We start from the raw sequence: 56,650 nt of genomic DNA on the forward strand, positions 1-56,650 counted from the left end.
ATCCATCCAGATCACCTCATCCTGAGGTGCCGGAGCGGTGCGGAGGCCTCGAAGGAGGCCTCCAGCGAGCGCGAGATCCCTGGAACCCTCCTTCGAGGGCCGCTGGTGCGGCCACCTCAGGATGAGGACAGTGGATCGGATCGGGTTAGCAAGTCGCGGGCCGACTACTGGTAGCCCTTCGGGAAGGGGTTCGGCTCGATCAGCTCGGGGCTCTCGTAGACCACCTCGAACTGGCCGCTCGGCAGGGCCTTGGCGACGCGGGTCTTCGACCAGAGGTGATGGTTCGGGTGGACCTTCACGTAGCCTTCCGGCGCTTGCCTGAACTCGATCTCGGCGGACGCCGCGGCGACCTTGTCGACATCGAAGGAGCCGGCCTTCTCCACCGCCATCTTCCACAGGAACGGGCCGAGATAGGCGGCCTGGGTCACGTCGCCGATGACGGTCTTGTCGCCCCACATCTTCTTGAAGGCGGCGACAAACTTCTCGTTGTTCGGGTTCTTCAGCGACTGGAAGTACTTCATGCAGGAATAGGCGCCGGCGATGTTGTCGCCGCCGATGCCGTCGATCTCGTCCTCGGTGACCGAGATCGTCAGCAGGGTCTGCTTGTTGAGGTCGATGCCCGCAGCCTTGAGCTGCTTGTAGAAGGCCACGTTCGAGCCGCCGACCACGTCGGCGAAGATCACGTCCGGCTTCTTGAGCTTGATCTTGTTGATGACCGAGTTGAACTGCGTGTGACCGAGGGGGAAGTACTCCTCGCCGGCCACCGTGCCCTTGAGCACGTTCTCGATGTGCTTGCGGGCGATCTTGTTCGAGGTGCGTGGCCAGATGTAATCGGAACCGACCATGAAGAACGACTTGGCGCCCTTCTCCTTGGCCACCCAGTCGAGCGAGGCAAGAATCTGCTGCGTCGCCTCCTGGCCGGTATAGATGACGTTCTTGGACTGCTCCAGGCCCTCGTAGAAGGTCGGGTAATAGAGCAGGCCGTTATACTGCTCGAAGACCGGCAGCGCGGCTTTGCGCGAGGCGGAGGTCCAGCAGCCCATCACCGCGGCGCAATGGTCGTTGACGAGGAGCTTCTTGGCCTTCTCGGCGAAGGTCGGCCAGTCGGAGGCGCCGTCCTCCTGGATCACCTTGATCTTGCGGCCGAGCACGCCGCCCATCTCGTTGATCTGGGCGATGGCGAGTTTTTCCGCCTGGATCGAGCCGGTCTCGGAGATCGCCATGGTGCCGGTCGCCGAGTGCAGGATGCCGACCGTGACCTCGCTGTCGGTCACCGCGAGCCCGGTCGTGTTGACGGCCGAGGTCGGCGCGGCGGCGAACGCCATCCGCGGCATCATCGCCAGCGCGGGAAGCCCCGCGAGACCCATGAGAAGCTTGCGCCGCAGGGCCGAGTCCAGGCCCTTCTTGTCGTCCGCCATCGTGCCTCAACCCCTGTATCGTATCTCGGCACGGCTCTGCCGCTCGGCGGCCGTACTCGAACGAGGGGAAGGCTAGGCTTGAGGTACGCTGCGGCCCATACGCTGTTTTGCGTATGTCAGCGCGGCAGACCGGGCCGTAGCGTGCCGCTCTCGATTCCGTGAGCGCCGCGCGTTAGGGATGTCGTGTGCCGCGCCGTGACGGACAGTTGGACAGCCTCCCGGCCGGCACATCCGTTGCAAGCCGGTGATCCGCCCATCGTGAGGACGGCCCCCTGAGCGCCCGGTCCATCATCCCGATCCGCCGGGACTACAACCGCCTCGTCGCCGACGAGACGCTGGAAGACTATGCCCTGCGCTTCACCGCCAAGAAGGCGCGGCGCTGGTCGTCCTTCCGCATCGCGCAGACGGCGCTCGGCTCGCTCTCGTTCCTGGCGCTGGAAGCCATCGGCGGCACGCTGGTGCTCGCCACCGGCTTCACCAACACCTTCGCCGCCGTGCTCGTCGTCGGGCTCATCATCTTCGCCACCGCCGCGCCGATCACCATCTACGCCGCGCGCTACGGGGTCGATATCGACCTTCTCACCCGCGGGGCGGGCTTCGGCTATCTCGGCTCGACGATCACCTCGCTGATCTATGCCGGCTTCACCTTCCTGTTCTTCGCCATCGAAGCGGCGATTATGGCGCTGGCGCTGCAGCTCTGCTTCGGCCTGCCGCTCTGGATCGGCTACATCGTCAGCGCGGGGGCGGTGATCCCGCTCGTGATCTACGGCATCCGCCTCATCAGCCGGTTCCAGCTCTGGACGCAGCCGCTCTGGATCGGCCTCAACCTGCTGCCGCTCGTCTGCATTGGGTTCTCGGGGCCGGTGCCGTTCGAGGCCTTCACCGGCTATCCTGGCCTGGATGCCGCGGGCGCCGGCTTCGACCTGCGCCTGTTCGGGCTCGCCTCCGGCATCCTGCTGGCGCTGCTGGCCCAGGTCGGCGAGCAGGTCGACTTCCTGCGGTTCATGCCGCCGCCTGAAAGGAAGGGCGATTGGCGCTGGTGGGTCGGCGTGCTCTCGGCGGGCGCCGGCTGGATCGTACCGGGCATGCTCAAGATCCTGCTCGGCGCCTTCCTCACGGTGCTGGCGCTGGGCCACGGCGTCTCGTCGGAGCGCGCCGCCGAGCCGACGCAGATGTACGCGGTCGCCTTCGGCTACGTCTCGGGCTCGCCCGGCATCGCGCTGGCGCTCACCGGCCTGTTCGTGGTGATCTCGCAGCTCAAGATCAACGTGACCAACGCCTATGCCGGCTCGATCGCGTGGTCGAACTTCTTCTCGCGCCTCACCCATAGCCATCCGGGCCGGGTGGTCTGGCTCGTGTTCAACGTCGCCATCGCCCTGCTGCTGATGGAACTCGGCATCGACAAGACCATCGAGAGCACGCTGCCGCTCTATGCCTGCGTGGTCTCGGCCTGGGTCGGAGCGCTCGCCGCCGATCTGGCCGTCAACAAGCCGCTCGGGCTGTCGCCGCCGGGCATCGAGTTCAAGCGGGCGCATCTCTACGCCATCAACCCCGTCGGCACCGGGGCGATGGTGCTCTCGCTGCTCGCCGGCTGCCTGATCCATGCCGGCCTGTGCGGCGACGCGCTCCAGCCCTTCGCGCCGATGCTGGCGCTGGCAACGGCGTTTGCCGCCGCACCCGCCATCGCCCTGGCGACCGGGGGCAAGCGCTACCTCGCCCGCGACCCGCAGACCGCCTGGGACCGGCCAGAGATCACCTGCCGGGTCTGCGAGCACCCGTTCGAGGCCGAGGACATGGCCCGCTGCCCGGCCTATTCCGGGCCGATCTGCTCGCTGTGCTGCTCGCTCGACGCCCGCTGCGGCGACCTGTGCAAGCCGCACGGACGGTTGGAGGTGCAGGCGCACGACGCGCTTTCCCGCGTCCTGCCCGCTCGCACCGCCGCCTGGATCGGCGCGCCGCTCGGCCGTTACATCGCGCTGATGCTGACCCTGATCACGGTGATCGGGCTAATCCTCGTCATCGTCCACGCGGGTGCCGCCGCCGCGCATCCCGAGCACGGGGAAACCCTGCGCGCCGCGCTCACCAGCCTGTTCTTCATCCTGATCGTGATTCTCGGCGTGGTCGCATGGCTGTTCGTGCTGGCCCAGGAGAGCCGCCGCGTCGCGCAGGAGGAAACCGCGCGCCAGACCGCCCTCTACGAGGCCGAAATCGCCGCCCACAAGGTCACGGACGCCAAGCTGCAGCAGGCCAAGGAGACGGCGGAGGCCGCCAACCTCGCCAAGAGCCGCTACGTCGTCGGCATCAGCCACGAATTGCGCACGCCGCTCAACGCCGTGCTCGGCTACGCGCAGTTGCTGGAGGGCGACCCCAGCATCCCGGAACCCCGCCGCAACGGCATCCGGGTGATCCGCCGCAGCGCCCAGCACCTCTCGGGGCTGATCGACGGCCTGCTCGACATCTCGCGGATGGAGGCGGGACGGCTCCAGACCCACCGCAACGAGATCCGGCTCGCCGACTTCCTCGCCCAGATCGTCGACATGGTGCGGCTCCAGGCCGAGGGTGCGGGCTTGACCTTCCGCTTCACCCGGCCCGAAATCCTGCCGGCCGTCGTGGCGACCGACGAGAAGCGCCTGCGCCAGATCCTGCTCAATCTCCTCTCCAACGCGATCAAGTTCACGCCCGAGGGCGAGGTCGCGCTGGAGATGACCTATCGCGGGCAGGTCGCCGTCTTCACGATCCGCGACACCGGGCTCGGCATCCCGGAGGCCGATCTCGGCCGGATCTTCGAGCCGTTCGAGCGCGGCTCGATGCCCGCCGCCCGTGCGGCGCCGGGCACCGGGCTCGGGCTCACCATCGCGGGTCTGCTGGCGCAGGTGATGGGCGGCGAGATCACCGTCGAGAGCCGGGTCGGCGAGGGCACCTGCTTCCGGGTGCGGCTGATGCTGGCCTCGGTGAACCGCCCGGCGCCCGCCGCGATCCCGGCCCCCGCGGCGGTGATGCGGCCCGCCTTGTCCGAGCCGGGCCGCCTCGTTCTCGTTGCCGACGACGATCCCGCCCACCGCGCGCTGATGCGCGAGATTCTGGAGCCCCTGGGCTTCACGGTCGCCGAGGCGCCGGACGGCCCGGCCTGCCTCGCTTTGGCGATGGAGCGTGAGCCGGCCCTGATCCTGCTCGACATCGCCATGCCGGGCATGAGCGGCTGGGAGGTGGCGCGGACGCTGCGGGAGACCGGCTTCACCGCCCGGATCGCGATGATGTCGGCCAACGTCCACGAGATCAGCCCGAGCCGCGGGGCGGACGCGCCGCACGACGACATCATCGCCAAACCCTTCGACATGCAGGATCTTTTGGAGCGTATCACGGGGCTTCTGGGCACCGCCCGCCCGCTGCCCGGCCCCGCCCCGGAACCCCGCCCCACCGTGCGGGCCGAGCGTCCGGCCGACGCCGCGAAGGACGGCGCGGCGCGCGAGGGAACCGTGCCGGCCGAGCACGTCGCCGCGCTGCTGCGCCTCGGCCGCATCGGGCATGTGCGCGGCATCGAGGCCAAGCTCACCGAGCTGGAGACCGATGCCGCCGTGCCGCCCGCCTTCATCGCGCAGATGCGCGGGCTGGTGACGGCCTACGACATGCGCCGCTACGTCGGCGTTCTGGAGGGGTTGGCCCGCGATGCCTGACACGCGGCGCGACATCGTCCTCGTCGTCGACGATTCTCCCGATACGCTCAGCTTCCTCACCGAGGCGATCGAGCGCTCCGGCGCCACGGTGCTGGTGGCGGTGGGCGGCGACCTCGCCCTCGACCTCGTGGAGGAGATCACCCCCGACATCATCCTGCTCGACGCGGTGATGCCGGGCATGGACGGGTTCGAGACCTGCCGCCGGCTCAAGGCCAAGGGCCATCTCGCCCACGTGCCCGTCATCTTCATGACCGGGCTGTCGGAGACCGAGCACATCGTGAAGGGCCTGGGCGCGGGCGGGACCGACTACGTCACCAAGCCCATCGCCCCCGACGAGATCCTGGCGCGCATCCGCGTCCATCTCGCGAGCGCGCGGGCCGCGCAGAGCGCCCGAGCGGCGCTCGACACCGCCGGACGCACCCTGTTCGCGGTCGATGCCGCGGGCGCGGTCCTGTGGTGCACGCCGCAGGCCGCGCAGGTGCTGGCCGCATTGGGAGCGAGCGAACCGCTGAGCCTTCCCCCGAGCGGGCGCGACTGGCTGGCCAAATGCCTGGCCGGCGCCGCGGCGCCCCTCGCGCTCACCGATGCGCAGGGCCGCATCCACACCTTGAGCTTCATCGGCCGCACCGGACCCGAGATCCTGCTGCGCCTCTCCGGCGATCCCGCCGCCGCCGGGCTGGAACGGCTGCGCGAGCGCCTGCCCATCACCGGCCGCGAGGCGGAGGTGCTGCTCTGGCTCTCCCGCGGCAAGTCGAGCCGCGACATCGGCGAGATCTTGGGGTTGAGCCCCCGCACGGTGACGAAGCACCTCGAAGGCATCTACGCCAAGCTCGGCGTCGAGAACCGCACCGCGGCTTCCGCGGTCGCGGCGCGGCACCTGCGCGATCTGGATTGATCCGCCGAACCCCTGTCGTCATCGCGAGGCGGGGCCGAAGCGATCCAGGGCTCCGCCGCGTCGGGAAAGGGCGCGCGGCCGGATCGCCTCGCATGCGCCCGCGATGACGGCGTTGACAGCGGTCAGCTCAGGGCCGGCTGGCCGTTCGAGGCCGAGAGGCCGCCATCGACCGGCCGTTTTCCCCCGTGACGAAGTGCGCGTCCTGGCTCGCCAGGACTGCGATGGCCCCGGAGATGTCGTCGGGCTTCACGCCCCGGCCCATCGGGATAGGTTCCTCGAACGTGCCTCGAACTTGGCGACGCGTACGGGCTGGTCAGCCCCCGGTGCTGTCCGGCGAGGCGGCCCGCTGCGAAGTCCGGTCAACCGGTCCAAACGGGGCCGGGACACGATAGCGTCAGGACCGAACCCGGCGCGACAGTGCTTCCCGGGCCTCGACATCACTTGAGGCCGCGCGCGCAGGGGTGTACGGCGCAGGCGTCATGCCTTCGCCGCATTCCACGGGGAAGCAGGCCGCCGTCTCGTTCGGGCGAAAACCGTGCCGCGCCCGATGCCGCGCCCGGCGATGGGGCGCAGCGCTCCCGCCGGCCGCGCCTCGGATCGAACGGCCGGACCGTCATCCCGCGAGGCTGCGGCGCGCCCGAAGAAGCACCGCGTCACGCGTCTACGCGCTATTTCGTTGAAGGGGTCATAACGCCGATGTTCCTTGCCAAGTCTCCCATGGCCAAGCCTTCCGCGCGCCCGCTTCGCGTGGCCGCGTTCCTCGCCATGGCGGGCCTGGGCGTCGGCCTGGGCGGAACCGCCTTCGCTCAGGCGAAGAAGCCGGCCGCCCCGGCGCCGACCCCCGCCCCCGCTCAGGCCCAGCCCGCCGCCCCTGCCGGCCAGCAGGCCCAGAATGCCGGCCCGCAGATCATCAACGTGAAGTCCGAGCCGAGCCAGGCCGACTGGACCAAGGTCTGCGGCAAGGACAACAATTCCGGCACCGACGTCTGCTACACCACCCGTGACTTCGTCTCGGATTCCGGACAGCCGGTGCTCGCGGTCGCGCTCTACGACATGAAGAACGCCTCCACGAAGCAGGAGGTGAAGGTCGTCCGCTTCCTCCTGCCGCTCGGCCTGATGCTGGCGCCGGGCATGCGCTTCGACGTCGACGGCAAGGAAGTCACCGGCGGCAAGTTCGCGGTCTGCTTCCCCAACGGCTGCTTCGCGGAGGCCGGCGGCGTCTCGAACGAGATGGTGGCCGCTCTCAAGAAGGGCACCACGCTCAACGTCCGGGTCCAGAATCAGACCCAGCGCGAGGTGGTCTTCGCGGTGCCGGTGGCCGGCTTCGGCAAGGCCTTCGACGGCCCGGCCATCGATCCGAAGGTGCTCGAGGAGCAGCAGAAGAAGCTCCAGGCCGAGATGGAGAAGCGCAGCGACGAGATGCGCAAGAAGTTGGAGCAGCAGGGCGGCGCCGCGCCGGCCCCCGCCGCCCCGGCCGCCAGCGCCGCTCCGAAATAAGTCGCCGAACGCCTCATCCTCGGAAAAAAGCCCCGCCGTGGTCGCCACGGCGGGGCTTTTTCGTGCCTCGCGGCCCGTCTCGGTCAAGGCAAAGCAGCGTCGAGACCGAGGAGACGCAACCCGACGAACGGTGACGCGTTCTGCCTATCCCGGATCGATCGGCAGTATCGCCACAGTCAATCGCTGAACGTCCGTTAAGGATGTTTCGTCGGTTCGCCGTCTGGATTGCGTGAGCAACGGTGACGAAACGCACCGCGCAATCCCACTGCACAAGGTTAGGGGTTATTTAACGGATCAAGGCGGCCGCGAGAGAGGAGCCGCAACGGAGACGAGAGATGAGCCAGCGCATCGAAGACATCAAGTTTATGGCGACGATGACCTTCGTCACCCTGTTCGGCACTTGCCTGACGGCGCTGGTGGGCTGAGCGAAACCCGCCTCCACGACTCCCCTTTTGGGCCGAATGCGTTAAGAAGCCGCTTCCATCCCAAGCCCGCTCCAGGGCGGACTTCGCCGGGACGCACCCGGCCGGAAGCTGAGACTTGCGACACATCCACGTCATCGGCATCGGCACGGGCAACCCGGAGCACCTGACGGTTCAGGGCATCCGGGCGCTGCAGGCGACGGACGCCGTCTTCGCCCTCGACAAGGGCGACGCGAAAGCCGGGCTCATGGGCCTGCGCCGCGGGATCTGCGACCGCTACATCGAGGGCCGCCCCTACCGCTTCGTCGAAGCGCCCGATCCCGAGCGCGACCGCCGGCCCGCCGATTACGGTGCGGCGGTGGACGACTGGCACGCTGCCCGCGCCGCGCTCTACGAAAGCCTGATCGCGGACCACCTGCGCGAGGACGAGCGGGGCGCCTTCCTCGTCTGGGGCGATCCTTCCCTCTACGACAGCACCCTGCGCATCCTGGAGCGCGTGCGCGCCCGCGGGCGCGTCGCCTTCACCCACGACGTGATCCCCGGCATCACCAGCGTGCAGGCCCTGGCCGCCGCGCACCGCATCCCGCTCCACCCCATCGGCGAGCCGGTGCGGATCACGACGGGCCGCCGCCTGCGCGACGGGCTCGGCGAGGGGCCCGGCGCCACCGTGGTGATGCTCGACGGCGACCCGCGCTTCGAGGGTCTCGACCTGGACCTGACGATCTACTGGGGCGCCTATCTCGGCACCTCCGACGAGATCCTCGCCGCGGGCCGGCTCGGCGATGTCGCGGAGGAGATCCGCCGGGTGCGCGCCGAGGCCCGCGCCCGTCACGGCTGGATCATGGACACCTATCTGCTGCTCCGCCCGGCGCCCTGAGACGCGCCGCGCGCGGCCTGCGGCAAAGTGTCGAAGCGGGGAAGCAATCGTCCCTCTTCCACGGCGCCCGGAACGGAATCTTCCGCCCCGGCACGCCCCGGCGACAAGGGATGCCTCCGGCCGCTTTTTCGCCCTGGCAGAGGCCTTGCTTCGCCACCTCCACGATGGACATTCTCGGGACGACAGAACCCGGACCATCGGGACGACGGATGCCTTGGGGGCGTGAGATGACGGCTGGCTCGCGGCGAGCCGTGCGCGGGGCGACCTGCGTCGCGATTCTGCTGGCCTGCACCCTGATGGCGGGGCCATCGCCGCTCGGCCTGGGCGAGGGCCAGCTGGCGCCCGGTCCGCGCGGGGCGGTGGACCCGGCCGGCCTCGCCCTGCGCGATCCCGACCCGTTCGCGACCGCGCCGGAGCCTTCCGCGACCCGCCTCGCGCTCGGCCCGCAGGGGCGCGACGTGCGGCTCTCCGGCGAGCTGACCGAGGGTGCCGCCGAACGGCTCGCCCAACTCCTCGACAACCACGGCTCGGTCGAGCGCATCCATCTCACCAGCGAGGGCGGCCTCGTCGAGGAGGGGTCGGCGATCGGTGCCCTGATCGCGCGGCACGGCCTCGTCACCTACGTGCCGGATTACTGCGTCTCGGCCTGCACCCTGGCCTTCGTGCGCGGGCGCGAGCGGTTGGTTCTGGCCGAGGCCCGGCTCGGTTTCCATGCGCCCTACGAGACCGGCCCCTTCGGCGTCGAGATCGCGGCCGACAGCGCGCCGGAGCGGGCCGCCTACCTCGCCGCGGGCGTCGAGGCCGATTTCGTCGACGCCGCCCTCAAGGTGCGGCCGGATGACCTGATGATCCCCGACACCGCCACCCTGGTGCGGGCCGGGGTCGCCACCGGCATCGTCGGGGCCGACCGCTTCCCCGATTCCACCCTCGACGGGGCCGACGGACCGGACGGTGCCCGCAGCGTCCTGCTCCGGTCGTTTCCGCTCCTGCGCCCGGTCGAGGCGCAAGCGCCCTGGATCGTCGATCGGATCGCCGACCATTACCGCGCGCTCTACGGGGAGGGCGCTTCCGAGGCCGAGGCCGGCGACAGCCTGCGGCGCTTGGCGAGCCGCACCGTCCTGGCGGGCCTGAGCCGGGCCGAGCCGGAGGCCCTCGTCGCTTTGGGCGCCTATCTGGCCCGGGCCATGGACAAGGCCGCCGCGGGGCAGCCGGGCGCCTGCGCGGCGATCGGCGCGGAGGGCAACCTGTTCCTCGCCCGCCGGGTGCTGGGGGAGGCGGGCGATGCCGGCGCCCGGTCGATCCTGACCCGGGCGCTGGCGGGGACGGCGCCGATCGCCTCCGGCAGGAGCGAGGCCGGCCCCCTCGGGCAGGCCTTGCCCCCGGCCGGCGCCTGCGCCGATCTGCGTCGGGCCTACGGCGCCGCGCTCGGCCTGCCGCTTCCGGCGGCGGCAGAGGCGTTGCGCGGGCTCGTCTTCGGCACCGCGCCTCCGCCCGCCCTGGAGGCGACGGCCCACCCCTGAACCGCCGCGGACCGGCCGCGGCGATCCTCAGGCCGCCCGGACGACGCCGAGGAAGCGGTCGATCTCCGCCGCGAGGTGCTCGGACTGGCGCGACAGCTCGGAGGCCGCCGACAGCACCTGCTCGGCCGCCGCCCCGGTCTCGCCGGCCGCGTTGGCCACGCCGGTGATGTTGCCCGTGACCTCGCCGGTTCCGGCCGAGGCCTGGGAGACGTTGCGGACGATCTCCTGCGTCGCCGCCCCCTGCTGCTCCACGGCCGCGGCGATGTTGGCCGCCACGGCGTCGATCTCGCGGATGCGGCCGGAAATGCCGTCGATCGCCCCGACCGCCCGGTTCGTGGAGGCCTGGATCTGGCCGATCTGGACCGCGATCTCCTCGGTGGCGCGGGCGGTCTGGCTCGCCAGCTCCTTCACCTCGGAGGCGACGACGGCGAAGCCGCGGCCCGCCTCGCCGGCGCGGGCCGCCTCGATCGTGGCGTTGAGCGCCAGCAGGTTGGTCTGGCCGGCGATGTCCGAGATCAGCTTGACGACGTGGTCGATCCGTCCGGCCGACCGGCTCAGCTCCTGCACCAGGCGCGCCGTCTCATCCGCCTCGCCGACCGCCATCTGGGCGAGGTTGGCCGAGCCCGTGACCTGACGAGCGATCTCCTGGACCGAGCTGCCCATCTCCTCGGCGGCGGCGGCGACCATGGCCACGTTGGTGGCGGCCTCCTCCGCGGCGGCGGCGACGCCCGCCGACTGGCTCGCGGTCAGGCCCGCCGTGGCGGACATCACCTGCGCCGTCGCCCGCAGCTCGGTGGAAGAGGACGAGACCATGCCGACGATGCCGCCCACCGCCGTCTCGAACCGGCCGGCGAGTTCCAGCATGGTCCGGCGGCGCTCCTCGGCCGCCGCCGCCTCGGCGATCCGGCGCCGCTCCGCCTCGTCGGCGGCCTTGCGGGCCACCATGGTCCGGATGCCCTCGACGGCCCGCGCCACGGCGCCGACCTCGTCGCCGCGCGCCGCCTCTGGGATCGCGGCATCGCTCTCGCCGCGGGCCATGCTGTGCAGCAGGTTCACGAGACGCCCCAGGGGCCGGGTGATCGAGAAGACCACGATCAGCGCCGCCAGCACCAGGGCGGCGACGAGGCCGATGGCGGCGGCGGTCACGAGCTGAGTCCCGGCTCGATCCGCATCGTGCCCGGCCTGCGTCCGGGCCTGCGCCAGTTCCGCGCTCAACATCGAGATCCGTTGCTGGATGGTCTCGCGCAGCTCCTTGCGCAGCGGGGCCGCCTCGGTCTGGGCGACCGTGGTCGCGGCGGCGGTCTGGCCCCGCAGCCCGAGGACCGACACCCGCTCGATGACGGCGTAATAGTCGGCGAGCCGCTGCCTCAGTGCCCGGTTGAAGGCGTGCCGGTTCTCGGTGTCCGCCAGGCCGTCGAGCAGAGTGAGGGTGGCGTAGCTCGCCTGGATCGACTCGTCCTGCCGGGACTTGAAGCCTTCCTTCTCGCCCAGCGTCGGAGCGAGGATGATGTTGCGGTTCTGGATCGTCGCCTCGGTGAGGTGCGTCTGGATCTGCTGGATGGTGTTCTGGCGGGCCGACTGAACATCGACGAGCTGCCGCATCTGGCCAGCGAGATCGTCGAGATGGATGCGGCTGAGGCCGACGAGAAAGACGGCGGTCGCGGCGGTGACGAGCAGCGGAATAAAGATCTTTACGATGAATGTTGCGTTCTGAAAAAATTTCATGATCGCACCCTTCTCCCTCACGGAGGTCAACATCGTGTGAGGTATTAGGAATTAAATTTTTATAACTGATGATTTTTGGCTAAACCAATCATCGCGATATCTCCGGACCGCTCGATATCAGATCGGCCGGCCGGAAGAGGCCGCGACGATTGGTGGAAGCAACCACAGAGAAAGTCGGACCCGGCGAAGGGGTCCGGGAAGCGGGGCTCAATGCACCTGACGCGCTCCGGCCCGCAGGCAGCGGGCGAGTTCGTGGCCGATTTCGACCGCAACCTCATCGACGAGGCGGACCAGGGGCGGGTTGCGCAGGTCGGCCACCAGACCCTTCATCGCGGTGGCGTGGTCGGCCAAGCGGTTGGCCTGCCGCTGAACCCGGCTCGCTTCGGGGCCATCGGAGCGGCGCGCCTCGGTCAGATCGAAGGCGAGCCCCTGGGTCGCGCGCGGTCCGGCCCCGGGATCGTGCCCGCACCGGCCCATGAGGCGAAGCCAGCGCGGCCCGTCCGGCCGCGGCCGGGTACGGACCTCCACCTCGAAGAGGCAGCCATCCTCGCCCGCGGCCCGCAGCATGCTCTCCAAGCGGGCAGCGTCTTCCGCCTCCACCGCGGCCAGCGCCCGGGCCAGGGGCAGCGCGGACGCATCCTCGATCGGCACGGCGAGCAGGCGCGCCAGGATCGGCGAGAGGGCGATGCGGTCCGAAAGCGGATCGTGCGCCCAGGCGCCGAGGCAGGCCGTTCCGGCGAAGGCGATCGTGAGGTCGGGTTGGAAGGCCGTCATCTCGGGACACCGGCGAAGGATGGAACGCGCACGGCCAAGACCCAGAGGCCAAGCCCCGGAGGCCGAGACCCGGAGGCCAAGACCTTGGGGATCCTTTCACCCGCGATCGCCGTCTCGGCCTTGCATGGCGCAAGAGGCAAACCTCAGGTAAATTTATAGCCGCAATAACTGTCTTAGGTTATTCTAGCGGAGCCTTCCGCCCGGCGTAAAGCCCTCAGGTCGAGGACCCGGTCAGATCTCAACCACAGGTCCGGCATCGCGCGCGAGCGCCCCGTCGGGGACGGCCCGCGGCCGGGCCGTTTAACGGCCGGTTAACCATGTTGGGCGACATCCCGGATCAGGGCATCCCGGCATCACAGGACGGGCCGGCCCGTCGGATTCGAAGGACGGTGGGGGCTGCCGGCATGAAAGCGATCACGTTCGTCACGCAGAAGGGGGGCAGCGGCAAGAGCACCCTGTGCATCTCGCTCGCCGTCGCCGCGCAGGAGGCGGGCCACACGGTCTGCATCCTGGAGATGGACCGGCAGGCCACCATCTCCGACTGGCTCGACCACCGCACCGCCGACGGTCCCGAGGTGGCGCAGATCGACGCCACGCATCTAGACCTCGTGATGGAGCGTCTGGCCGAGTCGTCCTACGACTACGTCTTCATCGACACCCCCGGGATCGATTCCAGCGGCACCCTCTCGGCGATCCGGGCGGCGGATCTGTGCATCATCCCCTGCCGGCCGACGCCCGCGGACCTGCGCGCCTTCAAGCCGACGCTCGCCGCGGTCTACCGCCTGGAGAAGAAGTTCGCCTTCGTGCTGAACCAGACCCCGCCGCGCTCCTACCGCATCCGCGACGCCGCCGACGGCCTCGCGGTCCTCGGCATCCTGCCCGACGTCAACATCGTCTCCCGCACCGACCACCAGGACGCCATCGGCGTCGGCCAGGGCGTGACCGAGTACAATCCGAAGGGTCAGGCCGCGGGCGAGGTGCGCCGGCTGTGGAGCTGGATCGAGCGCCGAATGCAGGCGGCGCGGCCGCGCAAGGCGTCCGGCAAGGAAGTGGCCAAGGACGCGGGCAAGGACGCGGGCAAGCATGCCAAGGCCGCCTAAGCTCGACCTCGCCTCGATCGTCGCCTCCGCCAACCCGCCCCAGACCAAGCGCGGGAGCGCGCGCAGGGCCGCGGCGCGCTCCGCCAAGCCGGCGGACGCGGAGGTCGTCCGGCTCGAACCGGCGAGCCCGGCACAGGAGCCGGGACGGGGCGCCACGCTCAAGGAGCGCGCCAAGCAGATGTCGGTCTATCTGGAGCCGCCGGTCTACGACCAGCTCCGGGACTTGGCCTATGCCGAGCGCACCAAGATGCACGCGCTGATGCTGGAAGCGCTCGATCTGCTGTTCGAGCGGCGCGGCGCCCGCTCCATCGACCAGATCCTGGGCGAGCCCCGACGCTGAGCCGGGCTGCCCCCTCCGGGCGGGGGAGGGGCGGCCCGAGCGGCGTCGCCGCGGCCGGAACGGCGCGGATCTTCCCATTCCGGATCGGGCCTAAACCCCATCCGTTCCCGTTTTGCAGGCTCCGGCTCGCGCGGCTTGTCCACCGCCCGGGCCGGAGCCTGCGCGCGTTCAGCCTTCCTTTACCGCGTCCGGACGATCCTCTGGGGATCGGCCGGCCCATCGCGTCGGCCCGGTTCGAGTGCGTGATCCCTTCCGGCCCCGCTTTCCGCGGCCGTGAGGGGCCTGTGGCGTAGGCGGGGAGCGGGCGGGCGACATGGCACAGGTCGAGGCACGGGTCTTGGCGGGGGTCGGCACGGCCCCGGAGGATCCGGCGCGGCGCGCGCTGCCCGTCCTGCGCCTGCTGGCGGTCTGCGCGGTGGCGCTGACCACCGCCAACTGCGCCAACAACCCGCAGAAGTTCGCGGGCGCCGCCTCGTCCGATGGCGGGATCGACCCGAAATACGGGGTGAAGGCGAGCCGCCGCCTCTACAACGAGGGCGACGTGATCCCGAAGGGCGGCGGCCGGCGCTTCTCGGGCAAGCCCTACGTCGTGGCGGGCAAGACCTACGTGCCCCGCGAGGATGCGAAGGGCTATGTCCGCGAGGGCCTCGCCTCCTGGTACGGCAGCGCCTTCCACGGGCGTGTCACCGCCAACGGCGAGGTGTTCGACCGCCACTCCATCGCCGCCGCGCACCCGACCCTGCCGCTGCCGAGCTACGTCCGGGTGACCAACCTCGACAACGGCTACTCGATGATGCTGCGCGTCAACGACCGCGGCCCCTATCACGCCGGCCGCGTCATGGACGTGTCCGAGGAGGCGGCCCGGGCGCTGGACTTCCATCGCCGGGGCACGGCGCGGGTGCGCATCGAATATGCGGGCAAGGCCTCGATCGCCGGCAGCGACGACCGCAAGCTGCTCGCCACCCTGCGCACCGACGGCCGCCCCGCCTCGGGCGGGCGGGCACCGGTCATGATGGCCGATCTCGGTCCGTCCGAGCCGGAGGCCGCCCCCGAGCGGCTCGAACGCGCCTCGCGGGCGCTCGCCTTCCGCCCGGCGGGCGAGCGCGACGACGATGCGCCGGAGGTCACACCCGCCGCCCGTCCGGCCCGGCCCGCGCCCATCGTCCTGGCGAGCGCCGCCGTCGCCGTCCCGGCGGCTCTGCAGCCGACCGCCGGGCGCGTCGCCCCGTTCCGTCCCGCGCCGGTGGCGATGGCCGCCGCGCCCGCCAAGCATGCCCCGAGCCAGCCGGCATCGGGCAAGACCGCCGCGCCGGAGCCGCGCCGCATGGTGACCGAGGCCGGCCGGCACAAGGACGGTGCGCTCTCGGCCACGCCGTTGCGACTGGCCTCCGCCCCGGCCCATGCGGCAGCGGTCAACGCCGCAGGAGGCAAGACCGCCTCCGCCAAGCCCGCGCAGGGGAAAGCTGCCCCGATGCAGGCCGCCCCGACCCGGATCGCCGCCAAACCCGCCGGCAGGGAGGCCCCATCGGAGCCGGCCGCACGCGTGGCGGCGGTGCCCAACGCCTCGAAGCTCGCCATCGCCCGCCTCGCCGCCGCACCGACCCAGACCGCCGCCAAGCCGGCCGCCAAGGCGGCGACCAAGACGGCCGCGGCACAGGCCCCGAGCGCGCCCGGCACGAAGCCGAAGCGCTCGCAGGTGGCGGCGGCGAACTGACGGACATCGTGGCCCGCCGCCCCCGGACGGGGCGGCAGGGACGCTTCGAGAAGCGCTTGGCCCGAAACCTACTCGGCCTTGGCGTTCACTTCGAGCTTGTCGAGGACGGCCGCCGGCGTCGGGGCCGTGCTGACATCGACCATGCCGAGGCCCTCGCCGCTCTTGGACTTGGCGCTGATCGAGAGCGTGCCGGGCTTGGCCACGAACTTGCCCATGGCCGCGCCGATCGCCTTGGCGGCGGCCGAGTTGCCGAGGATGACCGGCACGCCGATCACGCTCGCGGTCACGTATTCCTTGCGCAACTCGTCGGGCTTCAGGCTCAAAACCTTGGCCTGCGCATCGATGAAGCGCTCGAACAGGCCGCCATTCTCCAGGGTCAGGTCCAGTGCCTTGGCGGTGGCCGAGAGCATGGCGAAGCCGGAGACCGCCGCATCGGGATCGAACACTTCGGGGCCGATGCCGCCGAGGATCGCGTTGAGATGGAGGCGCCCCATATCCTTGCCGGAGAGGGACAGCTCCTTGAAGCTCAGCTCCCGCTTGTCCTCGCTCCAGGCGGTGTCGGCCACGAGATCGAGATCGAGGTCGCGGTAGCCGTAGAGCCCGAGCGAGCCGAGGCCCGGCACGCTCTCCACGACCGAGGCCGGCATGGTGAGGCCGGTGAGCGAGAGGCGGCTCTCGGTGGGCACGCCGTCCTTGGGCGGGCCGAAGCTCATGCTGGCGCCGCGCAGGCCCACCCGCAGCGTCGCCGGGAGCAGCGGGGCGGGAAGCGGCTTCTGGATCTTGAGAGGATCGACGCCCGCCGGCGGGGCCAGAGCCGCCTGGGCGAGGTCGAGGCCGAGATCGGACAGGGTCAGCGTGCCGAGCACGGGGGTGAGGCGGCGCAGATCCGCCTCCTGCGGGTCCGGCGCGGGGGCAGCGCCCTTCGCGGGAGCCTTGTCGGCCGGGGCGGGGGCCTTGGCGAGCTGGCGAAGGGCGGCGATGGTCGGTTCGAGGGAGAAGCCGGTGAGCGAGAGCCGGCCGATCTTGCCCTGAGCCTCCTTGGCGCCGAAGCCGATCTCGGCGAGCGTCAGGCCGGGCTCCGCCCCGCCGCCGGCATAGGCCATGCGGCCGATGCTGAAGGAGAGGGGATCGTCGCCCCGCACCTCCTTCACGGCGAGGCCGGTCGCCTCCAGGCTGCCGACCGAGACGGATTCGGCGAGATCCGCGAGCAGTCCGGCGGCGCGGGCGCGCTTGGCCGGGTCGGCCTCGGCGAGATCGGCCCCGCCCAGGGCCTCCACGGCCCCGCCCCAGGTCGCGGCCGTCTGGCGCCCGGCGAGGTCGCGGCCGGTGAGCCGGGCGATCGAGATCGTGGTGCCGCGCTCGTCGATGAAGGCGATGGTGTCCACCGCGAGCGAGGCGTAGAGCCGCTGCAGGGCGCTCGCCCCGTTGCCGGCCTCGGCGTAGAGCCGGGCCAGCGCGGTGAGATCGACCTCCTCCGCCCGGATCCGGCCGTAGCTGCCGCTGCCCGCCTGCGGTGCGCCCTCGACGCTGAGCGTCGCGCCCGCCGCGGTCAGCTCGCTGATGCGGCCCGCGCGCACCGTGCGCGCCGTGACCTCGCGGTAGGTCACGACCTGCCGCTTCTCGCCGGCGCGGCGCTCGACGCGCAGTTCCGGCAGGGTGAGGCTGCCGGCATCGAGGCGCTGGAGGCGGGCGGGCCAGGGGTCCTTCGAATCGGTCTTGAAGATCGCGAGCAGGTCGTCGCGCGACAGGCGGGTGCCGCTCACCGTCACCTTCGGCGCGGTGATCAGCGTCTCGCCGAGGGCCAGCGTCACGTTGTCGAGGACGAGATCCTGAACCGCGGAGGCCGCCTCCTGCGCCAATACCGGAGCCGCCGGTGCGACGCCTGTCAGCAGCGCCACCGCGCAGGCCGAGGCGAGCAGTGCCCGCAGGAGGACGGGACGGCGCGTCGATGACGTCATGGCTGGATCGGATCGCAGGCTGGCGGGGGATCGGTGGAGGGCCGTCCCCCATCCCTGCCGGTTTTCCACAGGCGTGGCAATTGCTGCGTTGCCACGCGGTTTCACCTTCGGCGGCCGGCAGCCCGGCTCAGAGGGCGAAGGAGGTGCCGCAGCCGCAGGAGGCGGTGGCCTGCGGGTTCTCGATCTTGAAGGACTGGCCGATCAGGTCGTTGACGAAGTCGATCGTCGAGCCGCCCATGTATTCGAGCGAGACCGGATCGACGAGCACGGTGGCGCCGTCGCGCTCGATCACCACGTCGTCGCCCTCGCGGGCGTTCGTGATGTCGAAGGCGTAGGAGAAGCCGGAGCAGCCGCCCCCGTTGACGCTGATGCGCAGCGAGGAGCCCGCGGGCTCGCCTCCCATGATCTCGTTGATGCGCTTGGCGGCGCGGGCGGTGAGGTTGATGTCGGCCATCGTGGAGCGGTCCCGTCTCGAACCCGTGTCGTGTGCCGGTGTCTCGTGTCCGGCCCGCGATTGTCGCCGGCCGTTGCGACCCAAGATATGAGCGGGACGGACGGGCCGCAACGCGGCCGATCACGGGGAAGGGTTGCACAGGTGCGGCAGAACGGCGAGCGCTGGCGGGCGCCCTATGCCACCGACCCGGGGGCGACCCGCGGGCGGCTGATCCCGGAGGCGTCCTCGCCGACCCGCAGCGACTTCCAGCGCGACCGCGACCGCATCATCCATTCCACCGCCTTCCGGCGGCTGAAGCACAAGACGCAGGTCTTCGTGCACCACGAGGGCGACCATTACCGCACCCGGCTCACGCACACGCTCGAAGTGAGCCAGATCGCCCGCGCGCTCGCGCGCGCCCTCGGGCTCGACGAGGATCTGGCCGAGGCGCTGGCGCTCAGCCACGACCTCGGCCACACCTGCTTCGGCCATACGGGCGAGGACGCGCTCCACGCCTGCATGGCCGCGTATGGCGGCTTCGACCACAACGCCCAGGCGCTGCGCATCGTCACCCGGCTGGAGCGGCGCTACGCCGGCTTCGACGGGCTCAACCTGACCTGGGAGACGCTGGAGGGTCTGGTCAAGCACAACGGCCCGCTCCTCGACGCCTCAGGCGCCCCCGTCCTGCGCTACGCCGCCGCCGGCATCCCCGCGGCGGTGCTGGAATACAACGCCCTCAACGACCTCGAATTGTCCCGCTTCGCCGGCCCGGAGGCACAGAGTGCGGCGCTGGCCGACGACATCGCCTACGACGCCCACGACCTCGACGACGGTCTGCGGGCCGGCCTGTTCGATCTGTCGGATCTCGCGGGCGTGCCGTTCCTGAAGGATCTGCTCGACGAGATCGACGCCCTGCATCCCGGCCTGGAGCCGTCGCGAAAGATCCACGAGCTGGCGCGGCGCGTCATCACCCGCTTCGTGGAGGACGTGATCCGCGAGGGCGAGGCGCGGATCGCGGCTCTCGCGCCGCGCTCGGTCGCCGACATCCGGGCCGCGGACCACCCCGTCATCGCCTTCTCGCCGGCGATCGCGGAGGCCGACGCGCAGATCAAGGGCTTCCTGTTCGCGCGGATGTACCGCCACCCCGAGGTGATGGCGGTGCGCGCCCGGGCCAACACCATCGTCGCCGACCTGTTCTCCGCCTTCCGCGCCGATCCGGGGCGGATGCCCGCCGAGTGGTCGCAGGGGCTGGAGGGTGCGGGCGAGTCCCGCGTGGCCCGGCGCATCGCCGACTACATCGCGGGCATGACCGACACCTACGCGGCGCTGGAGCATGCCCGGCTGTTCGCGGTGACGCCCGATCTGCACTGGAGCCCGCCGAGCCGGGGCCTGCCACTGACGGAGCCGTGACGCTGCCGTCAGCGGTTCGTTGGGAGACCTACTCGCAGTAGCAGGTGGCGCCGTAGCCGGTGTTGTAGAGCGGTGCGTTGCCGTAGCCGACCGGGGCATAGCCGTAGCCGTAGGTCGGCGCCGCGTAGCCGCCGTAGCCGTAGCCGCCCGTCAGCGCGCCCCCGGCGAGACCGAGGCCGAGCCCCAGGCCGGCGCCGGCCAGACCGATTCCGGCGCCGGCCAGGCCGATCCCGGCCCCCACGACGCCGAGCCCGGCGCCCCGGCCGTAACCGTAGCCCCGCCCGTAGAAGCCGCGGGCGGCGTAGCCGCCCCGGTAGCCGAAGCCGCCATGCCCGAAGCCGCGATGCGCGAAGCCGCCGTATCCGCCGTATCCGCCGCGATAGCCGCCGAACCGGCCGGCATGGCCGAAGCGCGCGCCGTAGCCGCGATGGCCGAAGCCGCCGTGACCGCCGAAGCTGCCGCGATACCCGCCGTGGCCGCCGAAATCGCGGGCCTCCGCGGTCGCGGGCGCGAGGGTCAGGGCAACGAGCGCCGTGGCGGCGAGGGCAAGGGACTTCATCGGGTGCGGCCTCCGTGACGGAAATGTCGTCCGGCGACCACGCCGCCTTTCGCGCCCTGCGTGCAACGCTGCATTCTACCGAGAGACCGCCTTGTCCCCGCGCCGTCCGCGCGCGAGAGGCGGTGCGGTGCCGGATGACCAGCCGAGGGAGACCCGATTGAGCGCCGAACGAGAGCCCCGCGAGACCCGCGCCGCCTATCCCCGCCTCGTGCCGCTGGCCACGCGCTGGGGCGACAACGACGTCTACGGGCACGTCAACAACGTCGTTTACTACGCCTTCTTCGACACGGCGGTGAACGGCATCCTGGTGGAGGCGGGCGCCCTCGACATCGCCCGCTCCCCGGTGATCGGCCTCGTGGTGGAGACGGGCTGCCGCTACTTCGCGCCGGTCGCCTTCCCCGACCGGATCACGGCCGGCGTGCGGGTGGCTCGTCTCGGCCGCACCAGCGCCCGCTACGAGGTGGCGATCTTTCGCGAGGACGAGCCCGAAGCCGCCGCCCAGGGACATTTCGTCCACGTCTACGTGGACCGCGACACGCGCCGCCCGGTGCCGCTGCCGGAGCGCTTGCGCGCGGTGCTGACGCACCTCGCGCCGGACGCGGGCGCGCCGTGACACCCCCGCCCGCCATTGCTATGCCGCCCCCCGACAGTCCGGCCGCCCGCCACGCGCGGCCGACGCAACGACGAACGCCCGAGCCCCATGAACATCTTCGCCCTCTTCGAGACGCGCGTGCGCGAGGCGCTCGAATCGCTCACCCGCTCCGGCCGTCTGCCCGAGGGGCTCGACCTGTCGCGGGTGCTGGTCGAGCCGCCGCGCGACCCCTCGCACGGGGATCTCGCCACCAACGCCGCCCTGGTGCTGGCCAAGGAGGCCAAGCAGAACCCGAAGGCGCTGGGCGAGGCGCTCGCCGAAGAGCTGCGCGCCGATCCGCGCATCACCGAGGCGAGCGTGGCGGGCCCCGGCTTCATCAACCTGCGTCTGGCACCCGAGGTGTTCCACGAGGTGATCCGCGCCGCCCTTCGCGAGGGCGAGGCGTTCGGGCGCGGACACATGCCGGGGGGCCCGGTCAACATCGAGTACGTCTCGGCCAACCCGACGGGGCCGATGCATGTCGGCCACGGACGCGGCGCGGTGTTCGGCGACGCCCTGGCCAACCTGCTCGCCGCCGCCGGCCGGCCGGTGACGCGCGAGTACTACATCAACGATGCGGGCGCGCAGGTCGACGTGCTCGCCCGCTCCGCCTTCCTGCGCTACCGCGAGGCTCTGGGCGAGACGATCACGATCCCCGAGGGGCTCTATCCCGGCGACTACCTCAAGCCGGTCGGCGAAGGGCTCGCCGCCGCGCAGGGCCGGGCGCTGCTCGACCGGCCGGAGGCCGAGTGGCTGCCGCTGGTGCGCCGCTTCGCCATCGACGCGATGATGGACATGATCCGCGCGGATCTCGCCGCCATCGGCATCCGCCACGACGTGTTCTTCTCCGAAGCCACCCTCCAGGGCGGCCAAGGGGGCAACAAGGTCGCCGAACTCCTCGACGCCCTGCGCGAGAAGGGCCTCGTCTACGAGGGGCGCCTGCCGCCGCCCAAGGGCCAGCTTCCCGAGGATTGGGAGGACCGGGAGCAGACCCTGTTCCGCTCGACCGATTTCGGCGACGACGTGGACCGTCCGCTGCTGAAGTCGGACGGCTCCTACACCTACTTCGCCTCCGACATCGCCTATCACCGGGACAAGTGGCTGCGCGGCGCCAACGAACTCATCGACGTGCTCGGGGCCGACCACGGCGGCTACGTCAAGCGCATGCAGGCGGCGGTGAAGGCGGTGAGCGAGGGGGAGGCCCGGCTCGACGTCAAGCTCTGCCAGCTGGTGCGGCTTTTGCGCGCAGGCGAGCCGGTGAAGATGTCCAAGCGCGCGGGCGAGTTCGTGACCCTGCGCGAGGTCATCGACGAGGTCGGCCGCGACGCGATCCGCTTCATGATGCTCTACCGCAAGAACGACGCGACCCTCGATTTCGACCTCGCCAAGGTCGTGGAGCAGTCCAAGGACAACCCGGTCTTCTACGTGCAGTACGGCCATGCCCGGCGCTTCTCGGTGCTGCGCCAAGCCCGCGAGGCGATGCCCGGCGACGACGTCTCCCGGGCGGCCCTGCTGGCGGATGCCGACCTCTCGGCGCTCACCGACCCCGGCGAGATCGAGATGATGCGGCTCATTGCCCAGTATCCGCGGGTGCTCGAATCTGCGGCGGCGGCGCACGAACCGCATCGAATCGCGTTCTATCTCTATGAGACCGCGTCTTCGCTGCATAGTTTCTGGAACAAGGGCAAAGACTTGCCGCAATTACGGATTGTTAATCCAACCGACAGAAAGTCCACCCGGGCCCGCTTGGCCCTCGTCGAGGCCTTGGGCGGCGTTCTCGCCTCCGGCCTCGCGGTCCTGGGGGTCTCCGCACCCGACGAGATGCGGTGACGCCGGAAGGTGATGAAAAGAGGATGAGGCCATGACGGGACACGCATCGCGCGCGACGGTCGATTTCGACGCCTTCGAGCGCGAGCTGCGTCAGACGTCGCAGGAGGCGGCTCAGGCGAAGGCGCCCGCGGCCACCCCCAAGGGCGACCCCAAAGGCGATCCCCTTGCCGAACTCGCCCGCATCGTCGGGCAGGACGATCCCTTCCGCGCCCTGCTGGAGGCGCGGGAGAAGAGCGGCGCGCAGGCGGCCCCCGAAATCCGCGCGCCCGAGAGCCGCGGCGCCGAGAGCGGCCGGCCGGCCCGCGTCGAACCGACCTTCGTCGACGCGCCGCCGCAGGCGTCGCGCAGCCCGGCGGACGCCTTCGACCAGTACCTCGCCTCGGTCGAGCAGGGCATGTACGCCGAGGGTCAGACCTCGGACCCGGCGGCCTTCGCCGAGGCCGACACGGATTACCGCACCCGGCCCGCCGAGCGCCCCCGCGGCCGCAACCGCCTCGTGCAGGTCGGTGCGGGCCTCGCCGTGGTGGCCGTCTGCGTCGGCGGTGCGCTGGCGTGGCGCGGCACGCATGGCGGCAGCGGCGGCCCGATCACGGTGCTCGCCGACAAGACCCCGCTGAAGGTGCAGCCGGCCGCCAGCGACGGCGTCGAGATTCCCGATCAGAACAAGCAGATCTACGACCGCAACGCCAAGGACGGTCAGATCAAGATCGTCAACCGCGAGGAGCAGCCCCTCGACGTGAACCAGGCCGCCCGCACGGCCGCCGCGCGCAACGAGGGCAGCGAGCCGGGGCAGGGGGGCGCCACTCCCGGCCAGGGCGGCCTGCTCACCGACTCGCTCGGGGAGCCGCGCCGGGTGCGCACCGTCTCGGTCAAGCCCGACACCCCGGTCCACCAGCCGCAGGCTCAGCCGCAGGCCGAGGCCACTCCGGCTCCGGCCTCGCCGATCCCGACCATGACGCTGCCCGATGCGGCCGGCGCCGGCACCGCGACGCCCTCGTCGGAGCCCCGCCGGTCCGCCTCCCGCAGCCTGGCCTCGAACCCGGTTCCCGCGCCCGTCGCCGAGGCGCCGCCGGCTCCGCCCGTGCCGCAGCCGAAGGCGCCGCAGCGCGTCGCCTCCGTCTCACCCGAGACCACCGCGAGCACCAGCATCGAATCGCCCGCCGCCTCGGCCTCGCTCACCGCGCCCGTCAGCGGCTACTCGGTGCAGCTCGGCGTGCGTGGCAGCGAGAGCGAGGCGCGGGCCGCCTTCCGCGAGATGCAGGGCAAATACAGCCAGCTTTCCGGCAAGCCCGAGCTGATCCGGCAGGCCGAGGTGAACGGCAAGACCCTGTTCCGCGTCCGCGTCGGGCCCCTGGGCAAGAGCGAGGCCTCCAGCCTCTGCACCGCGCTGCAGGGCGCGGGCGGCCAGTGCTTCGTGGCCAAGAACTGAGCGATCACCGCGAACTAAACCCCGACCGGATCGCCCGTTTCGACGGGCGATCCGACGAGCCTGTTCCAGGGCGCCGATCCCGTCCGCTCTCCCATCCCGAGACACCCGCGCCAGCGGGCCTCGAAGGAGGCTCCAAGACGCGCGCGGGATCGCCGGGGGCATGCCGCGACGAGCCGCTCATGCTGATGTTCGGTTGATCGCTTCGGGGTTCGCCTCCTCCGTCATCGCGAGGCGAAGCCGAAGCGATCGACCGGACCTCGTATCGGTCCCACCCTGCGCCGCCACCGCGCGCCGACCCGTCAGCCCAAGGAATGCCGGCCCGTATGACCTCCGCCAGCACGCCCCGCGCCGTCATCCTCGGCTGCTCCGGCACGGCGCTGACGCCGGAGGAGACGGCCTTCTTCCGCGACCTGCGGCCCTGGGGCTTCATCCTGTTCAAGCGCAACATCGGCACGCCCGACGCGGTGCGCGCCCTGACCGAATCCCTGCGGGCGGTGGTCGGGCGCGACGATGCGCCGATCCTGATCGACCAGGAGGGCGGGCGGGTGCAGCGCATGGGGCCGCCGCACTGGCCGAAATACCCGGCCGGCGGACGCTTCAAGGCCTTCGGCGAGCGAGCCGCGGCGATGGCCCGGCTCGGCGCCCGGCTGATGGCCCACGACCTGCACGCGGTCGGCATCAATGTCGATTGCGCGCCGATGCTCGACGTACCGGTGGCGGGCTCGGACAACATCATCGGCGACCGCGCCTACGGCGACACGCCGGGGGCCGTGACCGAACTCGGCCGCGCCGTGGCCGAGGGGCTGATGGCGGGCGGGGTGCTGCCGGTCATCAAGCACATTCCCGGGCACGGCCGGGCAACCTGCGACAGCCATCTCAACCTGCCGGTGGTCGAAGCCGACCGGGAGAGCCTGCAGGCCGCCGATTTCCGCCCCTTCCGGGCGCTGGCCGACCTGCCGCTCGCCATGAGCGCGCACGTGGTGTTCACGGCCCTCGACCCCGAGCGGCCGGCCACGCTCTCGCCGAGCGTGATCCGCGAGATCGTGCGCGGCGCGATCGGCTTCGACGGTCTCCTGATGACCGACGACCTCTCGATGCAGGCGCTCCAGGGTCCGTTCCGCGCGCGGGCGGAAGCCGCCTACGGCGCCGGCATCGACGTGGTGCTCCATTGCAACGGGCGCATGGACGAGATGCGGGCGGTGGCCGAGGCGACCCCCGATCTGGCCGGCGAGGCCGACGCCCGCGCCCGCGCCGCCCTGGCCCGGCTCACGCCGCCGGAGCCCTTCGACGCGGCAGAAGCCCGCGCCCGCTTCGAGGCGGCCTTCGCCACCGCCTGAGAATGGCCTGACGACGAGGCAACCTGCGACAAAGAAGGGCAAAGCCTGCGTGGCGTTTGCCCGCTCCGTCCCCCTGTGCTGCTTGTGTTCGCGCCAGTCGATCCCTAGGTTCGCCCCAGTTCAAAGGAGGGCGCCGCCGGTTGCGGCGCAGGAGGTTGCCATGGGCAGCATGAGTGTCTGGCACTGGGTGATCGTGGCGGTCGTCGTCATGCTGCTGTTCGGCCGCGGCAAGGTGTCGGAGCTGATGGGCGACGTCGCCAAGGGCATCAAGGCCTTCAAGAAGGGCATGGCCGACGACGAGACCCAGCCCACCCAGACCACCGCCGTTCCGCCGGTGGGGCCGAACGATCCGGTGCGCACCCTGCCGCACCAGGGCGCGCCGGGCGCCGCCCCGCAGCAGACCCACGTCCCCGCCGGCGACCACAAGGCGGTCTGAGCCGCTTCCCGGGCGCAAGCCGGGTCGGATCGGGATAAGAGGCCGGGGACGGTCGCTGCGCGCCGTTGAAGATCGGCGCCGGGCGGGATAGCGCGGGCCGCGCACCCGTCCGATCGGGGCGCGGGGCCGCGGGACGGACGACGCGATGCTGGACATGAGCTGGGGCGAGGTGATGCTGATCGGCGGCGTCGCCCTGATCGTCATCGGACCCAAGGACCTGCCGAAGGCCCTGCGCACGCTCGGCCAGATGACGACCAAGGTCCGCCGCATGGCCGGCGAGTTCCAGTCGCAGTTCAACGAGGCGATCCGCGAGGCGGAACTCGAGGAGGTCCGCCGCGACGTCGAGGGCGTCAAGCGCACCGTCGATGCCGCGAGGCCGACCTTCAACCCCGTCGACACGATCCGCAACGAGATCCGCAGCGCCGTCGACGGACGGGGGAGCACCCCGACGGGCGCGCCTTTGCCCAAGGCCGAGGATACGGGCAGCTTCGACGTGCCGCGGCCGACGCCCCAGCAGCAGGCGGCGCAAGCTACCGATCCCGCCCCGACCACCCCCGACAGCAAACCCGAGACAGGCCCGACTCCATGAGCGACGAGCGCGATGAGGCCGAGATCGAGGCCTCGCGGGCACCCCTTCTGGAGCACCTGATCGAACTGCGCTCGCGGCTCATCAAGTCGCTGATCGCGTTCATCGTGATGTTCTTCGCGTGCTTCTTCTTCTCGAAGCAGATCTACAACGTGCTGGTGTACCCCTACGTCTCGATCGTGGGGGCGCAGAACGCCGAGTTGATCGCGACGCACTTCCTCGAACAGGTCTTCACCAACATCAAGCTCAGCGTGTTCGGGGCGGGCTTCCTGGCCTTCCCGGTCATCGCCACGCAGGTCTACGCCTTCGTGGCGCCCGGCCTCTACCGCAACGAGCGGCAGGCTTTCCTGCCCTATCTCGTGGCCACGCCGATCTTCTTCCTGCTCGGCGCGCTGGTCGTCTACTTCCTGGCGATGCCGCTGCTGATCCAGTTCTCGGTCTCGCTGCAGCAGATCGGGCAGCCGGGCGAGGCGACGATCAAGCTCCTGCCCAAGGTCGACGAGTATCTCTCGCTGATCATGACGCTGATCTTCGCCTTCGGGCTGGCCTTTCAGATGCCGGTGATCCTGACGCTTCTGGGCCAGATCGGCGTGATCGACGCGGCCTTCCTGCGGGAGAAGCGGCGCTACGCCATCGTGCTCGTCTTCGTGGCCGCGGCGATCCTGACGCCGCCGGACGTGATCTCGCAGCTCTCGCTGGCGATCCCGATGCTGCTTCTCTACGAGGCCTCCGTCTTCTCGGTCGCCCGCATGGAGAAGGTCCGCGCCGCCCGTCGGCGGGCGCAGGGGCTGGAGCCCTGAGAGCGCCGGCCTCCCAGCGCATAAGCGGAACATAAGATCACTTGCGCATCACACTCTTGTGCGCAAGCTTGTGAGCGGGAATCCGCGATCCATAACCCTCCGATCCAACACGGAGGGAACACCATGTTACGCACGATGCGGACGGCTCTCACGCTTGCCACGCTGACCACGCTCGCGGGTGCGGCCCAGGCCGCGCCGGACCTGCAGCGGGTGCGCGGCACGATCGAGAGCAGCGACGGCGGCTCGGTCACCGTCAAAACCACCGACGGAACCTCGCAGACCGTGCAGCTCGGCGGCGCCAAGTTCGCCTGGGTGGTGAAGTCGAGCCTCGACCAGATCAAGGAAGGCACCTTCATCGGCACCGCCACCAAGGGCGAGAACCCGATGACGGCGCTCGAAGTGGTGCTCTTTCCCGAATCCATGCGCGGCACGGCGGAGGGTCACTACGCCTGGGACGCGATCCCCGATCACACCGCGGGCGGCGGCCCGGTGGTGAAGAGCTCCATGACCAACGGCACCGTGAAGGCCGGCGGCGCCGGCGCGGGCGGCGCCCCGAAGGTGAAGAGCTCCATGACCAACGCCACGGTCGCCAGCAGCGACGCCGGCTCCGGCGGCGGCGAGCGCACGCTGACCGTGACCTACGACAAGGACGGCTCGAAGACGATCGTCGTGCCGCCCAAGGCGCCGATCGTCGCCTTCGAGCCCGCCGACAAGGCGATCCTGACGCCCGGCGCCAAGATCTTCGTGGTGGCGGCCAAGGACGGGGGCAAGCTCGACGGCAAGCTCGTCGCGGTGGGCAAGGACGGCCTCACCCCGCCGATGTGAGGCGTCTCGACGCCACCGCCGTCCTCGCGAGGCGGAGCCGAAGCGATGACGGCGGCGATCAGGACCGTCCCTGGTTTCCCGCCAGGGACGGCCACAGGGGCCGCGCCACCGCCGTGGCGGCGAGCCCGAGGCCCAGAAGCGAGACCGCCGCAGCCAGGGCCGGCAACTCCGAATAGCCCGCGCCGAGCGTCAGTGCCGTGCCGCCGAGCCAGGCGCCGAGCGCGTTGCCGAGGTTGAACGCGCCCTGATTGAGCGTCGAGGCGAGGTTGGGCGCGTCGCTGGCCGCCTCCACCACCCAGACCTGCAGCGGCGAGACCAGGGCGAAGGCGAGTCCGCTCCACAGCACCAGCACCGCCAGCGCCGGCACCGCGAAGGGCGCGACCAGCGAGAGGGCGACGAGCACGGCGATCAGGCCCGCGAAGCTGCCGAGCACGGTGCGCATCAGGCTCCTGTCGGCCAGCCAGCCGCCCGCGAGATTGCCGACGGTGAGCCCGACGCCCGCCGCGAACAGCGCCCCCGTCACGCCGCTCGGCGTCAGATGCGTCACGGTGAGCAGGAACGGCGCGATGTAGGTGAAGACGGTGAAGAAGCTCACCGAAGAGAGAGTCGAGACCAGCATCGGCCGCAGAACCGGCCAGCGCCCGAGCGCCCTGAACTCCCTGGCCAGGCCGCCGCGGGTACCCGGCATTCCGTTGGGAAGGGCGAGCGCGATGGCCGCGCCGGCCGCGAGCCCGATCCCGACCACCGCCCAGAAGGTGGCGCGCCAGCCCAGCGCCTGACCGAGCGCCGTGCCCAGCGGCACGCCGAGCACGTTGGCGAGCGTCAGGCCGGCGAACATCAGCGAGACGGCCTGGGTGCGCTTCTCCCGCGGCACGAGGTTGCGCGCGACGATGGCGCCGATGCCGAAGAAGGCGCCGTGGGCGAAGGCTGTGGCGACGCGCGCGGCCATCAGCAGCCAGTAATCCGGCGCCAGGGCGCAGGCGAGGTTGCCGAGGACGAACACCGCCATCAGGGCGAGCAGGGCGGTCTTGCGCGGCAGCGGCGCGGTCGCCATCGCCACGAGCGGCGCGCCGATGACGACGCCCATCGCGTAGCCCGAGACGAGGTGACCCGCCTGCGGGATGGTGACGCCGAAGTCGCGCGCCACCTCCGGCAGGAGGCCCATGATGACGAACTCGGTCGTGCCGATGCCGAAGGAGGCGACGGCGAGCGCGAGGATCGGCAGAGGTGCCATGCGAATGCTCCGGTGCAGCGCACCCGTTGCGCTGCAGCATGAGCCCGCAACATGGCCATCCGCCGGGAGCCGGACAGCCGAGCCACCGGGAGGCAGGCCTGCACTGGGGACAGGACGGGCGGCACGAGTGCGCCGGCCGTCACAGGCCTTGCAAAGGCGCGGAAGAATCTTCCGGTCCAACCCACCGCGACGGTACGGCCATCCTCCGACGGCGAAAAACAACGCAAAAACAATCCGTTGATTTGCCCCACCGTGGGTCACTACATTTCACGACAACGAACCCATCACAACACTCCGCATTCCGACGAAGACTTCGCTTCCGCAGTGCTTTTTCTAAAGCATTCGGTTGCCGGTCGGTCGCGACTGCGGCCAGAGTCTGGATCATCCGCGATGCCCGCACGGATCGTTGCCTTCTCCGGCAACACGCACCGCCCCTCCCGCACCCGCACCCTGGTCGAGGCGGTGGCCGCCGAATTGTCGCGCCTGCGCCCGATCGACCTGAAGCTCTACGACCTCGTCGATGCCGGCACCGGGATCGCCGTGGCGAGCCGCTCCGCCCTGCCGCTGCCGGCGGCGCGGATCGTGGAGGCGATCGAGAACGCCGACGCGCTGATCGTCGGCTCGCCGGTCTACAAGGGCAGCTATGCGGGGCTGTTCAAGCACCTGATCGACTTCGTGGCGCCCGAAGCCCTCGTCGGAAAGCCCGTGGTGCTGACCGCGACCGGCGGCGGCCCGCGCCACGCGCTGGTGGTCGAGCATTCCCTGCGCCCGCTCTTCGGCTTCTTCTCGGCCCAGACCGCGCCGACCGCCGTCTATGCCGGCGACACCGAGATCAGTGAGGGCCGCGTCGCCGACGCGATCGTGCGGACCCGCGTGGCGCAGGCCGCGGCCGAGCTCGCCCGTCTCCTCGACACCGCGCCGGCCGCCGTTCTCCCGGCCGCCCTGCCCGCCGCCGCCGCGCGCTGAGGCACGGGATGATCGACCGCCGCCGCCTCCTCGCCGCAGGTCTCGCAACGGGTGTCGCCTCGAGTCTCGCGGCGGCCGGCAGCGCCCTCGGCCCGCGCCCGGCCCGGGCCGCCGAGCCGGGCGTCCTGCGCATCGGCTACCAGAAGAACGGCATCCTCGCGGTCGCCCGCGAGCAGGCCGCGATCGAGGCCGCGCTGAAGCCGCAGGGCGTGAGCGTGCGCTGGGTCGAGTTCTCGTTCGGCCCGCCGCTGCTGGAGGCCCTGAACCTCGGTGCGATCGATTTCGGCCAGACCGGCGACGCGCCGCCGATCTTCGCCCAGGCCGCGGGCGCCAACTTGGTCTACGCCGCCGCCCAGCCCAACGGCGGCTCGGGCTCGGCGATCCTGCTGCCGAAGGGTTCTCCGATCGCCACGCTGGCCGACCTGAAGGGCAAGCGCGTCGCCTTCGCCAAGGGGTCGAGCGCGCACAACCTCACCGTCGCCGCGCTGGAGAAGGCGGGCCTGTCCTACCGCGACATCACCCCCGTCCTGCTCGCGCCGGCCGACGGCGCCGCGGCGTTCGCCGGCGGCACGATCGACGCCTGGACGGTGTGGGATCCCTACTTCGCCATCGCCGAGGAGGGGCAGGGCGCGCGCATCCTCGTCCAGGCCCCGGACATCACGCCCACCAACAACTTCTTCCTGGCGAACAAGGGCTTCGCCGACGAGCGGCCGGATGTTCTCAAGGTGGCCATCGCCGCGCTGGGCGCGGTCGCGATCTGGTGCGAGGGCAACCGTCCCAGCGTCGCGGCGAGCCTGTCGAAGATCACCGGCGTACCGCTCGCCGCCACGCGGCGCGCGGTGGATCGCATCCGCTTCGTGATCGCGCCGATGGATGCGGCGGTGACCGCCGAGCAGCAGCGCATCGCCGACCGCTTCTTTCGGCTCGGCGTGATCCCCCGCTCCGTGCGCGTGTCCGACATCGTCTGGACGCCGCCCGCGGCCTCCAACAGAACCCAGAACAACGGGTGAGCCGAACCATGGCCGATTCCGCCGCGATCCGATCGCTCCCCGGCCGCGCGCACCGCGCCGAGGCCGCCGCACCGCTCCGACACAAGCCCCTGCGCCTGCCGACGGCGAGGCTGCTGCCCTGGCTGCTGCCGACCCTCGTCCTGGCCGGCTGGCAGGCGGCGGCCTCGCTCGGGTTCGTCTCGACCCGGTTCATGCCCGCCCCCCTCGACGTCGCCGCGGCGGGCTGGCGCCTCGCCCAGACCGGCGAGCTTTGGGAGAACCTCTGGGTCAGCTTCGCCCGGGCGGCCGCCGGCTTCCTCATCGGCGGCGGCATCGGGCTGACCTTCGGTCTGGCCAACGGCCTCTCGAACCTCTCGGAAAAGCTCACCGACACCACGCTTCAGATGGTGCGCAACGTACCCCACCTGTCGCTGATCCCGCTGGTGATCCTGTGGTTCGGCATCGACGAGGGCGCCAAGCTCTTCCTCGTGGCGCTCGGCGTGTTCTTCCCCGTCTACGCCAACACCCTGCACGGCATCCGCTCGGTCGATCCGCAGCTCATCGAGATGGGCCGGGTCTACGGCATGAACCGGCGCGAATTGTTCTGGCGCGTGGTGCTGCCGGGCGCGCTGCCCTCGATCTTCGTCGGCGTGCGCTACGCGCTCGGCATCATGTGGCTGACGCTGATCGTGGCCGAGACGATCTCGGCCAATTCCGGCCTCGGCTACATGGCGATGCAGGCCCGCGAGTTCATGCTGGTCGATGTCGTGGTGCTGGCGATCCTGATCTACGCCGCCCTCGGCAAGCTCGCCGACAGCCTGACCCGGGCGCTGGAGCGCAGCTGCCTCGCCTGGAACCCGGCCTACCGCAACGCCTGATCCTGATCGCGAGCGTATTCCATGTCCGCTGCCACCGCTCTGCGCGTCGAGGACGCCTCCGCGCGAGACCGCAATCCCGGCCTCGCCATCACCCTGCGCGGCCTCTCGAAAAGCTTCGACGGGGGCGCCCCCGTCATCCGCGGGCTCGACCTCCACGTGCCCGCCGGGCAATTCGTCGCCGTGGTCGGACGCTCCGGCTGCGGCAAGAGCACCCTGCTGCGCCTGATCCTCGGCCTCGAGGAGCCGAGCGCCGGCCGCGTCACCGTCAACGGCGGTGCCGGCCAGGGCGCGATCCAATCCAAGAAAATCATGTTCCAGGAGCCGCGCCTGCTGCCCTGGGCGCGGGTCGCCGACAACGTCGCGGTCGGGCTCGGGCGCGAGACGCCCCGCGCCGAGCGGCGCAAGCGGGCGCTCGCCGTCCTCGACGAGGTCGGGCTCGCCGAGAAGGCCGGCAACTGGCCGGCGACGCTCTCCGGCGGCCAGCGCCAGCGGGTGGCGCTCGCCCGCGCGCTCGTGAGCCGCCCGGCGCTGCTGGCGCTGGACGAGCCGCTGGGCGCGCTCGACGCGCTCACCCGCATCGAGATGCAGGCGATGATCGAGCGGATCTGGGAGGCGCAGGGCTTCACCGCGATCCTCGTCACCCACGATGTCGGCGAGGCGGTGGCCATGGCCGACCGCATCCTCGTGGTCGAGGAGGGCGCCATCGCGCTGGACGTCGCGGTGGACGTGCCCCGCCCGCGCCGCCGGGGCGATGCGGCGCTCGCCGAGCTGGAGGGCCGCATCCTCGACCGGCTCCTCGGCCACCGCGCCTGACCCTTTCCTTCGTTTTTTCGGAGCGTACCCCATGACCGCCCAGAGCCGCCCCCCCGCCGACGGCAAGACCGACGTTCTCTGGTTCCTGCCCACCCACGGCGACGGCCGCTATCTCGGCGCCGCGGAAGGCGCCCGCGACGTCTCGCTGCCCTATCTGCGCCAGATCGCCCAGGCCGCGGACGATCTCGGCTATTACGGCGTGCTGCTGCCGACCGGGCGCTCCTGCGAGGATTCCTGGGTCGTCGCCTCGGCGCTGGCCCCGCTCACGCAGCGCCTGCGCTTCCTCGTCGCCGTGCGTCCCGGCCTGCAGGAGCCGTCGATGGCCGCGCGCATGGCCGCGACGCTGGACCGGATCTCGGACGGGCGCCTGCTCATCAACGTGGTCACCGGGGGTGATCCGGTGGAGCTGAAGGGCGACGGCGTCTTCCTCGACCACGACGAGCGCTACGTCGTCACCGACGAGTTCCTGCACATCTGGCGCGGGCTGATGGCCGGCGAGACCGTGACCTTCGAGGGCAAGCACCTGCGCTCCGAGAACGGCCGGGTGATCTTCCGGCCCGTGCAGGCGCCCTATCCGCCGCTCTATTTCGGCGGCTCCTCGCCCGCCGGCATCGAGGTCGCGGCCGAGCATTGCGAGGTCTACCTCACCTGGGGCGAGCCCCCGGCCGGCGTCGCGGAGAAGATCGCGAAGGCCCGCGAGGCCGCCGAGAAGAGGGGCAAAACATTCTCCTACGGCATCCGCCTGCACGTCATCGTGCGCGAGACGGAAGGCGAGGCCTGGGACGCCGCCGAGCGGCTGATCTCGCGGCTCGACGACGCCACCATCGCTCAGGCGCAGGCGACCCTGAAGCGCCAGGATTCCGTCGGCCAGAGCCGGATGATGGCGCTGCACGGCGGCGACCGATCCAGGCTCGTCGTCTCGCCCAACCTCTGGGCCGGCGTCGGCCTCGTGCGCGGCGGGGCGGGCACGGCTCTGGTCGGCTCGGCCGATCAGGTCGCCGACCGGATGAAGGAGTACATCGATCTCGGCATCGACCGCTTCATCCTCTCCGGCTACCCGCACCTGGAGGAGGCCTACCGCTTCGCCGAACTGGTCTTCCCCAAGCTCCCCTTGCGCGCCACCACCGGCACGGCCCCGAGCACGGCCCGCAACAACGGTCCGTTCGGCGAGGTCATCGCCAACGACATCGTGCCGTCCCGCCGCGTCAGTGCACACTGAGCAGAGAGCTTCGCCGATGCCCGCCCGCACCGTCACCGCGCCTTCGCTGCTGCCGCGCCTCTGGCTGGCGCTCGCCGCGCTGATCTTCGTCTGCCTCACGCTCGCCGCCCATGCTGAAGAGAAGACGGTGCGGGTCGGCTACCAGAAGTACGGGACGCTGGTCCTGCTCAAGGGCCGCGGCAGCCTGGAGCCGAAGCTGAAGGCGCTGGGCTACCGGGTGCAGTGGTCGGAGTTTCCTTCCGGCCCGCCGCTGATGGAGGCGCTGAACGCGGGCGCCGTCGATTTCGGCTCGGCGGGCGAGACCCCGCCGATCTTCGCCCAGGCCGCGAGCGACGCGCTGACCTACGTCGCCCACGAACCCGCCGCGCCCAAGGGCGAGGCAATCCTGGTGCCGAAGGCGAGCCCGATCCAGTCGGTGGCCGATCTGCGGGGGAAGAAGGTCGCGCTGAACAAGGGCTCGAACGTCCATTACCTGCTGGTGCGGGCCATCGAGGCGGCGGGGCTGACGCTGGCCGACATCACCCCCGTCTATCTCGCGCCCGCCGATGCGCGGGCGGCCTTCGAGCGCGGCGCGGTCGATGCCTGGGTGATCTGGGACCCGTACTTCGCGGCGGCCGAGGCCGGCGGCAACGCCCGGGTGCTCGCCGACGGCACCGGCCTCGTGCCGAACCACCAGTTCTACCTCTCCTCCAAGTCCTTCGCCGCCGAGAACGGCCCGGCGCTGGACGCCATCGTCGCGGCGGTAGCCGAGGTCGATGCCTGGGCCAAGGACAACACCGACGCGGTGGCCCGGGAACTCGCACCCTCCGTCGGCATCCCGGCGCCGATCTTGAGCGTGGCCCTCAAGCGCCAGACCTACGGCATCCGGCCCCTCGACGCGGCCGTCGCCGCCGAGCAGCAGCGCATCGCCGACACCTTCCACGGATTGAAGCTCGTGCCGAAGGCGGTCGACATCGCCGGGGCCGTGCGCAAGCCCGGAAGCTGACGGGACGCTCTCCTCCTCGACCCCACTCCCGCCCCGCAAGGGGGAGGGGGCATGCCCTCCGCCGCCCTGAAAAAACAGAAAAGTCCGCCATGAACCGCCGGTCCGCCGCCCGTCTCGTCCTCGCCGGCCTCGCGCTCGGTCTTCCCTTCGGCCGCAGCCCGGCGCTCGCGGAGGAAACCACCCTGCGCATCGGCTATCAGCGCTCCTCCGCGCTGACCTCGCTGCTGCGCCAGGACGAGACGCTGGAAAAGGCCCTCAAGCCCCTGAACGTCAGCGTGTCCTGGCACGAATTCACCAGCGGCCTGCCGATCATGGAGGCTCTGAACGTCGGGCGCATCGACGTCTCGGCGGATGTCGCCGACACCGTGCCGGTCTTCGCTCAAGGAGCGGGCGCCCGGATCACCTATGTCGCGCAGGAGGCGGCCTCGCCCGAGGCGCAGGCGATCCTGGTGCCGGGCGACTCGCCGCTGAAGAGCGTCGCCGAATTGAAGGGCCGCAAGGTCGCGGTCACCAAGGGCGCCGGCAGCCACTACCTGCTGCTCGCCGCGCTCAAGGCGGAGGGGCTTCCTTTCAAGAGCATCACCCCGGCCTACCTCACCCCGGCGGACGGGCGCAGCGCGCTGGCCGGCGGCAGCGTCGATGCCTGGGTGGCCTGGGACCCCTTCCTCTCGGCGGCGCAGATCCAGGCGGGCGCCCGCATCCTCCGGGACGGCACCGGGCTCTCTTCCTACAAGCGCTACTACCTCGCCTCCGACGCCTATGCCGAGAAGCGCGCCGACGTGCTGACCCTGCTCGTCGGCAAGCTGCGCGAGGCCGGCCTCTGGGTGAAGGCCAACCCCGATGCGGCCGCCGAGCGCCTCGCCGCCCTGTGGAAGATCGAGCCGGAGGTCGTCAAACGGGCCAATGCGCGCCGCTCCTACCGGGTCGAGCCGGTGACCCACGAGGGGCTGTCCGAGCAGCAGACCATCGCCGACGCCTTCCGCGCCGAGGGGTTGCTGCCGCGGGCGGTGGATGCCTCCGCGCTGCCGGTCTGGGACGCGCCGTCGCGCTGACCCGAGGGAGAGCCGCACCGAAGGACCGCATACGATGACCCGTCAGGCCAGCCTGCCCCCGATCGCCGTGATCGGAGCGGGGTTCAGCGGCACCATGGCCGCGCTCCAGCTCCTCTCGGTGCTGCCGCCGGAGCGGCCGGTGCTGCTGTGCGAGCGCGGGGGCAGCTTCGCGCGCGGGCTCGCCTACGGGACCGGCAACCCGGCCCATCTCCTCAACGTGCGCGCCGCCAACATGAGCGCCTTCCCCGACCGGCCGGGGCATTTCGAGGACTGGCTCGCCCGCGGGGCGCTGAGCGGGAAGGGACCCGACGAAGGGGTCGCCGTGACGCCGGCCGGCACCTTCGTGGCGCGGGGCCATTACGGCAGCTACCTCACCGAACTGCTCACGGGCGCCGTGACGGGGCCGGTCACCGGCCCCGGGGGCCCGCGCCTGCGCCTCGTTCCCGACGGGGTGGTCGATCTGGAGCCGCGGGCCGGCGGTTTCCTGCTGCGCACCGAGGGCGGACAAGCGCACGGCGTCGCCGGCGCCGTGCTGGCCATGGGCAACCTCGCCGCGGCCGCAACGCGCAGCCGCCACAGCCTCGATCCCTGGAGCCCCGAGCAGTTCGGGCGCCTGCACCCGCATGCGCCGGTCCTCGTCGTCGGGACCGGACTCACCATGCTCGACGCCGTGGCGAGCCTGCGGGCGCACGGCTTTGCCGGAGCCATCCTCGCCCTGTCGCGGCGCGGGCTCCTGCCGAACGCCCACGCCCCCACGCCGACCTGGCCGATCCCGGATCTGAGGCCGGCCGACTTCGCCTCCCTGACGCGGTTGCTGGCGCGCATCCGCGCCGAGGTGGCACGGGCCGAGGCGGCGGGCGTACCCTGGCACGGGGTGATCGACGCCCTGCGCCCGCTCACCGACACGATCTGGCGCGGCCTGCCACCCGCGGAGCGCGCCCGCTTCCTGCGCCACCTGCGCCCCTTCTGGGACGTGCACCGCCACCGCACGGCGCCGCCCGCCGCCGCGACGATCGCCCGCGAGATCGAGCGCGGTGCGCTTACGATCCGGGCCGGCCGCCTGCTCGCGGTCGAGGACGAGGCGGCGCAGGCGGTCGTGACCCTGCGTCTGCGCGGGGCGCGGGCCCCGGAGCGCCTCGGCGTGCAGGCGATGATCGACGCCACCGGTTTCGGCCATCTCGCGCAGAGCCGCGACCCGCTGCTGCGGCGGCTCTCCGAGCGCGGCCTCGTGCGCCCCGGACCGTTCGGCCTCGGCCTCGATGCGGGCGCCGACTACCGGGCGCTGGGCCGAACGGCCGGGGAGGGCGCCGGCCCGCTCTGGGTTCTCGGGCCGCTCCTGCGCGGGGTGCTGTGGGAATGCACGGCGGTGCCCGACATCCGCAACGAGGCCGCCGATCTGGCCGGCCTCGTCGCGACCAACCTCGACCGCGCCGCCGCGGCCTGACGCCACCGACCCCGTCTTCGCGCCGTCCGAAAAGGGCGAGAGCCCGGCTCTCCGCCCTCTCACGCGTTCGTGATGCTCGAACCTCGCCCCCTCATCGCCGAGATTTGACGCGCATCCGGGCGCCAAAGCCCTGTCGCGACGGCCTTTTCCGGCGCAGGCGGGCGTTCGTCCCCGATGCCGGCTCACTATTCGGAATCGTTCTAAAGAGCTTGATCTGAGTTTGGAGTTGTTCTAATGAAAGATCGTGACGGCGGGGCCGTCGGCCGGGAGGCCGGGACGGACCGATCGCCAGAAAACAGCGACCAACCCCCGGAGAGAGATCATGGCCATCAACAGCAACGCTGCCTGCCAGAGCTGCCGCTTCTTCGACGACCACAAGACCAACGGTGCCCAGGCCGCGGGCGACCAGGGCCTCTGCCGCTTCAACCCGCCGGTGAGCCAGCCCGATCCGCAGAGCCAGGGCCTCTGGCCGGTGGTCGCCTCCAAGGATTGGTGCGGCCACTTCACCGCCGACGTGACCCCGGCCGAGTAAGGCTGGACCTCGACGCTTCGTCCGATGGGGCCGGTGCCGCGCACCGGCCCCTTTTTCGTGCGCGCTCCGCAGGCAGCGCCCCGTGTCGGCCCCTGCGGCGAGCGCGGCTCCCGTCCCGGGCGCGGGACCGGCAAATTGCGTCGGAACCGCCCCGCGGCGGTCATGATCCGGTCACCTTCGCATTCGATGGCTGCGGCGAAGGGGCAACGGTCCGCACGGCGACCGGCCTCGACCCGGCCGCGCAGGGCCGGACGGATCGTCAGGTTGAGCGGTGCGGCCCGGATCGCCGCCGCGCCCGAGTGGGGATGATTGCATGAAGTTCGGACCGATCGGTGCGCGCGCGGCCTTCCTTCGCGGCGCCGGCCTCGCCGCCCTCGGCGCGCTGCTGGCGACCGCCGCCTCGGCCGCGCCGCCCCGCGACCCCAGCGGCACTTGGCTGACCCAAGACGGCAAGGCGCGCATCCGCGTCGAGAAGTGCGGCCCGCAGGAGAAGAACCTCTGCGGCTACGCCGTTTGGCTCAAGACCCCGCTCAACGACGAGGGCAAGCCGCGGGTCGATTTCCGCAATCCCGATCCGAAGAAGCGCACCCGCGCCTCGCTGGGCCACCAGCTCATCCTCGGCCTCAAGCTGAACGATGACGCGCGCTACGAGGGCAAGATCTACAACGCCGAGGACGGCAAGTTCTACGACGTCACGATCTGGTCGGAGGAGCCGGAGGAACTGACCGTCAAGGGCTGCCTGATCGCCTTCCTGTGCCAGTCGCAGACCTGGAAGAAGGTGAGCGACACGGTGCCGGGCCAGCTCGCCGGCCCGACCAACGGCCCGAACGGTCCCCGCGCCGACGCCGAATGGGCGCCCAAGCCCGCGCCGGGCACGGCGGCGGCCGGCGGCCCCGCCGCGACCGGCAGCGCCGCCCCGGCCAAGCCGGCCACCAAGCCCGCCGCGCCGAAGGCCCCGGCCGCCGCGGCTCCGGCGGCCGAGTAACCCGCCTTCCCACGAACGGGCGCCGGACGACGCGAACGCCGCGTCCGGCTGCCCTCCCGCCGAACGTCCCGAACGACATCAGGCCGTCGGGGCCGCGACGCGCTGGCGCAGGCCGGCGATCACCGCCTTGAGCATCTCGTCGCTCGCGGCCTCGCTCAGGCCGCCGGGGCTGCGCGCGGCGTAGATCCGCTCGTGCACGAAGGCGAGCTTGGCGATGACCGCCGGCGCCAGCTTGAAGGGGTAGAGCGGCGGCTGACCCATGCTCCGGTTGAGCGAGTTCATGGCGTAGGTCAGCGGCAGCCACGCCTCGATCACCCGCTGGAAATCGGGCGTCTCGTAGGGGTCGAAATCGATGCAGGTCGAGGCCTGCGCACCCTCGCCGCCCCGCAGCTTCGGGGTCAGCCGCATCTCGAAGGCGCTGCCGGTCTCCAGCGTGTCGACGATGTGCAGGTAGTGGGCGAAGGTTTCGGCGAAATCCTCCCAAGGGTGCGCGGTGGCGTAGGAGGAGACGAAGGATTCCTGCCAGTCCGGCGGCGCGCCCCTGGAATGGTGGCGCCGGAGCGCGGCGCCGTAATCGGCGCGCTCGTCGCCGAACAGGACGCGGAAGGCCGGCAGGCTCGGATCGAAGCGCACCAGCAGATTCCAGAAATAGTGCCCGATCTCGTGGCGGAAGTGGCCGAGCAGCGTGCGGTAATACTCGCCGAACATCGTGCGGCGGCGCTCGCGCTCCACGTCGTCGGCCTCGGCGATGGAGAGGGTGATGAGCCCGTCGAGATGCCCCGTCATCACCGGCGGCCCGGCCGATTCGGCGAGGAAGTCGAAGGCGAGCCCGTCGGAATACTGCGCCCGCGTCACCAGCGGCAGTTCCAGGCGCAGCAGCGAGTAGAACAGTCGCCGCTTGGCCGCCTCGATCTGGCGCCAGCGGTCGAGATTGGCCGGCAGGCTCAGATCCGGCACCACCCGGTTGTGGCGGCAGGTGACGCAGTACCGCTCGTCCGACTCCTCCGGCACCGTCCAGTTGCAGGCCTCGTAGGCCGCGTTGGCGCAGAGGCGGTACTTGCGGCCCGGATGGGCGTAGGCGCGGAAGAGGGGCCCGCGCGCATCCTCGCCGCAGGGCTCCAGCGCCGAGACCGCGTGACGGTCGCAGACATAGCCGAGACGACGCTCGCAGCTCTCGCAGACCGTGCTCTCGAACGAGACCGGCTGGTCGCAGGCTTGGCACTGGAAGATACGCATGGGGCCTCCCGCCGGGGCGGGGATGCTGCAGGAACCGGGCCGCTACCCGGAATCAAGGGACCAAGGGTCGCGAGCCCGCGAAGTTCCCGCCTCGCCCGGAGCCGGCGCGATCCGGCCGCACGGTTCTTGCTTGATTGAGCGCCATCCCGCCTCATCCGGGATGTATAAGGCGTGCAACCAGCGGCCGAGCGCGGCCGCCCGGCTCCGCCGTGAGCCTCGATCAAGACTGCCCGGGAGCCTTCGTGTCGATCCAAGCCGCCCTGCACCACGTCACGCATTACCGCTACGATCGGCCGATCGCGCTGGGGCCGCAGACGATCCGTCTGCGCCCGGCGCCGCATTCCCGCACCCGGGTGCCGGCCTACGCGCTCAAGGTCGTGCCCGAGAACCACTTCATCAACTGGCAGCAGGACCCGGCCGGCAACTGGCTCGCCCGGCTCGTCTTCCCGGAAAAGACCACCGAGTTCCGGGTCGAGGTCGATCTCACCGCCGACCTCGCGGTCATCAACCCGTTCGACTTCTTCGTCGAGCCCTACGCCGAGCGCCGCCCCTTCGACTACGAGCCGGACCTGAAGGTCGCGCTCGCCCCCTACCTCGTCCTCGACGCGGCCCAGGGTCCGGAGATCGACGCCTTCCTCGCGCGCATTCCCGAAGAGACCCACACCGTCACCTTCCTCGTGGCGCTGAATGCGATGCTGCGCACCGAGGTCGCTTACGGCGTGCGCATGGAGCCCGGCGTGCAGACGCCCGCCGAGACCCTGACCCTGAAGAGCGGCTCCTGCCGCGATTCCGCGTGGCTGCTGGTGCAGGTGCTTCGGCGCTTGGGGTTGGCCGCCCGCTTCGTCTCGGGCTACCTGATCCAGCTCGTGCCCGACACCACGGCGGTCGACGGGCCGGCCGGCACCACCACCGACTTCACCGACCTGCACGCCTGGGCCGAGGTCTACCTGCCCGGGGCCGGCTGGATCGGCTTCGACGCCACCTCCGGCCTGCTCACCGGCGAGGGGCACATCCCGCTGGCGGCCACCGCCCACTACAACGGGGCCGCCCCGATCACCGGCCTCTCCGAGCCGGCCGGGGTCGAGTTCGCCTACGAGATGACGGTCAGCCGCGTGGCGGAAGCGCCGCGCATCACAAAGCCCTTCTCCGAGGATGTCTGGAGCGCGATGGACGCGCTGGGCGAGCGCATCGACGCCGACCTCGCCGCGCAGGACGTGCGCCTGACCATGGGCGGCGAGCCGACCTTCGTCTCGGTGGACGACTTCGAGGCGCCCGAATGGAACGTCGCCGCCGTCGGCCCGACCAAGCGGGGCCTCGCCGATCAGCTGGTCCGGCGCCTGCGGGACCGCTTCGCACCCGGCGGCATGCTGCATTACGGCCAGGGCAAGTGGTATCCCGGCGAGAGCCTGCCGCGCTGGGCCTTCGCCCTCTACTGGCGCAAGGACGGCGTGCCGGTCTGGCGCAATGCCGATCTCGTCGCGGCCGAGAACGGGCCGAGGGACGCCACCCTCGCCGATGCCGAGCGGCTGATCGGCGCGCTCGCCGAGCGGCTCGAACTCGCCCGCTTCGTCTTCCCGGCCTACGAGGACGGGGTCTACTGGAGGAGCCGCGAGAGCGAGCTGCCGGTCAACGTCACCACCGCGGCGCCCCGCACCGGCAGCCCCGAGACCGACGCCCGCTACGCCCGCGTGTTCGGGCGCGGCCTCGACACGCCCGTCGGCTACGTGCTGCCGCTGGCCAACCTCGCGGCGCAGACGGGGCGCGCCTGGATCTCGGAAGTCTGGAGCTTCCGCCGCGGCGGCGCCTATCTCAACCCCGGCGACTCGCCCCTGGGCTTCCGCCTGCCGCTCGGCTCGCTGCCTCACGTGCCGCCGGATTCCTACCCCTACTACCAGCCGCAGGACCCGCTGGAGGCGCGCGGCGACCTGCCCCCCGAACCGGGCGGTCCGGGAGAGGCGCCCCTGGCGAAGGGGTCGGACCGGGCCAACGGCGCCGGCATCGAGGGCGTGGCCGTGCGCACCGCGCTCTCGGTCGAGCCCCGCGACGGCGTGCTCTGCGTGTTCATGCCGCCGCTGGAGCGGGCCGACGAGTACATCGACCTCGTCGGGCATCTCGAGCGCGCCGCCGAGACGGTCGGCCGGCCGATCCACATCGAGGGCTACGAGCCGCCCTACGATCCGCGGCTCTCGGTCATCAAGGTCACGCCCGATCCCGGCGTGATCGAGGTGAACGTCCACCCCGCCGCCTCCTGGCGCGAGGCGGTGGACATCACCCGCGGCCTCTACGAGGAGGCCCGCCAGACCCGCCTCGGGGCGGAGAAGTTCATGATCGACGGGCGCCACACCGGCACGGGCGGGGGCAACCACGTCGTGCTCGGCGGCGCCAGCCCCGCCGACTCGCCCTTCCTGCGCCGGCCCGACCTGCTCAAGAGCCTCGTGCTCACCTGGCAGCGGCACCCCTGCCTCTCCTACCTCTTCGCCGGGCTCTATGTCGGCCCGACGAGCCAGGCGCCGCGCATGGACGAGGCGCGCCACGACGGGCTCTACGAACTGGAGATCGCGCTCGCCCAGGTGCCGGGGCCGGACGGGGCCAACATCCCGCACTGGCTGGTGGACCGGCTGTTCCGCAACGTCCTCACCGACGTGACCGGCAACACCCACCGGGCCGAGATCTGCATCGACAAGCTCTACTCGCCCGACGGGCCGACGGGGCGCCTCGGCCTGCTCGAATTCCGCTCCTTCGAGATGCCGCCGGACGCGCGCATGAGCCTCGCGCAGGCCGTGCTGCTGCGGGCCATCGTGGCCTGGCTCTGGCGCGAGCCGCGGACGGGCGGCTGTGTCCGCTGGGGCACGGCCCTGCACGATCGCTTCATGCTGCCGCATTTCCTCTGGGCCGACTTCCTCGACCTTCTGGAAGAACTGCGGGGGGGCGGCTACGATTTCGACCCCCTGGCCTTCGCGGCGCAGCGCGAGTTCCGCTTCCCCGTCTTCGGCCGGGTGGAGCAGGGCGGGGTCGGCCTGGAGCTGCGCCAGGCGCTGGAGCCCTGGCACGTGCTGGGCGAAGAGGGGGCCGCCGGGGGAACCGTGCGCTTCGTGGACGCATCCGTCGAGCGGCTTCAGGTCAGGGTCGAGGGCTTCGTGCCCGGCCGGCACGTGATCGCCTGCAACGGTCGGCGCCTGCCGATGACGCCGACCGGCGCCAGCGGCGAGGCGGTCGCGGGCCTGCGCTTCAAGGCGTGGCAGCCCGCCTCCTCCCTGCACCCGACGATCCCGCCGCACGGACCGCTCACCTTCGACATCCTGGATGCCTGGAGCGACCGCTCGCTCGGCGGCTGCCGCTACCATGTCAGCCATCCGGGCGGGCGCAACTACGACAGCTTCCCCGTCAACGCCTACGAGGCGGAGGGGCGCCGGCTCGCCCGCTTCGAGGCCATGGGCCACACTCCCGGCCGGATCGCCATGCCGCCCGAGGAGCGTTCGAGCGAGTTCCCCCTGACCCTCGACCTGCGCGCGCCCGCACCCCGATGACCTCTTCGGCTGCCCTCGCGGACGGGCCCGCGCCCGACGCCTCCGCCTGGGCGGCCGACGATCCGGCGTCGCGCATCCGCCGCTGGACGGAAGGCTACGCGCCCCGTCCGGGCCTCGCCGACGAGATGGTCGATGCGGGCGGAGAGCTGCGCGGCGGCTGGCCGCGCTTCCTCGAACGGCTCGCCCGGCTCGACGACCGCGAGGTCGCCGCCCGCTTCCTCTCCGCCGAGCGCCACATCCGCGACGCCGGCATCTCCTACCGGGTCTACGGCGACGGGCGCGAGCATCCCTGGCCGCTGGGCTCGCTGCCGCTCGTCATCGACGCCGCCGACTGGGCGGAGCTGTCGGCCGGCATCGTCCAGCGCGCCGGCCTGATGGAGCGCATCGTCGCCGACATCTACGGGCCGGGCCGGCTCGTCGCGGAGGGGTTCCTGCCCGCGGGCGTGGTGGCGGGCAGCCCGGAATACCTGCGGCCCGTGCACGGCATCGCGCCGCCGGGCGGGCGCTGGCTGCCGATCTACGCGGCGGATGTCGGGCGCGGTCCCGACGGGCGCTGGCGGGTGCTGGCCGATCGGACGCAGGCGCCCTCCGGCCTCGGCTACGCCCTGGAGAACCGGATGGTGCTCGCCCGCGCCTTCCCGGACCTGTTCGCCGACCTCCACGTCGAGCGCCTGCCGGGCTTCTTCCAAGCCTTCCGGGCCGGGCTCGCCGCGTCCTGCGCCCGCAGCGACCCGCGCATCTGCCTTTTGACCTCGGGCCCCTACAGCAGCACCTATGTCGAGCAGGCCGCGCTCGCCCGCTATCTCGGCTTCCTGCTGGTGGAGGGCGACGACCTCGTGGTGCGCGACGGGCTCCTGCACGTGCGCACCGTCGCCGGCCTGAAGCGGGCCGACGCGGTCTGGCGCCGGATCGACGCGGATTACCTCGACCCGATGGAGCTGCGCTCCGACTCGCGCCTCGGCGTGCCCGGGATGCTCCAGGCCCTGCGGCAGGGCGGCACCGTGGTGGGCAACATGCCGGGCTCCGGCGTGCTCGAATCGGCCGCTCTCAGCCCCTACCTGCCCGCCATCGCCCGAGCGCTCACCGGCGAGGAATTGCGGCTCGCCGGCCCCGACACGTGGTGGTGCGGCGATCCGGACGGGCTCGGCCACGCCATGGCCAACCTCGACCGGCTGACGCTGCGCCCCGCCGCAACCCCGGTGCGCGGCCCGGAGCGCGATGCGATGCTGGCCGGACCGGCCCTCGACGCCGCCCGCGCCCGCGCGGTGGCGGCCCTGCGCGAGCGCCCCTTCGACTGGGTGGCGCAGGCGCCCGCGCCGCTCTCGACCATGCCCGCCTGGCAGGACGGGCGGCTGGCGCCGCGCCCCTTCGTCATGCGCGTCTTCGCCGCCGCGACGCCCGAGGGCTGGCGCGTGCTGCCGAGCGCCTTCTGCCGCGTGGCCGAGCATGACGGCGCCGACCCGAGCGAGATGCGCTCCGGCATCCGCTCCGCCGATGTCTGGGTGCTGTCGGACACCCCCGTCGACGCGCCGACGCTCCTGCTCTCCACCGCGCCGCGCATCCGCCGCATCGCCGGCCATCTCCCCTCGCGGGCGGCGGACAACCTGTTCTGGTTCGGGCGCTACCTGGAGCGGGCCGAGGCGGTGATCCGCCTCGTCCAGGCGCATCTGGGCGGTTTCGGCGGGGCGCTCGCCGCCGACGCCTCCGGGGAGGAGGGCGGGGCGACGGCGCTGGCCATCCGCGCGCTCCTGAAGGAATGGGGCTCGGTCGAGGAAGCGGATCTCCCGCCCGCGGCGCTGGCCCAGGAGGCGCTCTCCGGCAAGACGCGCTACGGCTCGGCGCTCGCCCACGTCATGGAGGCCCGGCGCATCGCCGCTTCCCTGCGCGAGCGGCTGCCGACGGAATCCTGGCGGGCGCTGGCCGACCTGCGCGACACCCTGGTCTATGCCGAGGCCTGGGCGCCGACCGAGGCGCAACTCTTCGGCAAGGCCGAGCGGGCGCTCGGCCATCTCGCCGCGCTGGCGGGCCTCGCCCACGAGAATATGGGCCACGGCACCGCGTGGCGCTTCGTCGATATGGGGCGGCGCGTCGAGCGGGCGATCAACACCTGCGTCTTCGCGCTCCGCTTCTGCGCCCCGGAGGCGAGCGCCGAGGATCTCGGCGTGACGCTCTCGCTGGCCGATTCCCAGATCGCCTACGGCACCCGGTATCTCACCGGCGTCAGCCGCGATGCGGTCTGCGACATGGCGGTGCTCGATCCCGGCAATCCCCGCTCGGTCGCCTATCAGGTGCAGGCGATCGTGGCCCATTTGGAAGCCCTGCCGGCGCTGGCGGCGGACGGGCTGCCCGAGACGCACCGCCGCCGGGCGCTGGCGCTGGCCGGCACGCTGCAGACGGCGGACGCCGCCGAGACCGACGGCGAGGCCCTGGAGCGCATCGAAACCGAGCTGGAAGGCCTCGCGGACCGGATCGCGAGCCGCTACTTCCCCAACGGCCCCGACGCCCTGCGGCCCGAGAAGCTCACGGGTCTCGCTTGATCTACACCTTGCGTCACCTGACGACCTACCGCTACGCCAAGGCCGTCCGCTCCGCGCGCTGCAACCTGCGTCTGCGGCCCCGCGACGGCGAGGGGCAGCGGGTGCTGGAATCCGCGCTCACGGTCACGCCTTCCCCGAAGAGCCGGCTGGAGCGGGCCGATTTCTTCGGCACCGACACGCTCACCCTGCTCATCGACGAGCCCCACCGCACCTTCGCCGTCGAGGCGGTCTCCCGGGTGGCGGTGGAGCGTCCCGTCCCGCCGGAGCCGGAGGCGGGCCCCTCCTGGGAGGCGGTGCGCGCGGCGGCTCTGCGCCTGCCGACGCTCGGGCCCGACGGGCCGGCCCATTACCAGTTCCCGAGCCAGCGCGTGCCGATCGTGCCCGCGGTGACGGCGTACGCCCGCGCCAGCTTCCCGCCCGGACGCAGCGCGCTGGGCGGCGCGATCGCGCTGATGCACCGCATCCGCAGCGATTTCCGCTTCGACGCCGAGGCCACCACCGTCTCGACCCCGCTGGCGGAAGCCTTCGCGCTGCGGGCCGGCGTCTGCCAGGACTTCGCCCACGTGATGATCGCCGCCCTGCGCGGCCTCGGCCTGCCCGCGGCCTATGTCAGCGGCTATCTCTGCACGCGCCCGCCCCCCGGCCGCCCGCGCCTGCGCGGGGCCGATGCCAGCCATGCCTGGGTCGCGCTCTGGTGCGGCGAGGGCTCGGGCGCGCGGGACGGCTGGATCGGCCTCGACCCCACCAACGATTGCGTGGTGCGCGACGAGCACATCGTCGTCGCCCGCGCCCGCGACTACGCCGACGTGGCCCCCATCGACGGGATCGTCTCCGCGGCCGGCGCGCAGAGGCTCACCGTCGAGGTCGACGTCGTCCCGGAGGACGAGGCCGCCTGACGGACGGCGCGACGATGGACTTGTCCCCCCGTTTGGGCTTAAGCCCGCAACCCGACACCAGCGCGGGACGGTTCGAGGGACATCAAGCCGTGGTTCAGTCGATGGCCGACGTGCGGGAGGCGATCTTCGTCTTCATCGCGGCCCGCAACCCGGGCCTTCCCCCCGGCTCGGTCACGGGGGCGACCTCGCTCGTGACGAGCGACGCGCTGGATTCGATCGGCATCCTCGACCTGATGATGCATCTGGGCGACCGCTTCGGCGTCGAGATCGACGAGGACAGCTTCGATCTGGCGAATTTCGCGAGCGTCGACACGCTGGCCCACTTCATCGACGACCGGCGCTCCGACGCCTGACCCCGCGATGACGCCGACGCTGCTGCACCACCTGCTCGAAGGAGCCGGCGCGGACGATCACCCGGCCATCGTGGACGGGGCGGATTGCCTGAGCTACGGCGCGCTCCGGGCGCGGGTCGCGGCGCTGGCGCAGCGCCTGCGCCGCCTCGGGCTGCGGCCCGGCGACCGGATCGCGCTTCTCCTGCCGAAATCGATCCGCGAATGCGTCGCGATCTTCGCGGTCGGCGCGGCGGGCGGCGTGTTCGTGCCGATCCACCCGTCCTTGCGCCCGCGCCAGGTCCGCCACATCGTCGCCGACAGCGGCGCGCGCGCGCTGCTCACCGATCCCGCCCACGCCGCCGGGCTGGAGGGCGCCCTCGACGACCTGCCGGGCCTCGCGATCCTCGACAGCGAGGACGGGGAGGGGGCGACGCCCCTGGCGCCCGGCGAGCCGGCCCCGCCGGGGCTCGCCGCGATCCTCTACACCTCGGGCTCCACGGGCCTGCCCAAGGGGGTGATGCTCTCGCACGAGAACCTCATCGCCGGCACCCGCATCGTGCGGACCTATCTCGGCATCGGCCGGGAAGACCGCCTCCTCTCGGTGCTGCCCTTCTCCTTCGATTACGGGTTGAACCAGCTCCTCACGAGCGTCGAGCAGGGCGCGCGGATCGTGCTGCTGACGCCCCGCCTCGGCGACGACGTGGTGCGGGCGCTCGAGGCCCACCGCATCACCCTGCTCGCGGGCGTGCCGACGCTCTGGACGCTGATGACGCGCGCCGCGCCGCATCTGGCCAAGGCGGATCTCTCGGCCCTGCGGGCGATCACCAATTCCGGCGGCAGCCTCGCCGTGCCGACCATCGAGCGCCTGCGCGCCCGGCTGCCGCACACGGCGATCGTGCTGATGTACGGCCTGACCGAGGCCTTCCGCTCGACCTACCTGCCGCCGGAGGAGATCGACCGGCGGCCCGACTCGATCGGCCGGGCCATCCCCGAGACCGAGATCTTCGCCGTGACCCAGGCGGGGCGGCGGGCACGGCCCGGCGAGCCCGGCATCCTGCACCACCGCGGCCCCACCGTCTCGATGGGCTACTGGAAGCGGCCCGAGGACACCGCCCGGGTGCTGGTGCCCGACCCGTTCCCGCGAGCGGGCCGGGAGCCGGGGCTGGTCTGCCGCTCCGGCGACCTCGTGGTGGAGGATGCCGAGGGCTTCTTCCGATTCATCGGCCGCGAGGACACGATGATCAAGACGCAAGGGTTCCGCGTCAGCCCGACCGAGGTCGAGGCGGCCCTGATGGAGACCGGCGCCTTCCGCGCCGCCGCCGTGATCGGCCTGCCCGATCCGAGCCTCGGCCAGCGCATCCACGCGGTGACCGTGCCGGCCGAGGACGCGCCGGGCACCGCCGACGTGCTGCAGGCCCTGCGCAAGGCGCTCGCCCCCCACCTCGTGCCCCGCACCATCGAGGCAGTGTCGGCCCTGCCGACCACGCCCAACGGCAAGGTCGATTACAAGCGCCTCACCGCCGAGCGGGCGGCCGCCGAGATCCGGGCCGATGGCTGACGCGCCCGACCTCGCCGCCGCGCTGATCGCCGAGAATTTCTCGCGCGACGGCGCGGGGGTTCTCCGTGTCGGCGCGGTGCCGCTGACCGAACTCGCAAAAGAATTCGGCACGCCGCTCTTCGTCTACGATGCCGGCCTGCTGCGGCGGGCCTACAGGGCGCTGCGCGCGGCTGTCGCCGGCTTTGCCGCAGTCGATTACTCGGTCAAGGCGAACCCGAACCCGGCGGTGATCCGCGTTTTCCTGGACGAAGGGGCGGGGGCCGAGATCGCTTCCGGCGCGGAGTTCGACGCGGCCGTGACGGCCGGGGTCCCCCCGGAAAAGATCCTGTTCGCGGGTCCGGGCAAGTCGGCGGCCGATCTCGACCGGGTGATCGCCGGGGGTATCGGCGAGATCCACCTCGAGAACCGCGAGGAGCTTCTTCGCGTGGCCACGACGGCCGAGCGCCACGGCGTGAGCGTGCGGGTGGCGCTCAGGATCAATCCCGGCGCAACCGCGCAGGGCGGGGCGATGCGCATGGGCGGAAAACCCTCGCCCTTCGGCTTCGACGAGGAGGAGATGGACGCCGCCGTCGCGGCGGTGGAGGCGCAAGGCCGCCTGCGCCTCGTCGGGCTCCACCTCTTTGCCGGCACGCAAGGCCTGAAGGCCGACACGCTGCTCGGCCAATGGGCCTACGGCCTCCGACTCGCCGCGCGGATCGCGAAAACAATCGGGCGGCCGCTGGAGACGATCGACCTCGGCGGCGGTCTCGGCATCCCGTATTTTTCGGGCGATGCGCCGCTCGACCTCGACGCGCTCCGCAGCGGGCTGCCGCCGCTGATCGAGACGCTGCGGAACGACCCGCTGCTGGCGGATGCCCGGGTGGTGCTGGAGCCCGGCCGTTACCTTGCCGGGCCGGCAGGCGTCTACGTCGCCCGGGTGCTGGCGGTGAAGGAATCCCGCGGCAGCCGCTTCGTCATCACCGACGGCGGCATGCATCATCACCTCGCGGCGAGCGGCAATCTCGGCCAGATCGTCAAGCGCGACTTCCCACTGGCGGCGGTGACGGATAGGGGGGGCGAGCGGGCGGCGACCGCGGTCGTCGGCCCGCTCTGCACGCCGCTGGACATGCTGGCCCGCGCCGCCCCCCTGCCGCCGCTCGCCGAAGGAGACCTCGTGGCCGTGCTGCAATCGGGCGCCTACGGGCTGACCGCGAGCCCAACCGGCTTCCTGAGCCACCCGACCCCGGCGGAGGTGCTGGTGGACGGAGCCGAGGCGAGGCTGATCCGGGCGCGCGGCTGACCGCAGCCGACGGGCCTATTCCGCGCGAAGTCCTCCTGCGCCCCTTCGCGCCGACGCCCAGCCCGGCCGCCTGCGCCGACGGGCGAGAGTTGCGGCCTGCCCCTTCTCCGGCGACACTCGTCGCGGCCAAACGGACCGGAAAGACGCCATCGTGTCTGCTGACCCCATCAAGGGACCCGCCTCGTATTTTCCTTCGATCGTGAAGAAGTACGGCCGACCGATCGAGGAATGGGAGCAGATCGTTCGCGATCACCGTCCGGCAAAGCACATGGAGCTGGTGGCCATGCTGAAGGCGACGCACGGGATGGGCCACGGTCACGCCAACGCGATCGTCGCGCACGTGCTCGCGACACGGGAGGGATAGCCGATCCCCGAGGCTGATACGGTCGCCGCTCGATTGAAACGGGGAGCGTCTCAGCAAGCCGGCGACCGAGCGACGTCCAAATCCGCCATCCCGAAGCGATCAACCGGTTTTGGTATGATACGATTTCCGGTTGATCGCTTCGGTCTATGCCTTCGTCCTTGCGAGGCTCAGCGAAAGCAATCCAGGGCGCGACCTTTCCTGAGACGCCACGCCCTGGATCGCTTCGCTGCCGCTCGCGATGACGGAGTAGGGCGAAGGCCGAGGCGATGGACCGGAGACGAGATGAGGCGGTCCGGCGCGAGCGCCGTGCCCGATCGTGTCCCGCCCCCTCAACCTTGCCGGCGCTCGAAGCGGAACGGGCGATGCCCGTCCGCGAATACCCGCATGTCGACCGTCCACAGGCCGCCGTCGTCGCCGTGCAGGCTGAAGTGGAGCGCGTAGCAGAGCGCCTCTTCCCCGGCGTGATCGCGGAACTCGACCTCGTCCAGCCACCAGGGCTCCTGCGCGCGGCCGCAGGCCTTCCCTCTATCCACGAAGAGATCGAGATAGGCCGAGGCCGCATCGCGAAGGCTCGCGAGCGAAGCGGTCACGACCGCCGCCAGCGCCGCCTGGGCGCGGCAGATCTCGCCCTTTTCGTCGCTCAGATAGACGCGGACGTGGTCGATCTGCCCGACCCAGCCCGCCGGTCCCATACGCGTGTACCGCACCCCCACCGCCTCACCTTCGAACCCGTGCCGTCCTCGAACATCAAAAAGCCCCGGCCTTGCGGCCGGGGCTGGAGTCGGTCTCGAACTTTTCCCGGAAGAAAGCTCAGAAGAACCCGAGCTTCTTCGACGAGTAGCTGACCAGCATGTTCTTGGTCTGCTGGTAGTGATCGAGCATCATCTTGTGGGTCTCGCGGCCGATGCCGGACTGCTTGTAGCCGCCGAAGGCCGCATGCGCCGGGTAGGCGTGGTAGCAGTTCGTCCAGACGCGGCCGGCCTGGATGGCGCGGCCGAAGCGGTAGGCGCGGGTGCCGTCGCGGGTCCAGACGCCGGCGCCGAGGCCGTAGAGCGTGTCGTTGGCGATAGCGAGCGCGTCCTCGTCGTCCTTGAAGGTCGTGACCGAGAGGACCGGCCCGAAGATCTCCTCCTGGAAGATCCGCATCTTGTTGTGGCCCTTGAACACCGTCGGCTGCATGTAGAAGCCCTCGGCGAGGTCGCCGTCGCGGTTGCCGCGGGCGCCGCCCGTGAGGCACTCGGCGCCTTCCTGGCGGCCGATATCGACGTAGCTGAGGATCTTCTCCAACTGCTCCGAGGAGGCCTGGGCGCCGATCATCGTGGCCGGGTCGAGGGGCGAGCCCTGCGTGATCGCCTCGACGCGCTTGATCGCGCGCTCGATGAAGCGGTCGTAGATCGACTCGTGCACCAGCGCGCGGCTGGGGCAGGTGCAGACCTCGCCCTGGTTGAGGGCGAACATGGTGAAGCCTTCCAGCGCCTTGTCGAAGAAGTCGTCGTCCTCGTTGGCGACATCGCCGAAGAAGATGTTCGGCGACTTGCCGCCGAGCTCCAGCGTCACCGGGATCAGGTTCTGCGAGGCGTACTGCATGATGAGGCGGCCGGTGGTCGTCTCACCGGTGAAGGCGATCTTGGCGATGCGCGGCGAGGACGCGAGCGGCTTGCCGGCCTCCAGGCCGAAGCCGTTGACCACGTTGATGACGCCCGGCGGCAGCAGGTCGCCGATCAGCTCCATCACCACGAGGATCGAGGCCGGGGTCTGCTCGGCGGGCTTGAGCACCACGCAGTTGCCGGCGGCCAGCGCCGGGGCGAGCTTCCACACCGCCATCAGGATCGGGAAGTTCCACGGGATGATCTGGCCGACGACGCCGAGCGGCTCGTGAAAGTGGTAGGCGACCGTATCGTGGTCGATCTCGGAGATGCCGCCCTCCTGCGCCCGCACGCAGCTGGCGAAATAGCGCCAGTGGTCGATGGCCAGCGGGATGTCGGCGGCGGTGGTCTCGCGGATCGGCTTGCCGTTGTCCCAGGTTTCGGCCAGCGCGATCAGATCGAGGTTGTCCTCCATCCGGTCGGCGATCTTGAGGAGGATGCGGGCGCGCTCGGCCGGCGCGGTGCGGCCCCAGGCATCCTTGGCGGCGTGGGCCGCGTCGAGGGCCCGGTCGATGTCCTGCGCGTCGGAGCGGGCGACCTCGCAGATCACCTTACCGGTGATGGGGGAGGTGTTCTCGAAGTAGCGGCCGGCCGACGGGGCGACCCACTGGCCGCCGATGAAGTTGTCGTAGCGCGCCGAGAAGGGCGACTTCGTCTTGGCGTCCGCCAGAAATTCGGGCTTGTTCATCGCGTTTCCTCCATTGCGCCAGATCGTGTGCGCGACGTCTTGGCTGTCGCATCGTCGTCTCGCGGGGAGCCGGCCGTAACCTGCCGGGACGATGCTTCAACGACCGCTCTTGTCGATTTGCGGCGAGAGACAAGAGTAACTGCCCCGCCGGATCAAGGTGGACTTTTGGCCAAAGCGGCTTCTGGCGGCCGCCCTTCGATCGCGTGTTCCGCGCCGGGTGCGGCGGGGCGACCGTCGGCGAGGACGGTCGCGGCTCCTTGAGTTAGACCCTTTCAGCCCCTCTGGCGACCCCGCCCTTTGTCCAGTGCGCGGGGCCGCGCGGGCGCGCCGTCGGGCAGGCGCGGAGCCTCGGTGTCGTAGCCGTTCTGGTGCAGGATCAGGCCCGTGGTCCGGCCCGCCTCGTCGGCGAGGAAGGTGATCTGCGCATCGAGCGCGCGCAGGAAGAAGGCGCGCTCGCCCTCGGGGAACAGCTCGTGGCGCGGCTGCCCGGTCGCCTGCGCGAACAGGCGCCCGTCCTGCGCCGTGACCGCGATCTCGCGGCCCGGCGCCAGCGCGAAGCGCCCGGCCAGGGCGGGAAGGCGGGAGCGGTCGATGGCGACCTCCCGGTGGGTGGCCGGCGGCGCGGCGAGCGCGGCCCGCGCCTCTTCCTCGGAGACACGCGGCCCGGTCCGGTCGCGGCCGTCCCGGTGCAGGATCACGCCGGTCGGCCTGCCGTCGGGCTCGGTCTCGAAGGTGAGGCGCATGTCGGCCACCCGGCTGACGAAGGTGCGGTCGCTCTCCGGCACGAAGGGCGTGGCCGGCTCTCCCGTGGGCCGGGCCGTCAGGCCCCGCCCGTCGCGGGTGACCGTGAGGAAGGCGCGCGGCCCCAGGCGGTAGGTGCCGGGGTAGCGGTCGAGGATCAGGTCTTCCAGCACGATGGCTTCGGGCGCCTCGTAGCGGCCGAGATGCAGCGCGGCGAGGTCGCGGGCGATCTTCTGGGCCGGCGCGGTCTCGGTGTTCGAGAGCACGATCACGCTGAGGCGGTCATCGGGATAGAGGTCGTTGATCGAGAGGAAGCCGGGGATCGAGCCGGCATGGCCGAAGACGCGGTGGCCGCTGCCCGGCTCGCCCGGTCTGGCGAAGGCGCGGGAGACGAACCAGCCGAGGCCGTAGCCGGTGCCGCGATCGTCGAACATCGCCGCCCGGGAAGCCTCCGAGAGCAGGCGGGTGCCGCCGAGCGCCTCGTTCCAGGCCAGAAGGTCGTCCACCGTCGCGTAGAGCGCCCCCGCGGCGTAGGCGGAACTCGCCGCCATCGGCACGGCGTTGCGCCACTGCGCCCGCCCGCGCCGGTAGCCGGAGGCGCGGCGCGGCAGGATGGCGGTGAGGTCGTCGTAGCCGGTCTCCTTCAGCCCCAGCGGCGTCAGGATCTTGTCGCGCAGGTAGTGCGGGTAGGGGAGGCCGGAGGCCGCCTCGATCGCCATGCCGAGCAGCACGTAGTTGGTGTTGCTGTACTCGAAGCGCTCGCCCGGCGGGAACAGCAGCGGCTCGCCCGCGACGAGCGCCACGATCTGCCCAGGCGTGTGATCGACCCGCGCGATCTGGTCATAATAGTTCGGCAGCGCCGTGAAGTTGATGATGCCGGAGCGGTGCTGGAGCAGGTGGCGCAGGCTCACCCCCTCCCAGGCCTCGGGCAGACCGGGAACGAGGCGGCGGACGGGATCGTCGAGCCCGAGCCGGCCGGCCTCCGCGAGGATCAGCACGGCGGCCGCGGTGAAGGCCTTGGTGAGCGAGCCGATGCGGAAATGGGTCTGCGGCGTGTTGGGAATTTCCCACTCGCGCTCGGCGAGGCCGTAGGCGCGGCGGAAGACCGGCTGCCCGTCCTTCGCCACGAGAACGACGCCCGAGAACAGCCCGGCCTCGACATAGGGCGCGACGAGCGCGGCGGCCCTGTCCGCGTAGGTCTCTCCGGCCCGCGCCGGGCTCGCCGCGGCAAGGTGGACGAGGAGGGCGACGAGCAGGAAGGGGATGAACACGATCGCGGGGCGGAGGCGTGCGGCGCGGCGGCGGGCATCGGCATGGCTCACGGGGCGATCGTCTCCTCGTGATCGGCGGGCGGGCGATTCAGAGGCCGGCTTTGCGGCCACGGCGTGGCGGTGCGTCGCTGCGGCAGCGCACGCCGCGGGCGATCCGGCGGATGCCATCAGGCCGGCGCGATCACGGTTTCGCCGCGACCCGTTGCGAGAAGCGCCCGGCGCAGCCGACGAGACCTCAGAGGCAACCGACCATGACGATCCACTCGCGCACCCTGTTCGCCGCATCCGTCGCGGCCTCCCTTGCCGCGGCGCCGATCCTCGGTGCCGCCCCCGCACTGGCCCAGAGCAAGCCACCGGCCAAACCCGCTGCCAGCCCGCCGGCCAAGTCGGACGCGACGTCCGAGGCGCCCGAGCCCGGCAAGGAGGTCGCCCTGACCCAGGGGCTGATCGACGGCCTGCTGACCGCTCAGCCCGAACTCGCCAAACTCTCCGGCGCGGCGCCCGACAAGCCGGACCCGAAGGCCGAGGAGAAGGCGCAGCGCGAGGCCGAGGCGATCGTGAAGCGGAACGGCTTCGCGAGCCTCGAAGCGTTTCAGGACACCAGCGACACCGTCGATGCGGTTCTGGGCGGCGTCGATCCCGAGACCAAGACCTATGTCGGCGCCTCCGCGCTCCTGAAGAAGCAGCTCGCGGCGGTCCAGGCCGACACGAAGCTTCCGGCCAAGGAGAAGGCCGCCGCCGTCAAAGAACTCAAGGAGGCCCTGGCCGAGGCCGAGCCGGCCCAACCCTCGCCGGGCAACATCGCCCTGGTGACGCAGAACTACGCCCGGCTCAGCGCGGTTCTGGGTGAGGGCGACGGCGGCGAGACGCGGAAATAGGCGAGCCCCGATCCCGAACCCTCCCCCTTCGGCGGGGAGGGGCGGCTCTCGCCGGACACCCAAATCACCCCCTCCGTTCCCGTCCGCTGCCGATCCCCGAGCGGCGGCATCGTCCGCTGAAAGCCTCTCCGACCGTGACAACCTCTTCCCGGCCCGCATCCGGCACTCCCGCCTCCGAGGCCGTGCCGGGTGGGCCGCCGGTGACGCCCCCCTGGTCGGGGCCGGGATTCGCCGAGTTCGTCGGCATCGTCGCCCTGATGATGGCGGTCACCGCCATGTCGATCGACAACCTGCTGCCGGCCTTCCCGCTGATCCAGGAGCGGTTCGCGGTCGCCGACCCCAACAGCCTGCAGCTCCTCGTCTACGTCTACATGATCGGCTTCGGGGTGGCGCAGATCGTCTACGGGCCG

48 protein-coding genes (1 of these 48 running past the window's edge) are annotated in these 56,650 nt (G+C 71.5%); 36 read left to right on the top strand and 12 right to left on the bottom strand.

Annotated features, from left to right (window positions below; all coding sequences use genetic code 11):
- Positions 1-164: 164 nt before the first annotated feature.
- Positions 165-1,418 carry an urea ABC transporter substrate-binding protein gene (gene urtA, locus ACPCJR_RS04805; protein ID WP_391510439.1) on the bottom strand — a complete coding sequence of 418 codons (1,254 nt, stop codon included), beginning with the start codon at positions 1,416-1,418 and terminating at the stop codon, positions 165-167.
- A gap of 458 nt (positions 1,419-1,876) precedes the next feature.
- On the opposite strand from urtA, the gene ACPCJR_RS04810 reads away from it, so the two are divergent.
- Positions 1,877-5,092, top strand: a complete 3,216-nt coding sequence (locus ACPCJR_RS04810) for an ATP-binding protein (RefSeq protein ID WP_391510438.1) — start codon at positions 1,877-1,879, stop codon at positions 5,090-5,092.
- Positions 5,085-5,987, top strand: coding sequence for a DNA-binding response regulator (locus ACPCJR_RS04815; RefSeq protein WP_253370794.1), 903 nt, complete (start codon positions 5,085-5,087; stop codon positions 5,985-5,987). The genes ACPCJR_RS04810 and ACPCJR_RS04815 overlap by 8 nt, the downstream gene beginning before the upstream one ends.
- 127 nt (positions 5,988-6,114) lie before the next feature.
- On the opposite strand, the gene ACPCJR_RS04820 is transcribed toward ACPCJR_RS04815, so the two are convergent.
- Positions 6,115-6,249 carry a hypothetical protein gene (locus ACPCJR_RS04820; RefSeq protein ID WP_391510437.1) on the bottom strand — a complete coding sequence of 45 codons (135 nt, stop codon included), beginning with the start codon at positions 6,247-6,249 and terminating at the stop codon, positions 6,115-6,117.
- A gap of 434 nt (positions 6,250-6,683) precedes the next feature.
- Between ACPCJR_RS04820 and ACPCJR_RS04825 the strand changes: the two genes are divergently transcribed.
- The 3 genes from ACPCJR_RS04825 to ACPCJR_RS04835 all read left to right on the top strand — a co-directional run bounded on the left by ACPCJR_RS04825 (position 6,684) and on the right by ACPCJR_RS04835 (position 10,303).
- Positions 6,684-7,484 carry an invasion associated locus B family protein gene (locus ACPCJR_RS04825; protein ID WP_391510436.1) on the top strand — a complete coding sequence of 267 codons (801 nt, stop codon included), beginning with the start codon at positions 6,684-6,686 and terminating at the stop codon, positions 7,482-7,484.
- A gap of 540 nt (positions 7,485-8,024) precedes the next feature.
- The gene (gene cobF / locus ACPCJR_RS04830) at positions 8,025-8,783 is read left to right on the top strand and encodes a precorrin-6A synthase (deacetylating) (protein ID WP_391510434.1); all 759 of its coding nucleotides are present in this window, start codon (positions 8,025-8,027) and stop codon (positions 8,781-8,783) included.
- Positions 8,784-9,010: 227 nt separating this feature from the next.
- Positions 9,011-10,303: a hypothetical protein gene (locus ACPCJR_RS04835; RefSeq protein ID WP_391510433.1), complete on the top strand. Its 1,293-nt coding sequence runs from the start codon at positions 9,011-9,013 to the stop codon at positions 10,301-10,303.
- A gap of 27 nt (positions 10,304-10,330) precedes the next feature.
- Here the strand turns inward: ACPCJR_RS04835 and ACPCJR_RS04840 are convergent, their stop codons facing one another.
- Positions 10,331-12,028 carry a methyl-accepting chemotaxis protein gene (locus tag ACPCJR_RS04840; protein WP_391510432.1) on the bottom strand — a complete coding sequence of 566 codons (1,698 nt, stop codon included), beginning with the start codon at positions 12,026-12,028 and terminating at the stop codon, positions 10,331-10,333.
- A gap of 207 nt (positions 12,029-12,235) precedes the next feature.
- Entirely contained in the window at positions 12,236-12,802 is a 567-nt protein-coding gene (locus ACPCJR_RS04845; protein WP_391510431.1) for a hypothetical protein, read from the bottom strand.
- Between the two features lie 404 nt (positions 12,803-13,206).
- On the opposite strand from ACPCJR_RS04845, the gene ACPCJR_RS04850 reads away from it, so the two are divergent.
- From ACPCJR_RS04850 to ACPCJR_RS04860, 3 genes are all read left to right on the top strand, one after another.
- Positions 13,207-13,902 carry an AAA family ATPase gene (locus ACPCJR_RS04850; RefSeq protein ID WP_391510430.1) on the top strand — a complete coding sequence of 232 codons (696 nt, stop codon included), beginning with the start codon at positions 13,207-13,209 and terminating at the stop codon, positions 13,900-13,902.
- Positions 13,886-14,242, top strand: coding sequence for a ribbon-helix-helix domain-containing protein (locus tag ACPCJR_RS04855; protein ID WP_391510429.1), 357 nt, complete (start codon positions 13,886-13,888; stop codon positions 14,240-14,242). The genes ACPCJR_RS04850 and ACPCJR_RS04855 overlap by 17 nt, the downstream gene beginning before the upstream one ends.
- Before the next feature lie 313 nt (positions 14,243-14,555).
- Positions 14,556-15,956 carry a septal ring lytic transglycosylase RlpA family protein gene (locus tag ACPCJR_RS04860; protein ID WP_391510428.1) on the top strand — a complete coding sequence of 467 codons (1,401 nt, stop codon included), beginning with the start codon at positions 14,556-14,558 and terminating at the stop codon, positions 15,954-15,956.
- 68 nt (positions 15,957-16,024) lie between these two features.
- On the opposite strand, the gene ACPCJR_RS04865 is transcribed toward ACPCJR_RS04860, so the two are convergent.
- Both ACPCJR_RS04865 and ACPCJR_RS04870 read right to left on the bottom strand, forming a co-directional pair.
- Entirely contained in the window at positions 16,025-17,914 is a 1,890-nt protein-coding gene (locus ACPCJR_RS04865; RefSeq protein WP_391510427.1) for a hypothetical protein, read from the bottom strand.
- A 127-nt stretch (positions 17,915-18,041) separates the two neighbouring features.
- The gene (locus tag ACPCJR_RS04870) at positions 18,042-18,368 is read right to left on the bottom strand and encodes a HesB/IscA family protein (protein WP_110352796.1); all 327 of its coding nucleotides are present in this window, start codon (positions 18,366-18,368) and stop codon (positions 18,042-18,044) included.
- Between the two features lie 87 nt (positions 18,369-18,455).
- Here ACPCJR_RS04870 and ACPCJR_RS04875 point away from each other — a divergent pair, with 87 nt between their 5' ends.
- Positions 18,456-19,757 (top strand): deoxyguanosinetriphosphate triphosphohydrolase, encoded by a 1,302-nt coding sequence (locus ACPCJR_RS04875; protein WP_391510426.1) that lies wholly within the window; start codon positions 18,456-18,458, stop codon positions 19,755-19,757.
- A gap of 28 nt (positions 19,758-19,785) precedes the next feature.
- On the opposite strand, the gene ACPCJR_RS04880 is transcribed toward ACPCJR_RS04875, so the two are convergent.
- Positions 19,786-20,316 carry a hypothetical protein gene (locus ACPCJR_RS04880; protein WP_391510425.1) on the bottom strand — a complete coding sequence of 177 codons (531 nt, stop codon included), beginning with the start codon at positions 20,314-20,316 and terminating at the stop codon, positions 19,786-19,788.
- A gap of 157 nt (positions 20,317-20,473) precedes the next feature.
- Between ACPCJR_RS04880 and ACPCJR_RS04885 the strand changes: the two genes are divergently transcribed.
- The 8 genes from ACPCJR_RS04885 (at position 20,474) to ACPCJR_RS04920 (ending at position 28,190) form a co-directional block, all read left to right on the top strand.
- Positions 20,474-20,929, top strand: a complete 456-nt coding sequence (locus ACPCJR_RS04885; protein ID WP_391510424.1) for an acyl-CoA thioesterase — start codon at positions 20,474-20,476, stop codon at positions 20,927-20,929.
- An 87-nt stretch (positions 20,930-21,016) separates the two neighbouring features.
- Entirely contained in the window at positions 21,017-22,777 is a 1,761-nt protein-coding gene (argS, locus tag ACPCJR_RS04890; RefSeq protein WP_391510423.1) for an arginine--tRNA ligase, read from the top strand.
- A 31-nt stretch (positions 22,778-22,808) separates the two neighbouring features.
- The gene (locus ACPCJR_RS04895) at positions 22,809-24,206 is read left to right on the top strand and encodes an SPOR domain-containing protein (protein WP_391510422.1); all 1,398 of its coding nucleotides are present in this window, start codon (positions 22,809-22,811) and stop codon (positions 24,204-24,206) included.
- A 323-nt stretch (positions 24,207-24,529) separates the two neighbouring features.
- Complete coding sequence (nagZ, locus tag ACPCJR_RS04900; RefSeq protein ID WP_391510421.1) at positions 24,530-25,543, top strand: beta-N-acetylhexosaminidase; 1,014 nt, start codon at positions 24,530-24,532, stop codon at positions 25,541-25,543.
- Positions 25,544-25,703: 160 nt separating this feature from the next.
- Complete coding sequence (locus tag ACPCJR_RS04905; RefSeq protein ID WP_110352803.1) at positions 25,704-25,979, top strand: twin-arginine translocase TatA/TatE family subunit; 276 nt, start codon at positions 25,704-25,706, stop codon at positions 25,977-25,979.
- Positions 25,980-26,124: 145 nt separating this feature from the next.
- The gene (gene tatB / locus ACPCJR_RS04910; protein ID WP_391510420.1) at positions 26,125-26,568 is read left to right on the top strand and encodes a Sec-independent protein translocase protein TatB; all 444 of its coding nucleotides are present in this window, start codon (positions 26,125-26,127) and stop codon (positions 26,566-26,568) included.
- Entirely contained in the window at positions 26,565-27,365 is an 801-nt protein-coding gene (gene tatC / locus ACPCJR_RS04915; RefSeq protein WP_391510419.1) for a twin-arginine translocase subunit TatC, read from the top strand. Before tatB ends, tatC begins: the two co-directional genes overlap by 4 nt.
- A gap of 123 nt (positions 27,366-27,488) precedes the next feature.
- Positions 27,489-28,190 (top strand): metal ABC transporter permease, encoded by a 702-nt coding sequence (locus ACPCJR_RS04920; protein WP_391510418.1) that lies wholly within the window; start codon positions 27,489-27,491, stop codon positions 28,188-28,190.
- 58 nt (positions 28,191-28,248) lie between these two features.
- Here ACPCJR_RS04920 and ACPCJR_RS04925 read toward each other — a convergent pair whose 3' ends face one another.
- On the bottom strand, positions 28,249-29,424 hold the full coding sequence (locus ACPCJR_RS04925) for an MFS transporter (protein WP_391510417.1): 1,176 nt from the start codon (positions 29,422-29,424) through the stop codon (positions 28,249-28,251).
- A 390-nt stretch (positions 29,425-29,814) separates the two neighbouring features.
- Between ACPCJR_RS04925 and msuE the strand changes: the two genes are divergently transcribed.
- From msuE to ACPCJR_RS04975, 10 genes are all read left to right on the top strand, one after another.
- The gene (gene msuE / locus ACPCJR_RS04930) at positions 29,815-30,390 is read left to right on the top strand and encodes an FMN reductase (RefSeq protein WP_391510416.1); all 576 of its coding nucleotides are present in this window, start codon (positions 29,815-29,817) and stop codon (positions 30,388-30,390) included.
- 8 nt (positions 30,391-30,398) lie between these two features.
- Positions 30,399-31,400, top strand: a complete 1,002-nt coding sequence (locus tag ACPCJR_RS04935) for an aliphatic sulfonate ABC transporter substrate-binding protein (RefSeq protein ID WP_391510415.1) — start codon at positions 30,399-30,401, stop codon at positions 31,398-31,400.
- An 8-nt stretch (positions 31,401-31,408) separates the two neighbouring features.
- Positions 31,409-32,257, top strand: coding sequence for an aliphatic sulfonate ABC transporter permease SsuC (gene ssuC, locus ACPCJR_RS04940; protein WP_391510414.1), 849 nt, complete (start codon positions 31,409-31,411; stop codon positions 32,255-32,257).
- Between the two features lie 21 nt (positions 32,258-32,278).
- Positions 32,279-33,070 (top strand): ATP-binding cassette domain-containing protein, encoded by a 792-nt coding sequence (locus tag ACPCJR_RS04945; RefSeq protein ID WP_391510413.1) that lies wholly within the window; start codon positions 32,279-32,281, stop codon positions 33,068-33,070.
- 31 nt (positions 33,071-33,101) lie between these two features.
- A complete protein-coding gene (gene ssuD, locus ACPCJR_RS04950) occupies positions 33,102-34,289 on the top strand; it encodes an FMNH2-dependent alkanesulfonate monooxygenase (RefSeq protein ID WP_391510412.1) in 1,188 nt (395 codons plus the stop codon).
- A gap of 16 nt (positions 34,290-34,305) precedes the next feature.
- Complete coding sequence (locus ACPCJR_RS04955) at positions 34,306-35,274, top strand: sulfonate ABC transporter substrate-binding protein (RefSeq protein ID WP_391510411.1); 969 nt, start codon at positions 34,306-34,308, stop codon at positions 35,272-35,274.
- An 89-nt stretch (positions 35,275-35,363) separates the two neighbouring features.
- Positions 35,364-36,326, top strand: coding sequence for an aliphatic sulfonate ABC transporter substrate-binding protein (locus ACPCJR_RS04960; protein WP_391510410.1), 963 nt, complete (start codon positions 35,364-35,366; stop codon positions 36,324-36,326).
- A gap of 34 nt (positions 36,327-36,360) precedes the next feature.
- Positions 36,361-37,770 carry an FAD/NAD(P)-binding protein gene (locus tag ACPCJR_RS04965; RefSeq protein ID WP_391510409.1) on the top strand — a complete coding sequence of 470 codons (1,410 nt, stop codon included), beginning with the start codon at positions 36,361-36,363 and terminating at the stop codon, positions 37,768-37,770.
- 322 nt (positions 37,771-38,092) lie between these two features.
- Positions 38,093-38,302, top strand: coding sequence for a hypothetical protein (locus ACPCJR_RS04970; protein ID WP_391510408.1), 210 nt, complete (start codon positions 38,093-38,095; stop codon positions 38,300-38,302).
- 313 nt (positions 38,303-38,615) lie between these two features.
- A complete protein-coding gene (locus ACPCJR_RS04975; protein ID WP_391510407.1) occupies positions 38,616-39,287 on the top strand; it encodes a DUF2147 domain-containing protein in 672 nt (223 codons plus the stop codon).
- 78 nt (positions 39,288-39,365) lie between these two features.
- Here the strand turns inward: ACPCJR_RS04975 and ACPCJR_RS04980 are convergent, their stop codons facing one another.
- The gene (locus tag ACPCJR_RS04980; RefSeq protein WP_391510406.1) at positions 39,366-40,523 is read right to left on the bottom strand and encodes a zinc-binding metallopeptidase family protein; all 1,158 of its coding nucleotides are present in this window, start codon (positions 40,521-40,523) and stop codon (positions 39,366-39,368) included.
- Between the two features lie 242 nt (positions 40,524-40,765).
- Here ACPCJR_RS04980 and ACPCJR_RS04985 point away from each other — a divergent pair, with 242 nt between their 5' ends.
- From ACPCJR_RS04985 to ACPCJR_RS05015, 7 genes are all read left to right on the top strand, one after another.
- Positions 40,766-44,050, top strand: a complete 3,285-nt coding sequence (locus tag ACPCJR_RS04985; protein ID WP_391510405.1) for a DUF2126 domain-containing protein — start codon at positions 40,766-40,768, stop codon at positions 44,048-44,050.
- Positions 44,047-46,587, top strand: coding sequence for a circularly permuted type 2 ATP-grasp protein (locus ACPCJR_RS04990; RefSeq protein ID WP_391510404.1), 2,541 nt, complete (start codon positions 44,047-44,049; stop codon positions 46,585-46,587). Before ACPCJR_RS04985 ends, ACPCJR_RS04990 begins: the two co-directional genes overlap by 4 nt.
- Positions 46,584-47,483 (top strand): transglutaminase family protein, encoded by a 900-nt coding sequence (locus ACPCJR_RS04995; RefSeq protein ID WP_391510403.1) that lies wholly within the window; start codon positions 46,584-46,586, stop codon positions 47,481-47,483. Before ACPCJR_RS04990 ends, ACPCJR_RS04995 begins: the two co-directional genes overlap by 4 nt.
- 101 nt (positions 47,484-47,584) lie before the next feature.
- A complete protein-coding gene (locus ACPCJR_RS05000; RefSeq protein WP_391511195.1) occupies positions 47,585-47,836 on the top strand; it encodes an acyl carrier protein in 252 nt (83 codons plus the stop codon).
- A gap of 7 nt (positions 47,837-47,843) precedes the next feature.
- A complete protein-coding gene (locus ACPCJR_RS05005) occupies positions 47,844-49,373 on the top strand; it encodes an AMP-binding protein (protein ID WP_391510402.1) in 1,530 nt (509 codons plus the stop codon).
- A complete protein-coding gene (locus ACPCJR_RS05010; RefSeq protein WP_391510401.1) occupies positions 49,366-50,652 on the top strand; it encodes a type III PLP-dependent enzyme in 1,287 nt (428 codons plus the stop codon). The genes ACPCJR_RS05005 and ACPCJR_RS05010 overlap by 8 nt, the downstream gene beginning before the upstream one ends.
- 151 nt (positions 50,653-50,803) lie before the next feature.
- Positions 50,804-51,016 (top strand): DUF4287 domain-containing protein, encoded by a 213-nt coding sequence (locus ACPCJR_RS05015; RefSeq protein ID WP_391510400.1) that lies wholly within the window; start codon positions 50,804-50,806, stop codon positions 51,014-51,016.
- Between the two features lie 329 nt (positions 51,017-51,345).
- Here the strand turns inward: ACPCJR_RS05015 and ACPCJR_RS05020 are convergent, their stop codons facing one another.
- From ACPCJR_RS05020 to ACPCJR_RS05030, 3 genes are all read right to left on the bottom strand, one after another.
- Positions 51,346-51,723: a hypothetical protein gene (locus ACPCJR_RS05020; protein WP_391510399.1), complete on the bottom strand. Its 378-nt coding sequence runs from the start codon at positions 51,721-51,723 to the stop codon at positions 51,346-51,348.
- 103 nt (positions 51,724-51,826) lie between these two features.
- Positions 51,827-53,350 (bottom strand): aldehyde dehydrogenase, encoded by a 1,524-nt coding sequence (adh, locus tag ACPCJR_RS05025; RefSeq protein WP_391510398.1) that lies wholly within the window; start codon positions 53,348-53,350, stop codon positions 51,827-51,829.
- A gap of 272 nt (positions 53,351-53,622) precedes the next feature.
- Complete coding sequence (locus ACPCJR_RS05030; RefSeq protein ID WP_391510397.1) at positions 53,623-55,413, bottom strand: serine hydrolase; 1,791 nt, start codon at positions 55,411-55,413, stop codon at positions 53,623-53,625.
- 200 nt (positions 55,414-55,613) lie between these two features.
- On the opposite strand from ACPCJR_RS05030, the gene ACPCJR_RS05035 reads away from it, so the two are divergent.
- Both ACPCJR_RS05035 and ACPCJR_RS05040 read left to right on the top strand, forming a co-directional pair.
- Positions 55,614-56,240 carry a hypothetical protein gene (locus tag ACPCJR_RS05035; RefSeq protein ID WP_391510396.1) on the top strand — a complete coding sequence of 209 codons (627 nt, stop codon included), beginning with the start codon at positions 55,614-55,616 and terminating at the stop codon, positions 56,238-56,240.
- A 260-nt stretch (positions 56,241-56,500) separates the two neighbouring features.
- Positions 56,501-56,650 carry the beginning of a multidrug effflux MFS transporter gene (locus ACPCJR_RS05040; RefSeq protein WP_391511194.1) on the top strand. It continues 1,017 nt past the right edge of the window, so only the first 150 of its 1,167 coding nucleotides appear in the window; the start codon lies at positions 56,501-56,503; its stop codon lies off the right edge, out of view.

The organism is Methylobacterium sp. NPDC097929 (genome assembly GCF_049543375.1).
Lineage (GTDB): Bacteria > Pseudomonadota > Alphaproteobacteria > Rhizobiales > Beijerinckiaceae > Methylobacterium.

What these genes read in the sequence shown, in the direction of transcription:
- urtA (WP_391510439.1), bottom strand. Translation starts at nt 1,418, where the DNA reads ATGGCGGACGACAAGAAGGGCCTGGACTCGGCCCTGCGGCGCAAGCTT.
- ACPCJR_RS04815 (WP_253370794.1), top strand. Translation starts at nt 5,085, where the DNA reads ATGCCTGACACGCGGCGCGACATCGTCCTCGTCGTCGACGATTCTCCC.
- ACPCJR_RS04820 (WP_391510437.1), bottom strand. Translation starts at nt 6,249, where the DNA reads ATGGGCCGGGGCGTGAAGCCCGACGACATCTCCGGGGCCATCGCAGTC.
- ACPCJR_RS04825 (WP_391510436.1), top strand. Translation starts at nt 6,684, where the DNA reads ATGTTCCTTGCCAAGTCTCCCATGGCCAAGCCTTCCGCGCGCCCGCTT.
- ACPCJR_RS04835 (WP_391510433.1), top strand. Translation starts at nt 9,011, where the DNA reads ATGACGGCTGGCTCGCGGCGAGCCGTGCGCGGGGCGACCTGCGTCGCG.
- ACPCJR_RS04840 (WP_391510432.1), bottom strand. Translation starts at nt 12,028, where the DNA reads ATGAAATTTTTTCAGAACGCAACATTCATCGTAAAGATCTTTATTCCG.
- ACPCJR_RS04845 (WP_391510431.1), bottom strand. Translation starts at nt 12,802, where the DNA reads ATGACGGCCTTCCAACCCGACCTCACGATCGCCTTCGCCGGAACGGCC.
- ACPCJR_RS04850 (WP_391510430.1), top strand. Translation starts at nt 13,207, where the DNA reads ATGAAAGCGATCACGTTCGTCACGCAGAAGGGGGGCAGCGGCAAGAGC.
- ACPCJR_RS04855 (WP_391510429.1), top strand. Translation starts at nt 13,886, where the DNA reads ATGCCAAGGCCGCCTAAGCTCGACCTCGCCTCGATCGTCGCCTCCGCC.
- ACPCJR_RS04860 (WP_391510428.1), top strand. Translation starts at nt 14,556, where the DNA reads ATGGCACAGGTCGAGGCACGGGTCTTGGCGGGGGTCGGCACGGCCCCG.
- ACPCJR_RS04865 (WP_391510427.1), bottom strand. Translation starts at nt 17,914, where the DNA reads ATGACGTCATCGACGCGCCGTCCCGTCCTCCTGCGGGCACTGCTCGCC.
- ACPCJR_RS04870 (WP_110352796.1), bottom strand. Translation starts at nt 18,368, where the DNA reads ATGGCCGACATCAACCTCACCGCCCGCGCCGCCAAGCGCATCAACGAG.
- ACPCJR_RS04875 (WP_391510426.1), top strand. Translation starts at nt 18,456, where the DNA reads ATGAGCGGGACGGACGGGCCGCAACGCGGCCGATCACGGGGAAGGGTT.
- ACPCJR_RS04880 (WP_391510425.1), bottom strand. Translation starts at nt 20,316, where the DNA reads ATGAAGTCCCTTGCCCTCGCCGCCACGGCGCTCGTTGCCCTGACCCTC.
- argS (WP_391510423.1), top strand. Translation starts at nt 21,017, where the DNA reads ATGAACATCTTCGCCCTCTTCGAGACGCGCGTGCGCGAGGCGCTCGAA.
- ACPCJR_RS04895 (WP_391510422.1), top strand. Translation starts at nt 22,809, where the DNA reads ATGACGGGACACGCATCGCGCGCGACGGTCGATTTCGACGCCTTCGAG.
- nagZ (WP_391510421.1), top strand. Translation starts at nt 24,530, where the DNA reads ATGACCTCCGCCAGCACGCCCCGCGCCGTCATCCTCGGCTGCTCCGGC.
- ACPCJR_RS04905 (WP_110352803.1), top strand. Translation starts at nt 25,704, where the DNA reads ATGGGCAGCATGAGTGTCTGGCACTGGGTGATCGTGGCGGTCGTCGTC.
- tatB (WP_391510420.1), top strand. Translation starts at nt 26,125, where the DNA reads ATGCTGGACATGAGCTGGGGCGAGGTGATGCTGATCGGCGGCGTCGCC.
- tatC (WP_391510419.1), top strand. Translation starts at nt 26,565, where the DNA reads ATGAGCGACGAGCGCGATGAGGCCGAGATCGAGGCCTCGCGGGCACCC.
- ACPCJR_RS04920 (WP_391510418.1), top strand. Translation starts at nt 27,489, where the DNA reads ATGTTACGCACGATGCGGACGGCTCTCACGCTTGCCACGCTGACCACG.
- ACPCJR_RS04925 (WP_391510417.1), bottom strand. Translation starts at nt 29,424, where the DNA reads ATGGCACCTCTGCCGATCCTCGCGCTCGCCGTCGCCTCCTTCGGCATC.
- msuE (WP_391510416.1), top strand. Translation starts at nt 29,815, where the DNA reads ATGCCCGCACGGATCGTTGCCTTCTCCGGCAACACGCACCGCCCCTCC.
- ACPCJR_RS04935 (WP_391510415.1), top strand. Translation starts at nt 30,399, where the DNA reads ATGATCGACCGCCGCCGCCTCCTCGCCGCAGGTCTCGCAACGGGTGTC.
- ssuC (WP_391510414.1), top strand. Translation starts at nt 31,409, where the DNA reads ATGGCCGATTCCGCCGCGATCCGATCGCTCCCCGGCCGCGCGCACCGC.
- ACPCJR_RS04945 (WP_391510413.1), top strand. Translation starts at nt 32,279, where the DNA reads ATGTCCGCTGCCACCGCTCTGCGCGTCGAGGACGCCTCCGCGCGAGAC.
- ssuD (WP_391510412.1), top strand. Translation starts at nt 33,102, where the DNA reads ATGACCGCCCAGAGCCGCCCCCCCGCCGACGGCAAGACCGACGTTCTC.
- ACPCJR_RS04955 (WP_391510411.1), top strand. Translation starts at nt 34,306, where the DNA reads ATGCCCGCCCGCACCGTCACCGCGCCTTCGCTGCTGCCGCGCCTCTGG.
- ACPCJR_RS04960 (WP_391510410.1), top strand. Translation starts at nt 35,364, where the DNA reads ATGAACCGCCGGTCCGCCGCCCGTCTCGTCCTCGCCGGCCTCGCGCTC.
- ACPCJR_RS04965 (WP_391510409.1), top strand. Translation starts at nt 36,361, where the DNA reads ATGACCCGTCAGGCCAGCCTGCCCCCGATCGCCGTGATCGGAGCGGGG.
- ACPCJR_RS04970 (WP_391510408.1), top strand. Translation starts at nt 38,093, where the DNA reads ATGGCCATCAACAGCAACGCTGCCTGCCAGAGCTGCCGCTTCTTCGAC.
- ACPCJR_RS04975 (WP_391510407.1), top strand. Translation starts at nt 38,616, where the DNA reads ATGAAGTTCGGACCGATCGGTGCGCGCGCGGCCTTCCTTCGCGGCGCC.
- ACPCJR_RS04980 (WP_391510406.1), bottom strand. Translation starts at nt 40,523, where the DNA reads ATGCGTATCTTCCAGTGCCAAGCCTGCGACCAGCCGGTCTCGTTCGAG.
- ACPCJR_RS04990 (WP_391510404.1), top strand. Translation starts at nt 44,047, where the DNA reads ATGACCTCTTCGGCTGCCCTCGCGGACGGGCCCGCGCCCGACGCCTCC.
- ACPCJR_RS05000 (WP_391511195.1), top strand. Translation starts at nt 47,585, where the DNA reads ATGGCCGACGTGCGGGAGGCGATCTTCGTCTTCATCGCGGCCCGCAAC.
- ACPCJR_RS05005 (WP_391510402.1), top strand. Translation starts at nt 47,844, where the DNA reads ATGACGCCGACGCTGCTGCACCACCTGCTCGAAGGAGCCGGCGCGGAC.
- ACPCJR_RS05010 (WP_391510401.1), top strand. Translation starts at nt 49,366, where the DNA reads ATGGCTGACGCGCCCGACCTCGCCGCCGCGCTGATCGCCGAGAATTTC.
- adh (WP_391510398.1), bottom strand. Translation starts at nt 53,350, where the DNA reads ATGAACAAGCCCGAATTTCTGGCGGACGCCAAGACGAAGTCGCCCTTC.
- ACPCJR_RS05035 (WP_391510396.1), top strand. Translation starts at nt 55,614, where the DNA reads ATGACGATCCACTCGCGCACCCTGTTCGCCGCATCCGTCGCGGCCTCC.